Below are 57,671 nucleotides of genomic sequence, written 5' to 3' on the forward strand. Positions count from 1 at the left end.
AAAATATCCTTCAAATTTAATAATAAATCATCCAACGGTTATGTTATGGCCGACTATATTAAGTTAGAAAAAGCCCAATCTTCCAATTCTGGAAAGGAAACGGAAGTTACTACAAAAGATTCGGATTTTAAAATACCCGGAACGATAACAGGTACAGATTTGAATGTTCGTGAAAAGGCTTCAACATCTGCTAAAAAGCTAACTTCCTTATCAAAGAATACAAAAGTAACCATTTTAAATGAAGAAACAAATAATGGAAAATGGTACCGTATATCCGTTGTGAAAGATAAAAAAACCATAGTAGGATATGTCTTAAGTGATTATGTTAAGATTGGTTTTGATTCCGTCTATAACGCAAAAGTGAATAGCAGTTCAGACGTAAAAATAAAAAAAGCGGCGGGGAACAGCGCAGCCTATTTAACATATAAAGTAAGTGGTAAGACAGTTACCTTAAAAAATAACAAGGCTGTTGTTGTAAAGAAAGAAGTTACAAAGGATGGAAAAAAGTGGTTCGGAATTGATTTTGTTGTAAGCGGTGTAGAATATAGCGGGTATATTTTAAGTAACCAAGTATTGTTTAATACTAAGAATCTTATTACGACTCCCACAAAGGAACCAAACAACCAGAAAGAAGAAGGTTCCAGCAGAAATACCTCATCGGGCGGGGAAAAAGTAGCCGGTGCAAGTTATGAGATACCTGCTGCAGTTACAACTAGTAATTTAAATGTGCGTAAAGAACCCACAACTAAGAGTACCAAAGTAACTACTATTCCAAAGAATACAAAAGTAACGGTATTAAATGAAAAAATAAAAGATGGAAAATGGTACCGCATTACTTTTAAGATAAGTAATAAAACTTATATAGGATATGTTCTAAGTGACTATGTTAAGCTCACTTTAAAAGATACAGTAGATGCCAAAGTTAACAGCAGTTCCGCGGTTAAAATAAGAACCGGTGCAGGAGACTCTCATAAATATTTAACTTATAAGGTAAGCGGAAAAACAGTATCTTTAAATAAGGGTAAATCTATAACCATTACCAAAGAAGTAAACGACAAGAACGGGAAAAAGTGGTTTGCAATCAACTTTCCTGTAAGCGGAGTAGACTATAGCGGGTACATTCCGGCAGATCAGGTATTGTTTAAGGGTGTAACGACGCCAGCGGTAACGCCCACACCTACACCAACAGTAACGCCAACACCAACGGTAACACCAACGCCAACGGTGACGCCAACCCCTACAGCAACACCAACTCCCACACAGATAGATTATTTAAATATTACATATCCTGCTGATGGATACATTGCTGTTTCAGATACTTATTTATATCAGGATCCCTATAGTAACTATCAATATGATTTAAGCTATACTCCAATTATACTAACGGTGAATCAAAAAGTAACCATGTACAGTTCCTATCTTGCGGATACCATTCCATGGATGTTTTTATCCGTTGAATATAAAGGTAATGTATATTATGGATATGTAAAAGCGGAACAAATAAAATTAGGACAAACGGATGGTCCTGGGGTAACACCAACACCAACACCTACGACACCGGCTGGGGGAGGCCTGACGGAACAAGAGTTTGAACAGGAAATGAATAATCAGGGTTTCCCTGAAAACTACAAGCCGCTTCTTCGGGAATTACACAGACAGTATCCATCCTGGATATTTGAAGCTTATCATACAGGTATTGATTGGAATACTGCCATAGAAAAGGAAAGCACACTGGGAGCCAGCTTAATTTCCAACGGCAAAAGCATAGAGTGGAAATCCATAGAGAAGGGTGCCTATGATTGGAATAAAGATACTTTCATTCCTTTTGATGGAAGTACATGGGTGAATGCATCTAAAGAAGCCATTGCTTATTATATGGATCCCAGAAACTTCCTAAATGACAAGGGAATCTTTCAATTTGAACTTTTGAAATATAAGAGTGAATATCAGAATGTCACTGGTGTAGAAGGAATACTATATAATACACCACTGTATAATAAATCTTATACTTTCATAAATGAATATGGTGTACAAGAAACCATTACCTATGGGGAAACCTTTGTGAAAGCAGCGTTGTATTCCGGTGTCAGCCCTTATCATCTGGCAACCAGAGTAAAGCAGGAGGTTGTTACAGGGCCGACTTCTTTAAGCACAAGTGTATCCGGCACTGTTTCTGGTTTGGAAGGTTTATATAATTTTTATAATATTGGTGCATATCACAGTACAGCTCCAGGAGGAGCGGTAGCCAATGGATTAAAATATGCCAAAGACGGAACCACCAGTGCAGAACTAAATGCTTTGTACCGTATACCTTGGGATAACCCGTATGATGCCATTGCAGGAGGCGCCTATCATATAGGTCGAAATTATATCAGCAGAGGACAGGACACTATATATTTACAAAAATTTAATGTAACACCGGACTCGACTTTTTCACACCAGTATATGGCTAATATAGAGGCACCTGCGGCAGAAGCAAAGAAAACTTATACTGCATACAGTGGTATGATGAATGAGCCCATTGCCTTCTCTATCCCGGTATTTAACAACATGCCGGCAGCTCCAGCACCGATACCAGTCAAGTCTTATAATCCAAATAACTGGTTAAAGACTTTAAATATTGAAGGTTATAAGTTAACACCAACCTTTAATTCTTCCTTAGAACAGTCATATAATATGGAAGTCGAGAATTCAGTGGATTTTGTAGTAGTCTCTGCACAGGCAGTTAATAAAAGTGCTGTCGTAACAGGTACAGGAACCTATCCATTACAGATTGGCAACAATACCGTTATCATTGCAGTAACTGCAGAAAATGGAGATATGAGACAGTACATAGTAAATATTTATCGTAAAGGATAAGTAATGTTATAAAAAATTATGAATAACTTTATGTAATAGAAAAATTAACAATAGGAAAAATATTATAAACATAAGAAAGCTGGTAAATGAATTCATTTACTGGCTTTCTTACTCTTAATAAAGTCATATATGTTGTGGTTTTTTAGTAAGATTTTAATGAGAGATTAGTATTCATATAATAATTCAATCAATAATTCAATTATTTAAGATAATACTATTAGAATAATAAAAATATTGACAAATGACAAAGAGTGTTATAGTATGTATATAACAAATATAACTAGGAGGTGGATGAATTGTTCCTATCAATTGATTTTAATAGCGAGGAAGCCTTATATATCCAATTACGCAATCAAATCATATTTGGTATTGCGTGTGCAGAGATTCGCGAAGGAGATAATCTGCCTTCCGTAAGAGATTTAGCTGACGATATTGGAATCAACATGCATACAGTGAATAAGGCATATACCATATTAAAGCAAGAAGGTTATGTGAAACTTGACCGGAGAAGGGGCACCGTAATCTCCGTTGATACAAATAAATTGAAAGCAATGGAAGAGTTAAGTAACGAATTGAAAGTTATTCTTGCCAAAGCAGTATGCAAAAATATTTCTTGTAAAGAGATTCATGAAATTATAGATGAAATATTTTGTGAGTTTGTAATTAATAGTAGCGATGATGATTGAAAGGAGGTAATTATTATGTTATGCGACAAATGCAAAAAGAATGAGGCGCGGGTATATTATACGGAAATCATCAATGGAGAAAAAACAGAACAGCATTTATGCGAGGAATGTGCTACTGAATATACATCTTTTCAAATGGGAACACCTATAATGAATCAGGAATTGACCCTAGGCAGTTTATTGTCTACCATATTAGGTAATTATGGCGGAACAGCCCAGGGAAAAGGCAGTGTGGAAAAGGAATTGCATTGCGACAATTGCGGTATGACCTATTCTGAATTTATGAAAATCGGCAGATTCGGATGTGAAAGATGTTATGAAAAATTTCAAGCCATGCTGGATAATAGTATTAAAAGTATTCAAGGGGCGGATACCCATACGGGAAAGAAACCAAAAAACTTTGAAACCAATACAGAAAAGCTTGTAAAAGAACTTTCTGAAATAGATAAATTAACCATCCAATTACAGGATGCAGTTGAAAAAGAAGAATTTGAGGAAGCTGTAAGGCTAAGAGACCGGATTCGTGAATTAAAGAAGGAGGAGATAGGCAATGCTTAAGTGGTATAAAGAAGCAGCTAAGAACAGCGATGTTGTTATCTCCAGCAGAGTCAGACTTGCACGTAATTTAAAAAAATACCCGTTTTCTATCAAGCTGAATGACCAACAGGCAAATCAATTGGTACAGGAAGTAAGAGAAGCAGGTAAAGTTTTAGAAACACAAACCGATAATAGATATAATTCCTGTAATGTAAATGTACTTTCTGAAATTGATAAAACAGCCATGGTGGAAAGACATGTAATAAGCCCTCTTTTAGTAGAGAAGGAGCAAAGTACCGGATTAATTCTATCTGAAGATGAAAAGGTAAGTATTATGATTAATGAAGAAGATCATTTACGTATTCAGTCTGTTACAGGTGGAATGAACATAGGGGAAGCGTTTAAAACAGCAAATCTGGTTGATGACATTGCCAATGAACTATTTGATTATGCTTTTTCTGAGAAGTATGGATATTTAACCTCTTGCCCTACCAACGTAGGAACCGGTATGAGAGCTTCTTATATGGTGTTTTTACCAGCTCTTACTGTAGCCGGCAGAATTGCAAAACTAGCTGAAGAATTGGGCAAATACGGAATTGCATTGCGAGGTACTTATGGTGAAGCTTCTAAGAGCTTTGGAAGTATATATCAGATATCCAATCAAAAGACATTGGGAAGTACCGAAAAAGAAATTATTGAAAAATTAAATGGAATTGTAGAACAAGTAATGAGACAGGAAAGAAAACAGAGAGAATATTTGCTTATCAACAGTTATGATGAGCTGGAGGACAAAGTTTATCGTTCCTATGGTATATTAAAATATGCAAAGCAGGTCTCTTCTTCCGATGCAATGTCTTTGCTGGCTCAGCTAAAACTTGGTATAGACATGGAATTGATTCATGTTGGTCAGAATTACAATGTACATGAATTAATGATGGAAATACAGCCGGGTAATTTACAATACCAATTAGACAAAGCAATCAGCTGCACTCAAAGAGATAAATTTAGAGCAGACTATATTCGTCAGAAGCTGCCCAATATAGTATAGAAATAGGTGCGGTTTAGCAGACAGGAATAGCGGTCTGATAGTTATAAGAACTGCCGTGACCAAATGGTCATAAACAGATAAAAAAAGCGAAAAAATCAAGATCATTTCATAAAATGAATTATGAAACAATTCGCTTTACAAATATTGTGCTTGCGCCTAAATCCGCAGGCATTGGAAGTATGGAGGATTACTATGAACGATAAGTTTACTGAAAATGCAAAAGCAGCCATAACAGCTGCTACAGAAACTGCATATAAACTGTCTCATAATTATGTGGGAACAGAACATCTGCTAATTGGATTGTTGGAAGCAGATGGTGTGGCATCAAAAGTTTTAGAGAAAAATGGTGTAGAGAAGGATAAAGTAATAGAATTGGTAAATCAACTAATTGCTCCCAGTTCTTCCACGGAAGTATTGGAGGTAGACGGATTTACACCAAGATCAAAACGTATTCTTGACCAAAGTTATAGAGAGGCCATGCGTCTGAAAGCCCAATTAGTTGGTACGGAACATATTCTAATTGCATTACTAAAAGAATCCGATTGTATCGCGGTACGCTTACTAAATACATTGGGAATTAATATTCAAAAACTGTATATCGACATTTTAACTGCAGTTGGAGCAGATATGGGCGCCGCAAAGAATGAGTATGCTGCTAATAAGAACAAATCAAAAGCCAAATCCAATACACCTACTCTGGATCAATACAGCAGGGATTTAACAGAGTATGCAAGGGAAGGAAAATTAGACCCGGTTATTGGAAGGGAAAATGAAATTCAGCGTGTAATTCAGATTCTAAGCAGAAGAACTAAGAATAATCCATGCTTAGTTGGTGAGCCAGGTGTTGGTAAAACAGCTATTGCAGAAGGTCTTGCAATTAAAATTGTAGAAGGCAATATACCTGAGATTATCAAGGATAAAAGAGTATTAACCTTAGATTTATCCGGAATGGTTGCCGGATCTAAATACAGAGGTGAATTCGAGGAACGTATTAAAAAAGTAATAAGTGAAGTAATGAATGATGGCAATGTATTATTGTTTATCGATGAAATTCATACCATTATTGGCGCGGGAGGTGCAGAAGGTGCTATTGATGCCTCTAATATACTAAAACCTTCTTTAGCCAGAGGTGAATTGCAGCTAATCGGTGCAACCACCAGAGAAGAATACCGTAAGTATATTGAAAAAGATGCAGCTTTGGAACGCCGTTTCCAACCGGTTGTGGTAGAAGAACCTTCCGAAGAGGAAGCGATTCAGATATTAAAAGGCTTAAGAGACAGTTATGAAGCCCATCATAAAGTAAAGATAACGGATGAAGCCTTAATAGCGGCGGTTAAAATGTCCAGCAGATATATCAATGACCGTTATCTTCCTGACAAAGCCATTGACTTAATGGATGAAGCTGCTTCTAAAGTACGGTTAAGCAGTTTTATTACTTCTCCTGAGGTAAAAGAATTGGAACAGGAATTAGAGAAGCTGGATGGAGAAAAAGAAGAAGCAATTAAAGCGGAAGCTTATGAAAAAGCCGGTGAGATTAAAAAACAACAGGAAGAAATCACGAATAAAATTAATATGTTAAAGGTACAGACTGAGAAAGAAAAACAGGCAAGTGAATTGGTAGTTGGTGAGAATGAAATTGCCGATATTATTTCCAGCTGGACTAAGATACCAGTTAAGAAATTAGCGGAAGAAGAAACAGAAAGATTAAGAAACTTAGAGAATATCTTACATGAAAGAGTAATTGGTCAGGAAGAAGCTGTCAATGCTGTTTCTAAAGCTATTCGAAGAGGACGTGTAGGACTAAAAGATCCCAACAGACCAATTGGCTCTTTCTTATTCCTTGGACCAACCGGTGTGGGTAAGACAGAACTTTCCAAAGCATTGGCAGAAGCTATGTTTGGCAGTGAGAACTCGATGATTCGTGTAGATATGTCAGAATATATGGAAAAGCATAGTGTGTCAAAACTCATTGGATCACCGCCGGGATATGTTGGCTATGATGAGGGGGGACAGCTTAGTGAAAAAGTAAGACAAAACCCTTATTCCGTAATTTTATTTGATGAAGTAGAAAAAGCCCATCCCGATGTATTTAATATTTTACTTCAGGTATTAGATGACGGACACATTACAGATGCCCAGGGAAGAAGAGTGAGCTTTAAGAATACTATTATTATTATGACCTCCAATGCAGGTGCACAAAATATTATTTCGCCAAAACGATTAGGATTTGCCTCTGTAGTTGATGAAAAAGAAGATTATAAGAAAATGAAAGAGGGAGTTATGGATGAAGTAAAACGAATCTTTAAACCTGAATTCATTAATAGAATTGATGAAATAATTGTTTTCCACTCCTTGACCAAAGAAAATATTAAGAGCATCGTCAAAATTATGTTAAAATCCATTACCAAGAGATCTGAACAGCAAATGAATATTTATTTAGATCTTCAGGAGGAAATCATTGATCATATTTCCGATGTGGGATTTGATGAGAAGTTCGGTGCAAGACCTCTTAGAAGAGCAATACAAAGTAATATTGAAGATAAGCTTGCAGAAGAAGTATTGGATGGAAACATTAAAAGCGGTGATACAGCTAAGGTTACCCTTGTCGACAAGGAAATTAAAATTTCGAGAAAATAATTTATTTCTTTATAGATAATGTCAGCAAAATATTGTATAATATGATTAGGTTCTACGAACCTGTTCTGTGAACTTATTTTCTGAATCTGTTCATAGGACCCGTTCAAAGAACATAATAACAAATGTTCCATTCAAAAATGTGAGGACTTAATAAGTATTTAATGAAACTAGGAGGGTTTAAGGATGGCAGTTATCGAAGAATTAATTCGCGAAGAAGGTAATGGGACAATAAGTTTTGGCAATTACACCCTTGGGGAAAAATCAAAAGTATCTGATTTTGAACATGCAGGAGATCTTTACAAAGTTAAAACATTTAAGGAAATTACTAAGCTTGAGAAGAATGGTCTGTTCGTTTATGAATCCGTTCCGGGAACCGCAGTAAAGAACTTAAGTATAACTGATAGAGAAGTTAATTTCGCTGTAGAAGGTTTTGAGGATACACAAATTACTTTAGAGCTTGAAGCAGAGAAAGAGTATAAAGTGTATATTGATGACACCAATATAGGAAAGATGAAAACGAATCTAGGCGGTAAATTGGTGCTTAGTGTGGAATTAGGCGCAAATCAACGTTCAGAAGTAAGGGTAGTAAAACTTTAAATATCCTGTATAAGGATTTTGGAACTGTTTGGAGCTATAATTGCCCCAAACAGTTCCTTTTTTATTGACACAAGACGTATTTTAGATATATATTAATAACAATGGAATTAATTTGTAAAAACACTAGGAAGTCAAGGCGTGTCTAAAAACTCAAGACCCAGCTTGGGATAAGCAGTTTTCGGATGCACCCTAAGAAACGGGAGATAACTATGGCAAAAAGTAAGACGGTATTCTACTGTAAAGAATGCGGATATGAAACCACCAAATGGATGGGACAATGCCCCGGATGTAAACAGTGGGATACCTTTGTAGAAGAACCGGTAGCGAAAAAAACAATATATTCTAATACTGGTATAAAGTATCCGGAACCTGAGTTATTATCAGAAGTTACAACAACACAAGAGGAAAGAATAAACACTGGAATCGGGGAATTCGATAGAGTGCTGGGAGGCGGGATTGTTACTGGCTCTTTAGTATTGGTAGGAGGGGATCCGGGTATCGGTAAATCTACTTTACTCTTACAGATGTGCCGTGAATTATCAGCCAAAGGACATAAAATATTATACATTTCCGGTGAAGAATCCTTAAAACAAATTAAATTGCGTGCAGAAAGATTGGGTAAATTTGAAGGTGAACTGCTTTTACTGAGTGAAACCAATTTAGACCGTATCGATGATACTATCCAGAAATTATCTCCGGAGGTCGTAATCATTGACTCGATTCAAACCATGTTTAAAGAAGAAATAGGTGCAGCGCCGGGCAGTGTAAGTCAGGTGAGGGAAACAACAGGAACCCTAATGAGAATCGGAAAAGGTTTAGGCATATCCATCTTTATTGTAGGACATGTTACCAAAGAAGGTGTAGTTGCAGGTCCCAGAGTATTGGAACATATGGTAGATACGGTATTATATTTTGAAGGAGATAATTCTGCTTCTTATCGTATCCTTCGTGCAGTGAAAAATCGTTTCGGTTCCACCAATGAAATTGGTGTATTTGAAATGAGAAATGAAGGCTTGGCAGAGGTAAGTAATCCTTCTGAATATATGCTGCAGGGGAAGCCGGAGGGAGAACCGGGATCTGTAGTAGCAGCATCCTTAGAAGGCACCAGAACTATTTTAGTGGAGGTTCAGGCTCTTATCTGCCAGACAAACTTTAATATGCCAAGAAGAACAGCAGCAGGAACGGATTACAACAGAGTGAATCTGCTAATGGCAGTAATAGAAAAACGACTTGGTGTTCATATGTCCGGTATGGATGCATATATCAATGTTGCCGGTGGAATGAGAATATATGAACCCGCTCTTGATTTAGCCATTGTGCTTGCCATACTGTCCAGCTATAAGAATAAAGAGCTAGACAGCAAAACTATATGTTTTGGAGAGGTTGGCTTAACGGGAGAGGTAAGAGCGGTTAATATGCCGGAACAGAGGGCTTTAGAGGCAGCTAAGCTGGGGTATGAGACTTGTATATTACCTCAGGTGAATAAAGAAACTATCAAAAATCCTAAGATTAAATTAATCGGTATCAGAAATATCCGGGAGATTTTAAACCTGTTAAAATAGATATCTATATTACCAAGGGAGGAAACGTTGTGGGGGCATTACATACACAAACAGTAAAGGAAGGTTCTAAAGAATATTTTCATAGCTTAAAATCAATATTAGATCAATTAGAGGCCAGCCAGCTTATCATAGAAATGAAAGCCTATGATGCAATAAATAGCTCGGATATGTTACTAAATATAATCAAGGAAGGCATTCAATCTATAGAAGTACTGCAATCTAATGGGGAAGAAAAAGGGATAGAAACAGAAGAGATTGAGTCCAAAGAGAGTTCTTTACACAAATTTAATTCATTGGAAAAAAACCAAACAAGAAGATGCCAATTAAAAGAGATAATGAAACCTATTTTGGAAGCTGCCAATATTTCCAATCAAGTTTCCAGAGACATAGAGCATGAAATAGCAAATCAGAGAGAAATCATTGATGTTATCAAATGCAAATTAAAATATAATCGGGCAGCTAATAAATAAAAACTTAGATTAAGTAAGAAACAATAAGCTGTCATTCTGAGGTAAATTCAGTTGTTCTGAATTTCTACAATCAGAATGACAGCTTATTATTTAGTTTAAACCTTGTTTTCTTAAGCATAGGAAGTTTCCCTATCCCTATATATTTTATGTTTGGGGCTGAGTTTCTTCCTCGGACACAATTTCTTCCAAAACATGAATTAAGTCATGAATTGTATATAACTGAACATTTCTTTCTAAGATAACATCCTGTAAATCTGTTGAAAGGGTTTCGAATTTTTCCCTTAATGCTGGAGCAACATATGACATAATTATCACCTCAATGATAGTTTAACCAAAACAGAACAAATCATGTATTACAAAATAATTAGAATTGACTTATGAAATCCTTATAACATAAAAAATAAATGAAAATCATAAGATATAACAAATAATAGGTATATAGATTTGAGGAGAAAGGTTGGAAAGAATTTCATACTTTCAAAGGTTGAAATCCTTTCAATGGTTGAAATTCTTTCAAAGGTTGTAAATTTTTTCAACCTGACTTTGAAAGGAGCATGGTATAATTATGGATTTTCAGCAAAGCAGGACATATACAAATTTGCAAAACGCTTTTGACGAAGAAGCAATTTCTGGTACAAAGTTTTCAATATATGCTCAGCAAGCCCGACAGGAAGGATTTATACAAATTGGAAATATATTTGATATTGCAACTCATCATGAACGAGAACATGCTGTGGTTTTTTTAAGATTACTGAATAATTATCAATTGCCGGATACATTAACCAATCTCATAGAAGCATCTACTTCAGAAGAGAATGAAGGAAGTGTATTATATCGGCAATACGCTGAAGTAGCCAGAGAAGAAGGTTTTAATAATATTGCAGCATTATTTGATGGAATTGCAAATATTGAAATGAATATGGAAGTGACATTCCGGTACTTCGCATCTTTAATTGAGCGGGATCAGGTATTTTGTAAACCGGAGGAAACATTATGGATCTGTACCAACTGCGGTAATATTATGGGAGGATTATGCGCTCCGGAGATATGTCCAATATGTGGATATCCACAAGGGTATTATCAAGTATATTCTCCAAATAGTTAACAAAAAAAACACTATCCAATTGGATAGTGTAAACAGGGGATGAGAGAATCGAACTCCCACTAAAGGTTTTGGAGACCCTTGTCATACCATTTGACCAATCCCCTAGATTTTCAACTGCCTTTATATCTTACACTGGATTGTTTAAATTGTCAAGAAAATAATCAAACTTTTTTGGAATAATTATTTTCTAATATATAAAATTATTTTAAAATGGGCAAAGAAAAAAGGGCTGTAGTAAAATAGAATAGGCATACCGGATATGGAAGAGTAGAATGATAGTATACTACAATCCGCAGCCGGTATGAAATATTCATTTTACCACACCCCTTTTCTATGCTTTTTACTGCTATTTACTCTTTAATAAATTTATAAGGGCAGATGGTAATAAAGGTTTGCTAAATATGTAACCCTGTACAATGTCACAATTCTTTTTCTTTAAGACAATTAACTGTTCTTCGTGTTCAACACCTTCAGCAATTACATCTACCTGGATGCTATGTGCAAGCTGAATAATTGCATCTGCTATACAGGCATCTTTATCATTCTTACTAATATTATCTATGAAAGACTTATCTATCTTTAATGTATTAATTGGTATGGTTGTAAGATAATTCAAAGAGGAATATCCGGTTCCAAAATCATCTAAGGACACATGTACACCTAAATCTTGCAGATTACTTAATAAAATAGTGGCATCAATTAGGGAGGAAACTAAAGTGCTTTCTGTTATTTCAAGTTCCAGATATTCAGGAGGTAAATTGGTTTCTTTTAGTACGCTGTCCACCATATTCACAAATTCCGGGTGGTTAATTTGGACAGTGGATATATTCACCGATACAATACAAGGAGCAAAACCTTGATCTAGTAAACTCTTATTAAAACTGCAGGCTTCTCTTAAAATCCATTCTCCTAACCCGATAATTAATCCACTTTCTTCAGCAATTGGTATAAATTCAGCAGGTGAAATATTGCCTAATTTAGAATTATTAATTCTCATTAATGCTTCAAAACCGGTTATTGTATTGGTACTAATATTATACTGAGGCTGATACTTAACATAGACTTCTTTACTGTGGATGGCATTTCGTAAAATATCAAGAATCAGTGCATTTCGACTTAATTCCTCTTCCATGTTACGGCAAAACATAGTGAATTTGTTCTTACCGGTATCTTTCGATCTGTACATTGCAATATCTGCATTTTTAATTAAGGCGTTAATATGATCACCATTATGAGGGTATAAAGCAATACCCATACTCATGGAAACATGAGCAATTTCACCATTTAAATTAAAAGGGTCTTTAAAAGAATCGATAACCATTGCTGCAAAATCTCCGGCATCTTCTCTGGAACGTAAATTTTTACGGAAAAGCAGGAATTCATCTCCTCCGGCTCTTGCTATAATATCATTTGGTCCTGCCATATTAACTAACTGTTCTGCGGTCTGTTCCAATAACTGATCACCGTAATCATGACCAAGGGTATCATTAATAGTTTTAAAATTATCCAGATCCACAAAATAAATAGCATGTATTTGTTCGGTTTCCCCTGAGGCCTCCAGAATCTTACTTACTTTTTCGATGAATGACATCTTATTGGGAAGTTTAGTCAGCACATCATGGTACGCCAAGTATTCAATATGTTCATAATTATCTCTAAGTTCTTCCTCATTGGTGAGCAGTTCTTCGTGCATTGCAGATAAATCGTTATAATTACCTCTGATAATATGAAGCATTTTATTGAATATTCTGGATAGCTCGCCTAATTCATTTTTTAGCCGGATATTAGACTGAATCTCAAGGTTTCCTCCTGCGGCAGCCATCATAACATCTTTTAATTCGATTATAGGATCGGTAAATGCCTTAGATATGGAGGAGCTTACGGCGATTACTAAGATCATTAAAACAATCATAGTCATAGCAAGCACATATATAATAATGTTTGCCAAATCGATTATTTCGGAAACATTCTGCTGTACAACAAGAACCCAGTTTAGCTTTGGTATTACACTATAACCGTAAATCTTCTCAGAACCACTATGATATAAATTAAAGGTGCCGCTTTTGGATATAGAACCGGAATAGTAATTATTAATAATTTTGCTTAATTTATCTGAATTAACATCTCTTCCGATTGAATCTGCGTTTGGATGATACACTATTTTCCCGTTTTTATCGAGAACCTGACCAAAGCCGGTATGGCCCATTTCAATAGATTTAAGAAAATCATTAAAATAGGATATGCTGATAGTACTTACCACATAGCCGATAACAGGAAGATCATCCGGAGATTTTCCTAAGATGGCGGAACCAATCTCAATATAATAATCTGTGTTATTATTCTCATCTACATGCTTAATAAGACCGCTTACACCATAAGCAGTTCTACCGGTTTCACGGATGTAGGAAAGGGTCAAACTATCTGATGCATCCAGACCTACATACTCTTCTTTTGAACTGGCTACTACTTCTTTGCTGGCATTATAGACGGTAATCTTTTCACAGGAAGGATTCAGTTTACTGCGCTGCTGCAATAATTCATAGACATCTTCATAAGCATCCTTGAAAAAAGAAGTGTTTACTAAGGAAGATGTGTTGCTCAGGGAAGTAAAATGATATAATTCATTTTGAATAGAAAGAAGGTCCACTTCCGTTCTCTGTGTTTCAATTAATGCATCCAAACCATTACTGTTGGTTTCAGCAAGTTGTTGTAAATTATTTGTAGTTACGGTTATAAGTTTTCTTGTAATAAAATAATAAGCTACAACAGCAACAATAATAATGGGAACTATGGAAAACAATATTAAAGTTTTTCTAAAGGTATTTTTAATTGACATAGGAATCTTCTTTCGTAGAATTTTTATGATAACTTTACAATAATTTTAAGTCGTATACCTTATATATTTTACCAACTAATATGGAAAATTGCAACAAAGCAAAATAAGAATACCATACTTTTTTGTGAAATTTTCAATAGTTTAAAAATTCTTATTGAAAATAAAATATAATAAAGGTATACTTGTAACATTAGTTATTAATTATTTTGAAATATACAAATTATTTTTAATAGAATAATTAGAAGGTTGAGATATATGTATAAATTAATATGCAGAGACGGTAATGCAAAGCGCGGTGAATTCCATACCGTTCATGGCACAATTCAGACACCGGTATTTATGAATGTTGGAACAGCAGCAGTCATTAAGGGAGCAGTTTCAACAACTGATTTACAACAATTAAAAACCCAGGTGGAATTATCCAATACCTATCATTTACACGTAAGAACCGGTGACCAAGTGATTAAAAAGCTTGGGGGACTCCATAAATTCATGGTATGGGACAAACCTATTCTAACGGACTCAGGCGGTTTTCAAGTGTTTTCTTTGGCCGGTCTTAGAAAGATTAAAGAAGAAGGGGTTTACTTTAATTCTCATATAGATGGACGTAAAATTTTTATGGGTCCGGAAGAAAGTATGCAGATTCAATCTAACCTGGCTTCTACCATAGCAATGGCTTTTGATGAATGCCCGCCTCATCCTGCCACCAGAGAATATATGCAGAATTCCGTGGACCGGACTACCAGATGGCTGGAACGTTGTAAGAAAGAGATGAAGCGTCTGAATTCTTTAGAGGACACTATTAATAAGAATCAGATGCTGTTTGGCATTAATCAGGGTGGAACCTTTGAAGACATTCGAATTGAACATGCCAAGCGGATTACAGAACTTGATTTGGATGGTTATGCTCTTGGAGGTTTGGCTGTAGGTGAGAGTCACGATGAAATGTATCGCATTATTGAGGAGACAGTGCCATACCTTCCTTTGGAAAAACCGACTTATTTAATGGGAGTTGGAACGCCTGCCAATATTTTGGAAGCGGTAGACAGAGGTGTGGATTTCTTTGACTGTGTATATCCTTCCAGGAATGGAAGACATGGACATGCCTATACCAATCATGGTAAAATGAATTTAATGAATGCAAAGTATGAATTAGATGATAAACCAATTGAAGAAGGGTGCCAGTGTCCGGCCTGTCAGCATTATAGCAGAGCTTATATCAGACATTTGCTGAAAGCAAAGGAAATGCTTGGATTACGGTTACTAGTTATGCATAACTTGTATTTTTATAATAACATGATGGAGGAAATCCGTAATGCCATCGAAGAGAATAGATATAAAGAGTATAAAAAAGCTAAGTTAGAAGGCTTTGCCGAAGGCGAAGCATAATATAAACACAAATATTAGGAGGAATTATTTTTATGAATAATTTATTATTTTTAACAGAGGGTGCTGCAGTTGCCGGTTCACCTTGGATGATGCTGATTTGGGTTGCAGCTATGGGTGCGTTGATTTATTTTATGACGATACGTCCTCAAAAGAAACAACAGAAAGAGCATATGGCATTATTATCTACAATTCAAGATGGAGACAGCGTACTTACTTCAAGCGGCTTCTACGGTGTAGTTATTGATGTTATGGATGAAGTTGTTATCGTTGAATTTGGTAATAACAAAAACTGCCGTATACCTATGAAAAAAGCTGCTATCGTTGAAGTAGAAAAATCAGCTACAGCAGAGAAATCAGATAAAGAATAAAAAGTGGCGCAGTTTATAAGTAAGTAGTAAAAGAAAAAGACCTTTCATTTTAGCACTTGGCATTGCCGAATGATCATAATGAAAGGTTTTTTATTTTTATATTTTTTTATGCAGTTTTTCTTTTAGATTTTCTAATATGGAATAGGGTATACGAATATTTCCTCTTCCCACACCCAATTTAATATTTGGCTTTGCAGCCCCGTGAAAATCGGAACCGCCGGTTATAGCCAGGTTATATTTATTAGCAATATGTCTTAAGCGTCCTTCATCAAAACCCATATTGGCGGAATAAATAACTTCCAGACCGTCCAAATCAAAATCAACTAAATATGCCACCAGCTTTTCCACACCTTCTAAGGAATATTTATATAATAAAGGATGGGCAAGAATGGCGAGGCCTCCGGCCTTATGAATAAGCTTAATAGCTTCTTCCGGTTTTAGATACTCTCTGGGAACATAATAGGGACTATCGGAGTTAAGATATTTGGTAAAGGCATCCTGATTTGTTTTTACGTATCCCTGGGCTACCATGTACTTGGCAAAATGTGCTCTTGTTAAAACTGCATCGCCTTCTGTTTCCCGCATTTTGTCCACTGTAATATCAATACCTGCCCTTTGAAGGTTAGAAGCCATTTTTTCATTTCTTCTGTCTCTCTCTAACCGGGCATTGTTTAATTCCTCATTTAGAATTTGATTATCCGGATCAACAAATAATCCAAGGATATGAATATCTTTCTTATCATATGCCGCAGAGATTTCTGTTCCCGGAATGATTTCAATTGGCTTACCTTCTTCCGCAGCTTGACTGGCAGCTTCCTGCGCAGCTTTTATACCTGCTAAAGTATCATGATCGGTTAAAGCAAAGGCGGATAATTGGCTTTCAACTGCTAATTGTACCACTTCCTCCGGAGTGAGGGAGCCGTCTGAGGCAGTAGAATGAACATGTAAATCAATATATTTCATGGAATCACTTCCTTTTCTGTATAGAATTTGTTTTTAATAAGTAATTCTGTTAATCTATATTTCTAATTAAAAATATTTTAGTGTAGTATAACACTAATTACCATTTTGGACAAGTCAATAATCATACAGTGAAGTTCTGCATAATACTTTGTCAAGATAAGAATATTAGTCCAACTGTGATAATATATTACAATATAATCATTATGGAGGAGTTATATGGACAAAGTATTGCATCGGAATTCCAAAGCCCTTGTTATACTAAAAGATTTGGTAATTTCTTACATAGCAACCGGAATTCTATTGCTGTTATTATCCTTTCTCATGCTAAAATTAGATTTATCCAATGGAATATTAAGTGGGGGTATCATATTAACCTATATTTTATCCTGTTTTGCAGGAGGCTTCTTACTTGGTAAGCATGTGGATCAAAAGAGATTTCTGTGGGGCCTGTTAATGGGTGGATTATATTTTGTTATACTGTTGTTTGTTTCTATTCTAGGAAATACTTTAGCTGGAATTGAAGCTGGAAGAACCATGACGGTATTAATGATTTGCCTGTTTAGTGGAATGTTGGGAGGAATGATAAGCTAGGCTGGATTATTTTTATATAGGAAACTTTCTATTAGCATGATGGGGTGATTACAAACAATAAACTGTCATTCTGAGAGCAAAAGTTCAGTTTTGCAAAATCCCATGCAGGAAGAATCTTACCTTCGTAATGAGATTCTTCCTAAAAGGCTCAGAATGACAGTTTATTGTTCTAGAATATATTCTTTAATTATTTTTATACAGCATAGTAATATAAGACTGAAGCCATGTAACGATTTCATCTTTATCTTTATTAATAGGGGAAATCTTTTCCCAAACCATATTAAAGTATTCTGAGAATGCTTTCACTGTCATAGGTTCTTCAATGGACAAGCGTACTTCTGCCGTACTTTCAAATGAACCATGTGAATTAAAATAAACAGCTCTTCTTTCTTTGATTATATAACTGTATCCATTGTTTTTTACTAAGTTAGTATCCTGAAATATAACGGCTACCTGAAAGTTATCATATGTCATAATAAAATGAATCACATGCTCTAGATAATCAATCATATCCTGGACTCCCAATTTTACTTTTTCAAATCCGGAATAAGTAGAAAGACAAAGAATTTGATTATTCATTAAAAGTTCCAGGGTTTCGGAAAAGTAGATACTGTTATATTGGTGATTCTCCAGGTTGGCAACAATAGCACTCCATTGCTTTTTATAATATTGTAAGGATAGCAATTTTTCTTGATGGGATAGCTTAGTCTTCCAAAGAAACTTTCTATATAATTTCTCAGGTAAATAGTACATACTAAAATTACTGTTATAATCAAATTGACTACCGGGTTTCCCTGTAATCTCCAATAAGGAATGGTGATATTCCTCGCTTTTGTCTTTGGTATAATATGTTATAGCACTATAGGCATTAGTTTGTATAAGTAAGTTTATGTAATTTGTAAAAATATCAATTGCGGATTTATTTTTTAAATAAAATCCACAGTTAATTACCATGCTTTGACCGGCCGGATAGCAGGATAAAGTACCGATACCGGATACAATATACATTTCTTTCCCCGGCATAAATATGTCATATTTATTAAAATAATAGACGTTAATACTTCCGCTGCCTCCGATTGGCAGTATAAAATGTATAAACCGTAATATTCTTTCTATATTATTATCTAACCGTATTAAAAAGTATACTTTCCAGCCATTCTCAATAACTTTTTGCAGCAGCTTCTGAATATAAAGTATCCTGTTATCAGAAAAAAAAGAATTATCCAGGTAATTACACAAAGTGAAATATATTATATTATTGTCCCTGCGCTTATGTTTGCTTGCCTTTTCCAGCATTGTAATGACAGTAGAAAAGATGTTGGAAATGCCGTAAATTATTTTGTCGTTGCTGGACAAATCTACAGAATTTGTAATATTTGTTTGAGGAATGTCCATCATATTGGCACTAACGGCAATTTGACTTTTGCTTTTTGAAATGTCAGTAGATGTCTTTTCTTTTTTTTTACATTCTATAGAGTAATTTAAGGAGTTGTATAATAAAGCTCGTATCTTTTCTCTGTTGGTAATCTCCCGTATGTTATCGTGTTCGATCAAATCAAGATAAAGCTCATCCAATAATTTAATCTGATAGGTATTCAAGATTTTTCTGGAAAGGTATTCAGCGATATTATCTATGTAAGAAGCAACATAAGAGGGAAGTCTTTTTTCATGAACCCAACGGCTGACAAGGGAATTATCCACATTGATAGCCTTGGCTAAGTGACTCATAGGTACATTTAAAGTAGCAAGTAATAATTTGAGGCATTTTCCAAACGTCATTTTATTAAACAAATTATTACTCCCTTTCAATAATAAAAATTTCATATATATCAAACCACGTACCGGTATTCTATTTTTAATAAGAAACTAAAATTGGACCATTATTGAATTAATGTAATGCATTTGTGTGTATATGTCAATTATAACTATGAAATTTGTCATGTCAATGTCAATGACATTTGTTTTCTATTAGTACAAATTATTACATAAATATTCTATAATATTTGATGAAATTCGCTAATATAACAAATTTCATCAAATATTGACAAGGAGGGAACAAATCAAAAGAGGTCATAAAAGATACCAAACAGAGAAGTCCTTAAAGCTATTTCTTGGTACGGGATTACATCTGTAAAAGATGTAATATGGAATGGGAGGAAAATAGAAATGATAAAGAAAAATAAAGAAAACGGTAAAAGAAGAAGTATCAAAACAACATTGATTGTCTACTATACAACTTTAATATTACTATCCTTAATTGTTTTAGGTTATTTGGCATCAAAAATATCTGGTAACATTGTAATTGATGAATCAAAGGACGCTATGAAATCCCTGGCAGAAACTTCAGCTAAACTGGAAAGCAGCCGATTGGAAGCGGGTACTATGGTTTTAGAAGCAATGGCGGAATTGGATGAAGTTAAGGGAATGGAATGGACAAAACAGCAGTCTATACTTGCAAACTTGCTAAACGAATCTGAATTTGAAGAAATGGGAATATTGCATTCAGATGGACATGTACAGTATTCAAGCGGAAATACGATTCAATTAGATAAATCAAGTGATTTGATGAATGTTTTTAATGGAAGTAAAAGCAGTATTGATTTTACTGTCAGTGTGGATACGGGAGAGCTGGCATTAATACAGGTAGTTCCTATTAAACAGGAGGGAAAGGCTGTTGCCGCATTATTAGGCCGCAAGGACGGGGCTTCACTGAGCAAGATAGCAGATGATATTGGATATGGGGAAACTGGTTATAGTTATATAATTAATAAGGATGGCACTGTTATTGGCCATCCCAATACGGATTTAGTATTTAAACAGTATAATCTATTGGAAGAGGCAAAGAACGATAATACTATTTCTTCTGCGGCAGAAGCTGTGAAAGAAATGCTGGTAAAAAAAGAAGGTACCACTACATATATCCTTAATGAAAACAGACAATACGCAGGGTATTCAGAAATAGAAGGAACGGACTGGACATTTATACTGGTTGCAGCAGAAGATGAACTATTAAGTGCAATACCACAATTGCAAAGATACATCATGATGGTTGCAGTCATTGTTCTTGTTATAAGTATTGTTCTTACTTATGTAATTGGGAGCTCTATTTCAAACCCAATTATAAAAACGGTGGAATATGCAGGTAAAATTGCTGGTTTGGATTTAAGAGAAGATGGGGATAAAAAATATTTATCCAGAAATGATGAAATAGGAAATCTGGCAAGGGCGCTGCAAAAGATAACCGATGGACTTAGACATATTATAGGAGAAATTAATCTGTCTTCCGAACAAATGGCAGCAGCCTCCGAAGAACTGACCGCAACATCACAGCAAACTGCCAATGCCGCTCAGGAAGTGGCAAAAACAGTGGAAGAAATAGCCCAGGGAGCAACAGAACAAGCGAAACATACGGAAGAGGGTACTTTAAAAGCTTCAGAATTAGGAACTACAATGCAAAAAGTCAGAAGTTATATTGGCAATGTATATTCTGCCTCCAACAAGGTCACAGATGTGGTAACAGAAGGCCTAAAAGAAATCGATTCCTTAAGCAGAATAACAGAAGAAAGTACCGGCGCAATAGATGAAATTTATCAGGTTATTATGCAGACAAATGAAAGCTCAGATAAAATTGGTGAAGCAAGTAATGTAATAGAATCCATTGCTGCACAAACCAATTTATTGTCCTTAAATGCAGCCATAGAGGCAGCAAGAGCGGGAGATGCAGGAAAAGGCTTTGCAGTAGTTGCAGAAGAAATAAGAAAACTGGCAGAGCAATCCTCTAGTTCAACAAAAGTAATTTATGAGATTGTAAGTGAATTACAAAGTAATACCAGTAAAGCGGTAAATACCATGCAAAGAGTGTCAACAATATCCACTGAACAAGTAAATAGCGTAAACAACAGTAAGAATAGATATAGTTCCATTGCAAAAACCATGGAAAAATCCATAGATGCAGTAAAAGAGTTAAGCGATTCCGGAGAAGAGATGGATTTAATGAGACAGGACATTATTGAAAATCTGGAAAGTCTGTCAGCTATTGCAGAAGAAAATGCAGCTGCATCGGAACAGGCATCGGCCGCTACTGAGGAGCAGACCGCTTCCGTAGAAGAAATTGCAGGTGCCAGTGATAATTTATCCGAACTGGCAGTTAAATTACATTCTTTAGTTGCTCGATTTAAACTCTAAAAAAACTCTTTTCATAATAGTGGGGTTATGTTATAATGGTTGATGGAGTTATTGCTAAAAATTGCAATACAAATTATTAAAGGAGGCAACCTTATGAAACGTATCAAAACTTTAAATACCAGAAATTTAAAAGATACAATGAAAAAGGGCGGATGCGGCGAATGTCAGACTTCTTGCCAATCAGCTTGTAAAACATCTTGTACAGTTGGAAATCAAAGCTGCGAAAACAAATAGATTTGTAGTAAACTGCTGCTACAATACATGATGTGCAGCACATCATGATAGGAGCATATTATAGTATGCGGTACATTATAATGTACAGTACATTGCAATGTACAGCGTATTACAATGTACGGCACATTAAATGCAGCACATATAATGTGCGGGAAGATACATAAAGGATTCAATGGGGCTTTTGCAGAATAACAGTTTTGCAATAGCCTCATTCATTGTTCAGGTATAAAAAGACCTGTTTAGAAGGGAGCAATACGTTGATTCACCAATATAAAAATAATGGTTACAACATAGTTTTAGATGTAAATAGCGGAATGATCCATGTAGTCGATGATGTTGCATATGATATCATCGCTTTATTTGATAAATTGAGTGATACCAAAACACACATGGTTTCTGAAAAAGAGAAAGAGACTATAGTTGCAGAAATACTTAAAAAATACAATAAACCGGAATATGCAGAACTTTTTGAAGTAGAACCGGGTGACATGGAAGGAATAGAATCAGCTATCCGGGAATCTATTCTGGATGTAGAACAATTAATAAAAGACGGTGCATTATTTACTGAAGATATTTATGAGAATTATATCAATGAATTTAAAAATCGTGAAACGGTTGTAAAAGCACTATGTCTGCATATTGCCCACGATTGTAATCTGGCATGCCGTTACTGCTTTGCAGAAGAAGGAGAATACCACGGACATCGTGAGCTTATGAGCTATGAAGTAGGAAAACTGGCATTGGATTTCCTTATTGCCAATTCCGGAAGCCGTAGAAATCTGGAGGTAGATTTCTTTGGCGGTGAACCGTTAATGAACTTTGAAGTAGTAAAAGAGCTTGTAAAGTACGGTAGAGAGCAAGAAAAGTTGTATAATAAGAAGTTCCGTTTTACATTGACCACCAACGGCATCCTATTGAATGATGAAGTAGAGGAATTCCTGAATAAGGAAATGAGTAATGTGGTTCTAAGCATTGACGGACGTAAGGAAGTAAATGATTTAATGAGACCTTCCCGTAACGGAAAAGGCAGTTACGACATTATTATTCCAAAATTCATTAAATTAGCGGAAGATCGGAATCAGACTAATTATTATGTTAGAGGAACTTTTACCCGCAATAACTTAGACTTTTCAGAAGATGTAAAGCATTTTGCAGAGCTGGGCTTCAAACAGATATCCGTTGAACCGGTTGTTTCACTGCCGGAGGAATCTTATTCCATAAGAGAAGAAGATATTCCAAAGATTTTTGAAGAATATGATAAGTTAGCAAAATACATGTTAAAGAAGAAAAAGGAAGGAAAAGACTTTAACTTTTTCCACTTTATGATTGATTTATCTGGCGGTCCTTGTGTGGCAAAACGTCTGTCTGGATGTGGTTCAGGTACGGAATATCTGGCTGTTACACCATGGGGAGACTTATATCCTTGTCACCAGTTTGTTGGAGAGACAGAATACCTTATGGGAAATGTTTATGAGGGAATTCAGAGAACCGACTTAAGAGAAGATTTCAAGCAATGCAATGTATATTCAAAAGATCACTGTAAAGAATGTTTTGCAAGATTTTATTGCAGCGGCGGTTGTGCAGCCAACTCCTATAAGTTCAAGGGACAAATTGATGATACCTATGATATCGGATGCGAACTGCAAAGAAAAAGAGTGGAATGCGCAATTATGTTAAAAGCTGCGGAAGCTATGGAAGAAGATTAATTCAAAGTATAAGGAATATTTAACCTTCTAAATAGAAAGCTGCCTTTACGGCTTCACACTTCAAAAGAGATTTAGAAAGAGAAAAAATGGAAAAGTGGTTTATTAAGAATAAGAAAGCTGATTTTCAGGCTATTATGGAACAATTCAAAGTTAGTGAAGTATTAGCCAGATTGATCATCAATCGAAATCATGAAACAATAGAAGACATAGAGACTTACCTGCATCCTGATTTAAAGCATTTACATAATCCACTTCTTATGAAAGATATGAAGAAAGCCTGTGATATTTTGGAACAAAAAATAAAATCACAGGCTAAGATTCGTATAGTGGGAGACTATGATGTTGATGGTGTTTCCTCTACCTTTGTACTATATACCGGTCTGAGACGGTGCGGTGCAAACGTAGACTATGAAATCCCGCATAGAATAAGGGATGGTTATGGCATTAATATGAATATAATTGAAGCTGCTTATGAAGATAGAATAGACACTATTCTTACCTGTGATAACGGTATATCCGCAGTAGAACAGGTGGAAAAGGCCAAAGAAATGGGCATGACGGTCATCATTACCGATCACCACGATATTCCATTTACTATGGAAGAAGATCAGATTGTCTATCATATTCCTCAAGCAGATGCGGTTATAAATCCCAAGCAGCCGGAGTGTGAATATCCATGGAAATCCCTATGCGGAGCAGCGGTTGCTTTTAAGCTGATTCAGGCTATGTACCAAAGGTTTGGTTTTGACAGAAAAGAGTTGGGAGAGCTGTTAGAAGTAACTGCCATTGCAACGGTATGTGATGTTATGGATCTGGTGGATGAAAATCGTATTATTGTAAAGAATGGATTGGAAAGACTTAAGACTACAAAGAATCTGGGACTAAGAGCGTTGATTGATTGCAACAACATACAATTTGCTGATTTATCTGCTTATCATCTCGGATTTATTATTGGACCCTGCCTAAATGCCTCCGGACGGCTGGATACTGCCAAGAAAGGGCTTAAACTATTACTTGCAGACACACCGGAGGAAGGGAAAAGAATTGCAGAAGAATTAAAAGCACTTAATGATACGCGAAAAGACATGACAGCAAAAGGTTTGGAACAAGCCATTCAATTGGTGGAAGACAGCGGTATGAATGATGATAAGGTTCTTGTAGTATATTTAAAAGACTGTCATGAAAGCCTCGCAGGAATTATAGCCGGAAGAATTCGGGAAAGATACAATAAACCGGCTTTGGTACTTACCAATACAGAGAATGGGGTAAAGGGCTCCGGCCGTTCCATAGAGCAATACAATATGTACGAAGAACTGACTAAATGCAAGGAGCTATTATTAAAATTCGGCGGACATCCAATGGCAGCCGGCTTATCTTTGGAAAATAGTCAGGTAGAACCATTTCGGGGGGCGCTAAATAAGTATTCCACCTTAACAGAAGATGATTTTATACCTAAGGTATCCATTGATGTTTTGCTTCCTTTAGGGTATATTAATGAAAATCTGGTAGAAGAGTTAGAATTACTAGAGCCGTTTGGAAAAGGAAATACTAAACCAATCTTTGCAGAGAAAAACTTAAAAGTAAGAAGAGCCAGCATACTTGGTAAGAATGCCAATGTGTTAAAACTTCAAGTGGTAAATACTTATGGAAGAGTAATGGATGCTATGTATTTTGGTGATGTAGAAGCCTTTATTAGTAATTTATCAGAGCATTATGGTAAAATGGAAGTGGATAAAATGTTCCAAAACCGGGATAATGCAGTTACCTTATCTGTTATTTATTATCCTTGCATTAATGAATATGGGGGCTTTCGTTCCCTGCAAATCGTAATCCAAAGCTATCAAATCCAAAAGCGTCAGGTATAATATGACTCTTGGCTGAAAATATAGATATTTTTTTAATTCATCTTAGCCAAGGGGAAACATGCAAAAATCATTCTGCATTTTCCTGTTTTCCCTAAAAACCAAGAAAGAAATTGCTATTTTCATGGAAAAGTGATATAATTTTTGATGGTGTTTATATAAATGGAGAGATAAATTGATAGAGCCTGTTAGCTTTGAAAGGCTCAAAATGAAATGCATGGGTGTAGGTTAAAAAATAAGTTTTTAAGATCTTGATTTAAATAGCTGCTAAGACACACAGATAGGATCAGATTGAAAAAGCAAGTTTTATTAACCGGCAATTTGTGCAGAAGCACAAAATTGTTGTCATTATTAAATGGTGCTAAAGCACCGGAATAGAGGTTTATATGAAGAAGTTAGAAGAATATGTAAGAAGTATATCGGATTTTCCGGAAGAGGGAATCATTTTCCGCGATGTTACTACAGTTTTACAAAATAAAGACAGTTTAAAAATGTCTATTGACCAAATGCAAGCTCTATTAGATGGAGTTGACTTTGACATTATTGTTGGACCTGAATCCAGAGGTTTTATTTTCGGTGTTCCAATTGCATATAATCTAAATAAGGCTTTTGTTCCTGTTCGTAAAAAGGGCAAGTTACCTTGCGAAACCATTGAAATGGAATATGCTTTAGAGTACGGTACTGCTACCATTGAAATGCACAAAGATGCCATTTTGCCCGGACAAAAAGTAGTTATTGTAGATGATTTAATTGCTACAGGCGGTACTATTGAAGCAATCACGAAGCTTGTGGAAAGTCTTGGAGGGGAAGTTGTAAAGATTATCTTCCTGATGGAATTACAGGGGCTTAATGGACGTGACAAATTAAAAGGTTATGATGTAGAAGCAGTTATTAAGTATGAAGGGAAATGATTTGGTGTTTTTATAGTTCCTGCTGAGGGGAAGGGTTTTTGTAAATTCTTTGGTAGGGTGTGAAACAAGAGGGATTTGCTGGTATATATGAAACGTGTTTTTCAGTTGCTCTGAGCATTTTTGCTTGATTGTTCGCTAGGATAAGTCAACAAGTTGCCTTCTCCAAGCGGACAATCAAGCAAAAATGTCGCCGTAAACGAAAAACACTTTTTTCATATATACCAGCGAATCCCTCTTGTTAATTTACTTTTTTTGAGAATTTACAAAAACAGATACGGTCTACGGGAGGTACTGGTCGAATTATTTTCAGTTTTTCTGGTATTAATATAATGCTTCAAATCCTTTTAGGTATCGCATGTTAGTAATTGCCTGGTTGGCCTGCCACCAGTTTCGGCTTATAGATCATTCTTCGGGATAGGAACTCCATCTGGCTAAATCCAATGGCCTTGCATTTCTATACATCCAATTTCTTATATTTTCATATTGCTCTTTTGATAATTTCATTTTTGCTTACCTCTCTTGACGGAAAACAATTTTATATTTTTATTAATAAGCATGTTATTATACTAATTTCCAAGAATAAATTTCTCTATTTTCTTAGAATCAGCGCCTGGATTCAGTTCTAGAATATGTGTATAAAGCTTTTCATAAGCCTGTTCTTTGACCAAAGAATCTGCCTTTTCCAATATATCTCCGTCAAAAAAATCTTCAGTTTTGCAAAAAACGGTAGAAGACCAGCCATACTCCTGACCAGTCTTTGAATGTTTCTTACTTCTTCCGTACATGGTAATATACATTTTCATTTGTAATTCAGTAATAGCGTTATCAAATTTCGTCTTATCTTCTTTTGTAAAATTCCCCAGCTTCTTGATAATATGCAAAGGCAGCACCCCTTCCTTGCAAATAAGTTCATAAATCCTTTTTGCATAAAAACTTATATTTCCATCAGAATAATCTTCTTCAAAACTTTTCCCACCACGTCTCACTGCATAAAAATACGGATACCAATCAGCAGTGATATACCCGCTTTTCTTAAAAAAGAACTTCCCATAAGCAAAATCATCTCGTTCATCCAACACTCTGATCCGCCACTCCCAGGGATCGGTATCTATATCCTCCGTGTGCCACTGTATACATTTTCCATAATAGTCGCATAAAGCAAATATACCATCACTATTCTTTTCTCCCCCTGTACTCATCCCAACCTTCAATAATGCATTGACAAAATCATCGTAATTATTAATTTCTCCAACCGTAATACTCATAAAAAATCCTCCTATACCCCGTATTTTGACAATCACTAATATTCCCGTACTCACAAAGACTATCTAAAATCCTCTATAGACTCTTCATGAATACTACCAATATAAAGCATAAATAAACATCCGTGATTGATTAACAACTTTATCCAATTATACAATACTATTTATAAAATTACTAATAATAATTCACAATATATTTTACAAGCCTCATTCTATAACATCATGGAACTATGGAAATATTACTGAAGCAGTATTTATCTAAATAAAAGAACTGTTTAAATTTTTAACAAATAAATAGAAAATAAAATAAGAATTTATTAGATAATATAAAGTAATTCAGAAGCTTATTAAAATAAGAATAATAATTATACCCCACACTATAATTTATCTAAATTACTTTAAAAGTGAAACAGATAATAAAGCAGATAAATAAAACATATCATTTTATCGAGAACGTAAATTGTCTCCTACTATAATTTCTCTCAACAAAAGTACCGTAACATGAGGGAATCCAGGAAGAGGTTAATAAAGTGTTTTTCGTTTGCGGAGACATTTTTGCTTGATTGTACGATTGGAGAAGTCAACTTGTTGGCTTATCAAAGCGAACAATCAAGCAAAAATGTTCGTAGCAACTGAAAAACACGATTAACCTCTCCCTGGATTCCCTCATGTTTCACTACTTTCCCCCATAGAAATTATAGTAGGAGGCCACACAACCCATCGTCAAACAAAACTTTAGAACAAAAAACTATAGACAAAACCTATCAGGAAGTGTCATAATTATATAAATCAATTGATTTTTTATAAAAATATGATTATAATAAGAAGATAAACTCTTAAAAAGGTGGTGATTTCATGGAAAGTATAGCGAGTAAATCTAAAATGAGTGATTTTGATAATTCAGATTTTGTGGAAATAAAAGCACCGGCAGACTTTACTAGTCCGGAAGAATTGTATAAACAATTAGTTAAAGTTGTGGAAAGCTATCACCCTTCCGCTGATATTTCCATGATTGAAAAAGCTTACCACATTGCAGATAATGCTCACAAAGAGCAGTGCAGAAAATCCGGTGAACCATATATCATACATCCTTTATGTGTGGCAATTATATTGGCCGAACTGGAATTAGATAAAGAAACGATTGTAGCAGGATTGCTTCACGATGTTGTGGAAGACACCAAGTACACGATTGAAGAAATTGCTGCTGTATTCAATGAAGAAATTGCATTACTTGTAGATGGTGTTACCAAACTTACTCAATTAAATTATTCCAAGGATAAAGTTGAGATTCAGGCTGAAAATCTTAGAAAAATGTTCTTGGCAATGGCTAAGGATATTCGCGTTATCTTAATTAAGCTTGCAGACAGATTACACAATATGCGTACTCTGCAATATCAAACACCCATAAAACAAAAAGAAAAAGCAAGAGAAACCATGGATATCTATGCACCTATTGCACAAAGACTTGGTATCTCTAAAATAAAGATAGAATTAGATGATTTATCCCTCCGATATCTGGAACCGGAAGTCTATAAAGACTTAACGGATAAAATAGATTCCAAAATGATTGAACGTAAGGAATTTATTCATGAGATTGTCGAAGAAGTCAGTGAACATGTAAAAGCCATGGATATTGATGCCAAAATAGACGGCAGGGTAAAACATTTCTTTAGTATATATAAAAAGATGGTAAATCAGAATAAAACTTTGGATCAAATCTTTGACTTATTTGCAGTTCGAATTATTGTAGATACGGTAAAAGATTGTTATGCCGCTTTGGGCGTTATTCATGAAATGTATAAGCCAATTCCGGGGCGATTTAAGGACTATATTGCCATGCCAAAGCCGAACATGTACCAATCCCTTCACACTACCTTAATTGGACCTAGCGGGCATCCTTTTGAGATACAGATACGTACCTACGAAATGCACCGTACGGCAGAATATGGTATTGCTGCTCACTGGAAATACAAAGAGGGTCAGGATGGTAAGAACACCAGAGATACAGAAGAAGCAAAACTTACCTGGCTTCGTCAGATTCTGGAATGGCAGCGGGATATGTCAGATAATAAGGAATTCTTAAGCCTTCTTAAAAGTGATCTGGATTTATTTTCTGAAAGCGTATATTGTTTTACACCAACAGGTGATGTTAAGAACTTACCAAATGGTTCAACGCCAATTGATTTTGCATATAGCATTCACAGTGCTGTAGGTAATAAGATGGTTGGGGCAAGAGTCAATGGTAAATTAGTAAATATAGATTATGTTATTCAAAATGGTGACAGAATTGAAATCATTACTTCCCAGAATTCCAAAGGCCCTAGCAGAGACTGGTTGGCCATAGTTAAGAGTACTCAAGCTAAGAATAAGATTAATCAGTGGTTTAAGACGGAATTAAAAGAAGATAATATTACCCACGGTAAGGATATGATTATCAATTACTGTAAAACGAAGAATATTAATTTAAGTGATTTGCTGAAACCTGAATTTATGACTAAGGTCATGTCAAAATACGGCTTCCGTGATTGGGACTCGATTTATGCTGCTGTGGGTCATGGCGGGTTAAAAGAAGGTCAGGTAATAAATAAATTAAAAGATGAATATGACAAAAAGCATAAAAAGGAATTAACTGACGAAAAGGTTCTTGAAACTATTTCTGAAATAAAAGATAATAAACCAGCCACAGTGGCCAAAACGAAAGGCGGAATTGTAGTTGAAGGTATTCATGATGTGGCGGTTCGATTCTCAAAATGCTGTAACCCAGTGCCGGGAGATGAAATCGTAGGTTTTGTCACCAGAGGACGGGGAGTTTCAATTCACAGAACAGACTGCATTAATTTAATGAATCTGTCAGAAGAAGACAGGGCAAGATTAATTGAAGCAGAGTGGGCTACCGGTGCCGGATCTGCCCAAGGAGGAGAATTATATTTTGCTGAAATAAAAATATATGCCAATAACCGTAATGGTGTATTGGTTGACATTTCCAGAATATTAACAGAAAACAAAATTGATGTTACCTCTATGACAGCGCGGACCAGCAAACAGGGAACCGCAACTATTAGTATAGGATTTGAAATTAATAGTGTGGAACAATTGCGATTTATTGTTTCAAAATTACGGAGTGTTGAAAGTGTTCTTGACATTGAAAGGACAACAGGCTAAAACTGATAGGAATAGAAATGCTCCAATATGTGGAAAGGAAGATTTAGTCTTTGAAAATCAAAACTTATGTACTAGGTCCGGTGATGACCAATTGCTATTTTGCAATTAATGAAGATACAAAAGAAACCATAATTATAGATCCTGCCGATAAGGCAGAGGTGCTTATCCAAAATATAAATAGGGAAGGATTAAAACCCGTTGCTATTTTTTTAACTCACGGACATTTTGATCATATATTGGCAGTTTCTGAAATAGTGGAACGTTTTCAAATACCTATTTATGCTTCCGAAGAAGAAAAGGAGCTTTTAGAAACTCCGTCTATGAATTTGTCTGTTTCTCTGGGTAAAAATATAGCATTAACACCGACAGATTTGTTAAATGATAAGGATGTAATAAAGCTTGCAGGAGCAGAAATTACTGTTATCCATACACCGGGACATACCAGCGGTGGTGTTTGCTATCTGTTTAAAGAAAACAAATTTTTATTCAGTGGAGATACATTATTTGAAGGAACCGTTGGAAGAGCTGATTTACCTACTGGTAATTTGAACACATTATTGGATTCTTTGAACCGTAAATTAATGACTTTACCGGATGATATTACTGTTTTCCCTGGACATGGGGAAAGTACTACCATCGGTCATGAAAGAAACACCAATCCATATGTTTCTTAGAATGGATATTCAAAATGATTAATATAACTTTGTCAAAAGACGAATTTGAATATGATATACATGCCTTGGTGATGGCATTTTATCCAGATGAACCAATTAAGGTATATAGACCTGGAATAAACATGCCAGAAAATCATTCCAAAGGCTGCAAAGAACTTAATAAAGATAAAGCTTTACCGGAATATGCTGGAACCCATCAAGAGGATATGAAAACTCAAACAGATGTCAGAATACAGAATGACTCTATGCAGGATAATGCCGGTGATTTCATAAATTTCTATTTCGGATTGGAACATGACAGTATCCAATTAATTGTCTTTGAAGGAAAACAAGAATATTTCAATAAAACCATATCTGTTCCTTCCCCAGAGAAACCCCAATATCGAAATTATTTGAAGCGTCTATTATACAGCTGTTTAACCGATATGACTGGAAAAGAACTACCTTGGGGAACCTTAACCGGAGTAAGGCCAACTAAAATTGCTTTTGAACGTTTGGAATGCAACATTTCCAAGGGGGAAATAGCAGCTTTTATGAAAGAACAATATCTGTGTTCCAAAGAAAAGGTAGATATTAGTTTACAGGTAGCGGAACGGGAATATTCTCTCCTTCATAATATGGAGTATAAAAAAGGATATAGTATCTATATTGGTATTCCTTTCTGTCCAAGCACCTGCCTCTATTGTTCATTTACATCCTACTCTTTTCAGGTATATGGCGGTATTGTGGAACAGTATTTACAGGCACTTTTTAAAGAAATTACCTATGCAGGAACCTGCATGACTAATAAGAAATTATCTACGGTATATCTGGGAGGCGGAACACCAACCACTCTAAGTGCAGACCAGTTAGACCGTTTGTTAACCCATATAGAGAATAATCTGGATTTTTCAAATGTTGTAGAGTATACAGTTGAGGCAGGAAGACCGGATAGTATAACTATAGATAAATTAAAAGTATTAAAAGAACATGGAGTAACCAGAATCTCCATTAATCCTCAATCTATGCGGCAAAAAACCTTGGATATTATCGGCAGAAAACATACGGCAGAAGAAGTTGTAAAAGCTTTTCATTTGGCAAGAGAGCTGGGACATGATAATATTAATATGGATATGATTATTGGATTACCCGGAGAAACCGTGGAGGATGTAGCGTATACACTGGAGGAAATTCAGAAACTAAATCCCGACAGTTTAACGGTGCATACTTTGGCGGTAAAACGAGCTGCCAGATTAAACATAAAGAAAAAAGAGTATCAGGATATGAAGCCTCATGATACTTTAAAGATGTTTCAGTTAACCTCGGATTTTGCTAAAAACAATGACTATCTCCCATATTATCTTTACAGACAAAAGAATATGGCAGATAATCTTGAAAATATCGGTTATGCAAAATACGGCAAAGAAGGTATTTATAACATTCTGATTATGGAGGAAAGACAAACAATTCTTGCTTTAGGTGCGGGAGGACTGTCTAAATTTGTTTTCTATAATGAAAACCGGATTGAAAGAGTGGAGAACGTAAAAAGCCTAAAAGACTATATAGAACGTATTGATGAAATGATAGAAAGGAAGAAAAACTATCTACTTAACAATACTTTGGTATAATGAAAGGAAATTCGGATGCTATTAAATGATAATCTGCAATTAGATTGGTCAGAAATAGAAGCGACAGCCATAGATGATTTATTAGAAGCTATTGATCATGGAATATTAGTCAGCAATTTAGCTGCTTCTTTATCCAGGAAGTTAGGTATGGATCAAGATTATTGTGATATGATGGCTTTAGCCGGTATGGTCCACGATATTGGAAAATTAAAATTAGGAAAGTATCTATACGGAAGAGATAAAAACGCTTTAATTGTTGAAGAAATGAAGTATGTTCGTATGCATCCAATAATAGGACAGGAAATTTTAAAAGAGCAGGATTTTTCTGACATTATTCTGGAATCTGTCTACCATCATCATGAAAATTATGACGGTTCCGGATACCCAAGAAATATTAAGGGAGAAAATATTCCCTATGGAGCCAGAATACTTAGGGTTTGTGACGTATTTGCGGCTTTGGTATCAGATAGAAACTACCGGAGAGCCTATGATTTAGATACAGCCATTAGTTTAATGATTGAAGAAGTAAAGAATTTTGATATGAAAGTATTTCTTGCACTTTTACAAGTGATATATTCGGAGGAATTTAGTGAAATAGAAAGATTTATTCACACAATAAACCGGAAAAGGTATTATCAGGGAAATCACGATACATTGCTTTATTGTTGATTTCTTTTATATAGAAAGATAGAAGCAGGAGGGAACAAAATGATTACACAAAGACCCAAAGGTACTCAGGACTGGTACGGCAGCAGTATGCATAAGAGAACTGTAATTGAAGCCTTAGCCAGAAAACTTTGCAAAGCCTATAACATAAAAGAAGTGATTACACCTGTATTCGAGCATACTGTATTATTTCAAAGAGGTGTAGGAGAGACAACGGATGTTGTACAAAAGGAAATGTATACTTTTATGGACAAAGGGGATCGCAGCATAACCTTAAAACCAGAAGGAACAGCCGGCGCCATTCGTGCATATTTGGAAAATAATATGTATGCAGAAAGCCAGCCTACAAAATTATTTTATGTTACTCCTGCATTTCGTTATGAACAGCCCCAAAGCGGAAGGCTTCGCCAGCATCACCAGTTTGGCGTAGAGTTTGTAGGTTCAGCCAGTCCTTTAGCAGAAGTGGAATTAATTACTTTAATTACAACTTTTATTAAAGAAATCGGTTTAAAAGATGCTAAACTTCACATTAACAGCATTGGCTGCAGCAATTGCCGTAAAACATACAACGACGCATTGCTAGCCTTCTTAAAACAGCATGAAGAGCATCTATGCCCTACCTGCAGAGAAAGAATGAAGAAAAATCCGCTTCGTGTGTTGGATTGTAAAGTTCCAACCTGTAAAGAAATCGTAAAAGATGCTCCAAGAACCATTGAATATTTGGATGAGGAATGCAAGGAACATTTTGAAGAATTGCAGAACCTTTTAACAGAATTAAACATTCCTTATGAAATTGATACAGGAATTGTAAGAGGTCTGGATTACTATACCAAGACCGTATTTGAATTTGTAAATGAAGAGGGCTTTACCCTGTGCGGCGGCGGTCGTTACGATAATCTTGTTCACGAAATTGACGAAAAACAGAATATTCCTTCCGTTGGATTCGGAATGGGTATTGAAAGAATCATTTATTTCTTAGAGCAGGAAGGTGTGGAGTTAGAACCGGAGCCTGCCATTGAATTATATGTTGGTATCTTAGGTAAAGAAGCTAAGGGAGCAGCATATAAAATCGTAAATGCTTTAAGAAATGCAGATATTGTTGTAGAAACAGATTACATGGACAGAAGTGTAAAAGCACAAATGAAATATGCTAATAAAATCGGCGCAAAAAACACAGTTATTATCGGAGCAGATGAATTGGCAAATAATAAGGCTAATATCAAAAATATGGATACTGGTGAGCAGACAGAAGTTATGTTGGATAAGATAACAGAGTATTTTATTAATAAATAATACAGGAAATCCAATATAGACTTATATTTAGTTACATTACGTTTCATAGGAAACAAACAAATTATGCGCAAAGGCCAATGGCAATACTGACATTGGCTTTCTGAATAGATGGTGGAAAAGCAATGGATTATTTATTTACACCATAAGAATTGTGAAAGAAAATTTGAGGGAAAGGATGCCACGAACCGGATTCTTTCACAATGATAGTGGCCATATGAATAATAATTTCGTATGATAAGGTCTTAGTAATGAAAGAAGAGAACAAAAAGGATAAGAATGCATGGCTAAAATATGACGACAGCCAGAAAAAAGAGATTTTTGCTTTTAATGAAGGTTATAGAGACTTCATTTCCAAAGGTAAAACAGAGAGAGAATGTGTGACTGAGATTGTCAAACAGGCAGAAGAAGAAGGGTATAAGGATCTAAAGTCCATAATAGCAAGTAAAGGGAAGTTAAAGGCTGGAGATAAAGTTTACTACAATAATATGGACAAAGCCATAGCATTATTTTTGATTGGCGAAAAACCTTTAGAAGAAGGTATGAAGATACTTGGAGCCCATATTGACTCTCCAAGAATTGATGTAAAGCAGAATCCATTATATGAAGATACGGATTTAGCTTTATTAGATACTCACTATTACGGTGGAATTAAGAAATACCAGTGGGTAACTCTTCCCCTTGCAATTCACGGTATTGTAGTGAAAAAGGACGGTACTAAAGTTAATGTAGTAATTGGTGAAGAGGATAACGATCCGGTACTTGGAATTACAGATCTTCTGGTTCACCTTTCCGCAGCTCAAATGGATAAAAAGGCTTCCAAAGTAATTGAAGGTGAAGACTTAAATCTGCTAATAGGCAGTATGCCATTAAATGACGAAGAAAAAGACGCGGTAAAGGCCAATATAAAAGCTATATTAAAAGAAAAATATGATATAGAAGAAGATGACTTTGTATCTGCTGAATTAGAAATCGTACCTGCTGGAAAAGCAAGAGATTATGGTATGGATAGAAGTATGATTATGGGCTATGGACAGGATGATAGAGTATGCGCTTATACTTCTATGAAAGCTTTCTTTGAAGTAGAGAAAACAGACAGAACTTGTGCATGTGTATTAGTAGATAAAGAAGAAATCGGAAGTGTTGGCGCTACCGGAATGCATTCAAAGTTCTTTGAGAATGTAGTAGCTGAGATTATGAATTGTCAAGGTGAATATTCTGAACTTGGTGTAAGACGTGCTTTACAGAATTCTCATATGCTATCATCTGATGTTAGTGCTGCTTTTGATCCAAATTATCCAGCTGTTATGGAGAAAAAGAATTCTGCTTACTTTGGTAAAGGAATGGTATTCAATAAGTATACCGGCTCAAGAGGTAAGTCAGGTTCTAATGATGCTAATCCGGAATACATAGCCAAACTAAGAAGTATTATGGAAAAACACAATGTATCCTACCAAACCGCAGAACTTGGTAAAGTAGATGAAGGGGGCGGCGGAACCATTGCATATATAATGGCGCAGTATAACATGGAAGTAATTGACAGCGGTGTAGCTGTTCTAAATATGCATGCTCCTTGGGAAATTACCAGTAAAGTAGACGTATATGAAACTATGCGCGGCTATGAAGCCTTTTTAAAGGAAATATAATAGCTGGTTTTTGATTTGGAATATACCCTAAGTATTAAGGAAAATATAAAACAAAGAATTGATCATTAAGAAAGAACATCCTTACATTTATGTATGCAATATGGATACAGCAATACTTGCAAGGGTGTTCTTTTTTTGTAACTCAATCTTAATAGTTGGTGTTGAGACAATAGTCAGGGTGGAATGCTAAGTCCTGTCCTATGACTGGTAATGCGATATATCAAAACGAAATGAATAGCCAGTAAATTTGCCAGATGTATGGATAAGGTGTAATAGAGGCATAAATGCCAGAAAAATATTGACTATTCTTAGCCATGAGTGATATGATAGCATAAGAGTTTTTATTATAATATAATACTTGCTTTGCAAGAATGAGGTTATGAGAAAAATAGAACAGCAGATTATTCATATCTGTTTTAACTATAAGAAATAGGAGGATTAACATGGCTGAATCAATGAAGGGCTTACACAGAAGCCATAGATGTACAGAAGTGTCTAAAACCAATATCGGGGAAACTGTTACCGTAATGGGATGGGTACAAAAAAGCAGAAACAAAGGTGGAATTATTTTCTTGGATTTAAGGGATCGTTCCGGTATCCTTCAAATTATATTTGAAGAAAATGATATAGGCGCAGAAGGTTTTGCAAAAGCCGAGAAACTAAGAAGTGAATTTGTTATTGCAGTAGTTGGCAGGGTAGAAGCACGTTCCGGTGCTGTTAATGAAAATCTTGCCACTGGTGATATTGAAATAAGGGCAACAGAAGTTCGTATTCTTTCAGAAGCGGAGACACCTCCATTCCCTATTGAAGAAGATAGTAAAACAAAAGAAGATTTAAGACTAAAATATAGATATCTGGATTTGAGAAGACCAGATTTACAAAAGAACCTGATTATGAGAAGTAAAGTTGCTACTTTAACCCGCAGCTTTTTAGCAGAGGAAGGTTTCTTAGAAATTGAGACTCCGATGCTTACCAAAAGTACACCGGAAGGAGCCAGAGACTATTTAGTTCCCAGCCGTGTACATCCAGGTAATTTCTATGCACTGCCCCAGTCACCTCAGTTATTTAAACAATTGCTTATGTGTTCCGGTTACGATAGATACTTCCAAATCGTTAAGTGCTTCCGTGATGAAGACTTACGTGCGGACAGACAGCCGGAATTTACACAGATAGATATGGAATTATCTTTTGTTGATGTTGATGATGTAATCAGCGTAAATGAAAGGCTATTACAGAAATTATTTAAAGAAACTATCGGTGTGGATGTACAACTTCCTATTCAGAGAATGACATATGCAGAAGCAATGGATCGCTTTGGCTCCGATAAACCGGATCTTCGCTTTGGTATGGAACTAAAGAATGTGTCTGAAACAGTAAAGGGCTGTGGCTTCTCTGTATTTACAAGTGCCTTGGAAAAAGGCGGTTCTGTTCGTGGTATTAATGCAGAAGGACAGGGAGAAATGCCAAGAAAGAAAATCGACGCATTAGTAGAATTTGCAAAAGGCTTTGGAGCAAAAGGTTTAGCATACCTTGCAGTAAACAGCGATGGAACTTATAAATCCTCCTTTGCTAAGTTTATGACAGAAGAAGAATTATCAAACTTAGTAGCTGCCATGTCCGGTAAACCTGGTGATTTATTGTTATTTGCAGCAGATGAGGACGATGTTGTATTTGATGTATTAGGAAATCTAAGATTAGAAATTGCTAGAAATCTGGATTTATTAAATAAAGCGGAATATAAATTCTTATGGGTAACCGAATTCCCGTTACTTGAGTACTCTAAAGAAGAGGGAAGATATACAGCAAAACATCATCCATTTACAATGCCAATGGAAGAAGACTTGCACTTAATCGATACGGAACCAGGTAAAGTAAGAGCAAAAGCATATGATATCGTATTAAACGGAACAGAAATTGGCGGTGGCAGTGTCAGAATTTATCAGAACAATGTGCAGGAAAAAATGTTTGAAGTGCTTGGCTTTTCTAAAGAAGATGCCTATGACCGTTTTGGCTTCCTGCTAAATGCTTTCAAGTATGGAGTTCCGCCTCACGCAGGTTTAGCTTACGGTTTAGATCGTATGGTTATGCTTATGGCAAAAGAGGATAGCATTCGTGATGTAATTGCTTTCCCTAAAGTAAAGGATGCTTCCTGTTTAATGACAGAAGCACCAAATGTTGTAGATCAAAAACAACTTGATGAACTTGGAATTGGGATTGCTGATGAGGCAGAATAATTAATAGGTTGAATGTAATAAGGACACTTTGCCTATGATAGGGCAATGAGGCCTTCGAGAGCAGGGTATGTTTTATATGACTTTGGAATATGAAACATACCCCACTCTCGAAGGCCAATTTAGATTTATGAAGGCAAAGCGGTGTATTGGAATAGGCAGTTATGTAATTGGTTTGTTTGATAAGTATATTGTCAAATTTATTATCAATTTAGGGAATAAATATTTTGACTTAAGATAATATTTTGACTTAAGATAATATTTTGATTTAAGATAAATATTTTAACTTAAGATAAATATTTTAACTTATTTGGAAAGGTTTGAGCATGGAAGTTATATATAAAGTAGTTATTTTATATTTGATTATATTAAACGTAGTGGGTTTTTTTAGTATGGGTGTGGATAAAAAACGGGCTAAGAACAATGAATGGAGGATAAAGGAGAAAACTTTGTTCTTTATTGCAATTATAGGAGGCAGTGCCGGCTCTTTATTAGGAATGAAAGTATATCGCCATAAAACAAAACATACAGCCTTTGTAATAGGTATGCCGATTATTTTGATAGTACAAATTTTATTAGTGGTATTTTTATTCTATAGATTTATATAATTTAAAGCTTAATTTATGCAGCCAAAGATACGGTATATTTATATGGAACATTTGAAATAAATACAGTAAAAGTTATTTTAGAACGGTGTTGTTTATAGGTGCGGATACATTAGATAATTCCTTGTAAATTAAGATTTAAGAATGTAAATAAAGAGTAGAAGATAGGGAATCTTGCAAAATCGGACTACATAAAATAGCCAAATTTTATTATAAAAGTTATAAAATTATAAAAAATTATTTATTAAATTTATACATTTTACATAGTAATTACCTTAAAATTACCAAAATAATGTTTGACAGATTGAACAAAGAGTGATATTATGAATATGTTGCATGAAAGTGCATACACTATCAATAGCTGTTATAATTTATAGCAGTATTTTATTATTTTTTTGGAGGAATTAACATGAACAAAGGTACAGTGAAATGGTTTAACAATCAAAAAGGTTTCGGATTTATCTCCGACGAACAAGGAAACGATGTATTCGTACATTATTCAGGTCTTAACATGGATGGCTTCAAGTCTCTTGAAGAAGGACAAGAAGTTCAATTCGATGTTGTTCAAGGTGCTAAGGGACCTCAAGCTACAAACGTAATCAAATTATAATTAACCAAGTTTTTCGATGTGCCTTTTTCTAATATATAAATTTTAAGAATTTTATTTTTAAAAGTTTTTATTATGAATTAGATATATTGTTTTAAAACGGAATTGGTTAAAAAGGTTATCCTAAAGGATAACCTTTTTTTAAATTCCGGGAAAGGAGAGACCTATGCTTGTAACATTTTTACCAATGAATCAAAAAATTCAGGTAAATGCAGGAAGTAATTTATTTCAGACAGCGCTGGAAAATGAAATTGATCTTGGGGGCATCTGCTCCGGAAATAAAACTTGCGGTAAATGTAAGGCAATGATTACAAAAGGCAACAACAAAAATTACAGTAAAGAAGAACGAAAACTTCTTACGGAAGAAGAACTTAATTCAGGTGTTCGTTTGGCTTGTTGTTTTACCATTACAGAAGATACTTGTGTTATTATTTCTGGTAAAAAAGAAAAGCGAAGCCAGGCCGGACATAGAAAAGATAAAATAGAAAAGGATTTAAGAAATACTTTAACGAATACTATAAGAAATACTTTAACAAATCCTTTGATGGAGGAGCATTATGGCGTTGCATTTGATATAGGAACAACATCGGTGGCAGCACGATTGTGGAATCTAAGTAGAAAAGAAATCATAGATGAAATTAGTGCCAAGAATCCTCAAAGCCTATATGGGGCAGATGTAATTGCAAGAATTACTTTTGCCAATAGTAGGGAAGACAATGTAAGAAAACTGGCCTATCTGATTCGAGAGTGCTGTAATACCTTACTTTTACGCATGTCGGCAGAGAATAATATTGATGTGAAACAAATTGAGATTGCGGTTATCACTGCCAATACAACCATGTCCCATTTGTTTTTAGGCAAATCTGTTGAGAAATTGGCAAAGGTACCCTTTCAGGGAATATCTTACGAAGGTGTAATATTGAAAGCTTCAGAAGTAGATTTTGAAATGAATCCTTATGGAGAAATATATGTAATGCCTGGAATTGCAGGTCATGTAGGTTCTGATACATTGGGCTGTATTCTCTCCAGAGATTTGAACTATGCAAAGGGAAACCATCTCCTTGTAGATATTGGAACCAATGGAGAAATTGTTCTAGGAAAGGATGGGGAGCTTACGGTATGCTCAACGGCTGCAGGCCCTGCTTTTGAAGGAGCTTCTTTGCATCAGGGTATGCGGGCCATAGAAGGAGCAATATCGAAAGTAAATATCAGAAATAATTTGATTGAGATAGAAATAATTGGACTGGGAAAAGACTCAATCTTAACCTATAGAATGAATAGGAATGGGGAATCTGAAGATGAAATAAATGATATCCATCCCATTGGTATCTGCGGATCAGGAGTGATTGAAGCAGTTTCTGAATTCCTTAGTAATCATATAATGGATCAGACAGGCCGTTTATTAGGAGCGGAGGGTGAAACTAACTTTGTTACTTTATGGAAACATGGTGATAAAGAAGTTATTTTAACCCAGAAGGATATTAGAGAACTTCAACTGGCTAAGGCAGCAATTTATACTGGAATCATGCTGTTGTTAGAAGAAGCCAAACTAACGGTATCCCAACTGGATTCCATTATTCTGGCAGGTGCATTTGGCAGTAATATTGATGTAAAGAAAGCCGTTCATATAGGATTGCTGCCTTCCATAGAGCCGGATAAGATAAGTTATATTGGAAATGGAGCCTTAGAGGGTGCTTCTAAAGTGTTATTAGGGGAAATCTCAAAAGAAGAGGCAGAAAGTATAAGCAAAAAAGTAAAGCATCTGGAACTGGCATTATGTAAAGATTTTCAAGATGAGTTTTTAAAAGCTATGAATTTCTAATTTGTAAAGTTATGAATGCAAAAAGCATGTTTTGAATATATATTTTTCAAAACATGCTTTTTTATCTATTAAGTAAGATTACGATTCATCGATAAAGTACTTTATTACGAACTTTGGATTATATATTTAATCTTTTTCTATATATATTTCTTTAGTTATTACTTTATTTAAATTCTTATAAAGAGGTTTGAACAGGAACAAGGTTATAAAAAAGTTACTTATTCCATGTATAATATCGAAGGGAATTCCTGTAATCCAATAAGCAATGGCAGATTGAACACCCGTTAGGAAGCTTCCGTTAATCCACCCCATAAATAAATAGGGAATGGAGCAAAGAGCACCAAAGGTCAATCCAAAAGCACCTGAAATAACTGCCCAATGGAAGGCGGATTGATCTCTTTTAAAAATTCGAACAATAAAGTATAGGATAAACCAAATATAGAAATAATTTATTAACCATAATCCAAAACCGTATATAAAACATTCCAGTAAAACAAATATGGATATAATAAGTAATGTTTTTTTGTGCAACAGTAGAGAGAATAGTATTATCAGCAGAGAAACCAATTCTATATTAGGAAGAAAGGCAAGGACTTCTTTGACGGCAATTAAAAGAGCGCTTAACATACCAATTAAAACAATATCTTTTATACGCATCCTATACCTCCGTTTTCACTCTTAGCCTGAACGGCGAAGAATTATATCTTCCTTTCTCAGTTAGGTAACTTATTATTTAATATCCGACCATTAATGTTATTTGATAATGGTCACCATCTTTTATAGGCGTTGTATCAACACCTGTCATTAAAGATTCTCCGTTTAGTGAAAAATTCCACCATTCCTGTTTCGATTCGTCTGCTGTTATACCATTTACTGTAGTTACATATAAACCATTTTTCGTTTCAATTCCGGAAATCAGTTTTTTCTTTTCTAAGGCTTCTCTTAAGAATTCGGCATCTGTTGTAATTTTAAAGGACTCACTTGTACCATCTGTTAATATTACTTCTGCAACAATGTTTTTGGAACCTTCTACCGGTTTTGCCATAAATGTTTTATAGGCAAAGAACATAGCAGCAATTATTGCGACCAAAGCAATACAACTAACAACAATTTTCTTGACATTTCTTTTTTGTTCCAAGATTTATTCTCCTCCTTCTTTAATAATAGGAACCTTCTTGATTCGTAGGGAGGCATTTTAAAGCCATTCAGGTTTTGAGGGAGAATGAAAAAGGTTCCTTTGCCACAAAAGCAAAAGGAACCTAAAATAGTTTAGATTATTAACAATAACTTTATTACCAGAATATCCGGCTGACAGTCATTGTACCTCTTACCATTCCTCGTGGCATATTTGGTACCATATCAAGCAGGTATTCTGACTTATGATTCATCATTTTCTTCAAATCTTCCCAAGCATGTGCTCAGTGATCTATATTGCTTTTATGAAGCATACTGAAGAAAACTCCTCAATTACAGCGGCGAGACCGTACAGGATTTTAACCTGTTTCCCTATTATGTCACTATTTTATGTGGGTTTTATATAAATTAGTGACCACTTGATATATGAAACAGCCTTAAACAGCTGCTTATAAACGCTGTCAGTATATCATTACGCAAAAAAAAAGTCAATATAATTATTTAGTACCATAGATTCTGTCCCCGGCATCGCCAAGTCCAGGTAGAATATAACCACTTTCGTTTAATCTCTCATCTAAAGCACCTATAAATACATCAACATCAGGATGAGCCGATGTAAGACGTTTTACACCTTCTGGTGCTGCTATGAGACATAGGAAGTGAATTTTAGTGATTCCCCTTTTCTTTAACAAGGTAATAGCAGCATCTGCGGAACCCCCAGTTGCTAACATAGGGTCAACAACAAAGATCTCTCTCTCATTGGCATCAGTAGGTAACTTACAAAAATATTCAACTGGCTCTAATGTTTTTTCATCTCTATATAAACCAATGTGTCCAACCTTGGCATTGGGAATCAGGTTTAATATTCCATCTGCCATATGCAAACCGGCTCTTAAGATCGGAACGATACAAAGCTTTTTGCCTTCAATTTCATGAGCAATTGTTTTAACAAGAGGTGTATCAATCTCTATCTCAGCAAGAGGAAGTTCTCTTGTTGCTTCATAACATATAAGCATTGCAACTTCAGAAACCAAATCACGGAATTCTTTAGTTGAAGTTGTTTTGCGTCTCATGATTCCTATTTTGTGCTGAATCAATGGATGATTCATAATTATTACTTTAGACATAATCTTGCCTCCATTTGTTTTTTAGACTTTTTTGCTAGAAGTATTATAACAAAAATAAATGTCTAAGAAAAGTGTTAAATTATATTTATTGTATTTTTTGAAAAAGTAATGTAATATATTCGTGTATAAAATGTAAAATATGAAAAATAAAAAAAGCAGGCAGTATTTTAATAGGATAAGCAAAGAATGAAAAAAGTGAAATATGATAATATATGAGATAAAGGAATTTAAAAATGAAATGAATCTAAGCTATTAAAATAGAATTCCACTTAAAAATTCATAAAATAAGTATTTAAAAATTTTATTTGGTTAATAAAAGACTCTCTTTCCATACTTAGGCAGAGGAGAAGCCCGGTAGAGGGGGGAGGGTAACTACCAGGCTTATTTTATGAAAAAAATTATCTTATTAGCAATATAGTGTACAACTTATTTACTATGCTTTTATTATAATAGACATATATGATTATAGTGTGGATGATTTATGAACAATTTGTGAATTTTTAATCAATGTATTTTTACAATTTAAAACAAAAAATGAAAAAAATAGGACAGATTTGCTCCTTATAATTTACTTAAAAAGGTAGTATTCACATGAATTTCAGAGGTTGTTTTTTTGAAAGATACAAATACTAAAGTTAAGAACAAGATATTTTTTATGTAAAAGAAGGAAACCGATTAATTCCATGGGAACTATAAATAATAAGAACGATTTTATGCGTAAGTCTATATGTTATGCAGGAAAAGAGGGAATATGTCAAGTATTTTTAAAAAATTAATAAGTAAAGAATTTGGTGAAAACAAATATAATAAATATTTTTTTGTTTGCCAAAAAAGCTTAGAAGATAAATCTTTTGACAGCAAAGAAATTTATAATGATATATATGAGAATCTAAAAAAGCTAGATCGAAATGCAATAAGGAAAATGCAGGGACGACTAAATGATGCGCTGTTTTTGGCAGTACGTATCAGCAAAACTTATTTCTTTTCCTTTCTCTTTTATCTGGGCGCAGCATTCTTTCTTATCACGAAAGATATAAATCCGATTATTACTATTTTTAGTATTATCTTAATGAGCATATGTTTTATTGTAAAAACATATGAATTCTTAATTAATAAATATTGTTTTATTGATGCACATATTGTGTTAGTTTATAAGACAGTATTAGAAAGAATGGTTATATTAAAAGAAATAGAACATTCCTCATCTTCCAATAACACTTAACATGAAATAACCAGTAAGCCATAAGGATTTACTGGTTATTTCTTTTGTATGAACATAAAAATAATACTATTGTATATACTCTAAGAATAAAGTAAAATAAGCAGTAAGAAGCAATAATAAAACTGATTAACCAAAAGAGGAAATGAAATGAAATATAAAAGTATATTTGATATTATAGGTCCCATTATGGTAGGACCATCCAGCTCTCATACGGCAGGAGCAGTCCGTATTGGACAGATTGCCCGCAGAATATTTGGCATGGAACCGGAGGAAATTCATATTCATTTTTATGGTTCCTTTGCTGAAACCTATAAAGGACATGCTACAGATATTGCTGTTATTGCAGGACTGTTGGATTTTGAAACGGATGATCCAAGAATCCAGAATGCTATACTTATTGCCCAAAAGAAAGGTATCCAAATTCACTTTTATACAGAGGAAATAGTACCCTCCCATCCGAATACTTTACAGATAAAATTAGTAAAAGGGGACGAAACTCTGGAGCTTACCGGAATATCTGTTGGTGGAGGCGCTGTTCAGATTACAGAATTGAACGGATTTGAGCTGAACTTATCCGGTGAAAATCCTGCCATGCTAATATATCATAAGGATGCATATGGAGTAGTGGCTTCCGTTGCAGTAATCTTAGCCAACCACAAAATAAATATCAGCGGGATGAATGTATCCAGAATAGAGAAGGACAGCATGGCATTAATGGTTATTGAAACAGATCAGACAGTACAAGAAGAGATTCTGAATGAAATTGCATTAAAAGACAATGTAAAGAAAGTGTATGTACTTAGTGCTTAAGTACATATGTTTAGAGGGATTGACATGTTTAATAATATTGCTGAATTAGTAAATCTTGCAGAAACCCAGAACAAAAAAATCTATGAGATTATGTTAGAACAGGAAATGCAAGCTACCAGTCTTAGTAAAGAAGACATTATAAATAAAATGAAAGATAATTACATGGTCATGAAAGCTGCTATAGAAAAAGGGATGAAGGGAGTTACCTCTAAATCCGGAATGACAGGAGGAGATGCCAAAAAGCTCTCTGAATATAGAAATAGTGGGAACTATCTGACGGACTATACTTTAATATCGGCTATCTGCTATGCTGTTGCAACCAATGAAGTGAATGCTTCTATGGGATTAATCTGTGCCACTCCTACAGCTGGTTCATCGGGTGTACTTCCTGCGGTTATGTTTGCGGCCCAGGAAAAACTTCAGGTAGAGGAAGAAGTAGTAATTAACCATCTATTCACAGCCGGAGCAATCGGTTATATCATTGCGAACAATGCTTCCATCTCAGGAGCAGCTGGTGGCTGCCAGGCGGAAGTTGGTTCAGCCAGTGCTATGGCAGCAGCTGCGCTAACCGAAATGGCTGGAGGAACTCCGTCTCAGGCCGCCCATGCTATGGCAATGGCTCTAAAAAATATGCTGGGGCTTTCCTGCGATCCGGTTGCAGGTTTGGTAGAGGTACCTTGCATTAAAAGAAACGCAGCAGGTGCTGTTAATGCCTTTGCAGCTGCAGAGATGGCACTTGCCGGAGTAGAAAGCAGAATCCCATGGGATGAAGTAATCAGTGCTATGTACCGAATTGGTTTATCCATGCCGATTTCTTTAAAAGAAACCGCATTGGGAGGACTGGCTGCAACAGAAACCGGTAAGTGTTGGAGAGAAAAAATCCAGTAATAGATACGAAAAACAACCCATATATTGTAATGAAGAATAATATATGGTGAAGTTATGGAAATTGATAATGAAGATAAGGAAAAGCTGAGATTTTTTATAAAAACCGGTATTGTAGTACTATCATTCCTTGTTATCTGTGCTTTTGGCATTAAATATATTCCCAAAGCCATTTCTGTTACAAGCGTAGCAAATGCAAGAGAACTTCCTATTTATTGTGTAGATTCTCCTGAGAAGAAAGTTGCCTTAAGTTTTGATGCTGCCTGGGGGAATGAAGATACTGCGGAGATATTAAATATCCTTGAAAAGAACAACGTAAAAGTCACCTTTTTTATGACAGGAGGCTGGATCGAAAAATATCCCGATGATGTAAAAGCTATCGCAGCCGCCGGCCATGACCTGGGAAATCATAGTGAGAATCACAAACATATGTCCCAGCTATCCAAAGAGCAGTCCATAGAAGAAATTATGAAGCCTCACAATAAGGTGAAACAGCTGACCGGCATTGATATGAATCTCTTCCGCCCACCCTATGGTGATTATAACAATACATTAATTCAGGCTACAAGAGAGGCTGGTTATCATTGCATTCAATGGGATGTGGACAGTCTAGATTGGCGCGATTACGGCGTGAAATCTATCGTAAATACGGTGGTAGACCATGAGCATTTAGGGAATGGTTCTATCATACTATGCCACAATGGAGCAAAATATACGAAAGATGCCTTAGAATCTATGATTACGGGACTTAAAGAAAAAGGTTATGAAATTGTTCCGATTTCTCAATTGATTTATACCAGTGAGTATTATATGGATCATGAGGGAAGACAGTTTGAAAAATAAATGGGAGCTTTGTGATTAATAATAGGTTGTTTTTAGAACTAACTGGGAGATAATAAATATTTCTGGTTAGTTTTTTTGTTTAATTAGTAAATATATGTAGGTTAGAATTTTAAAGCTCATGCAAAAAACACGGACTTTACATATATACTTTCTAGATTTTGCTGAGGATTTTAAAATTGAAAATTATAGATAAAAATTTTGTGAAACAGATGTTTATAGAGGATATATATGGTAAAATAGTATTGTACGAGAGGACTTTTCTGGTACAAAATGTATCACTTTAATAAACTAAAGGATAATCATATCGTCATTATATTTAACGTACTATTAGTGGGTTAAATGATTATTTTCAGGATTTTTAGAAAGGGGATATTAATGAAAGGTGTATTTACAGAAATAGTTACAGATATATATAAAATAAATATGCTAAAAACAGTTTTGGGAGAAATTAAACCAATACTTTCGGGGCAAATACATATTGAACGTTTTCACGATAATGGTGAAGGCGTTGACAGAGCTTATAATGTATACAAGATAATAGTAGATGAACAGACCTATATTCTGAAAAAGTCAGATAGCTACGAGGTAGAAGTTTATGAAAAGTTTCTTGTAGGTAAAAACCTTCCTGTCCCAAACTTCGAGGGCTGGACTTGCATTAATAATATAAAGTGGATATTAATTGAATATATTGCTGGAACGGATTTACGAATGTTTAATAAAGATATGGCCTATGGGTGTGCCGACAGTCTTTCTCGTATTTTTAATATGTATTGGCAGGAAAAGGACTTTGAAGAAAATAAGTTTGATAACCGTTTTGAAAGATATTGGACAAGAATCAATAAAAGGTCAGAATGTCTTATAAATGAGCCAAAACTATCTTCTGCATATCGTACTTTTTTAGATAGACAGTTAGTATGTCCACGCACTTTATGTAATGGAGATTTTCTGCAATGCAACGTAATAGAAAAAAATAAGGACATTATCTTAATTGACTGGGCTTTCGCAGGAATTATGCCTTACTCCTTAGATATTGCTCGTTTAATATCTCACGGTTCAGAAAAAAATTTTCCTTTTCCATTTTATATGACCGATGAATACCGAAAGATATTTTTAAAAGGTGTATATGATAAATTGATATTAAAACCTGATTATAAACAGTTTATATGGGATGTATTGCTATCATGTCTAAATGAGTGTATTGAGTTTATAGAGAGAGAATTAAATGATAAATCTATAGAAAGAGATGAAGTCTTCACTTATTATTATAAAAAAGCACAGACTTTGGCTGATATTATTTTAAAGGGTAAAGAACAGTTAAATATAGATAAGTATGAATGACTTGTGTTCATAATATGTAGTCTGAATAATTCGCTAACTTCTCAAAGGATATTTTGCTTTATTGTGATAATATAATAGTAAAGTAATGGAGGGGATTAAAAAAATGGAAAAGAGAAGAAATTTAATAGTGCTTTTTACGATATTTATAATATTTACAGGAGGAGTATTGGTATATAAAGTGAAATTTCCTAATATTGATTCGAATGTCTATTTATCAAACAAGAATGAATCACATAAAAGTTTTAATAGCAAAACAAATGATAAAAGTGATAAAAATAGTAAAAGTTTTGACTTTGAAAAGTTTGATGGTAACTGGTCTTTAATGCAGTTTACATCGAATAAAGGTAATGAGATAAATATTAATGATAATACAAAAATTAGTAAAGGTAAGTTTTATATTGTAGTTTTAGATTCAGAATATAATATTGTAGCGAAAAAAAATGAGGTGAATGAAACTGGAAATATAAAGTTTATTACCAAAAAGGTGGGAAATATAGTATTAGAATTGTTGGTGCAAATGCTAGCGGAACTTTTAACATAAGTGTAACTTCTTCAAATAATATAGATCTTTCACATATAGATTTTTTCAACTAATTATAATTGATTAGTTTTACAAGAAAAGGGTCCACCTACGGTTTTATTTTCAGAATTAATGAAACTGGAATTAGGGTTAAAGGAAAAGAGCTATGAAATTTTCCAAGGAGATTTTCATCTTTACAATATGTATATAATGTGTTATATTAAACAACTAGGAATTGTAAATAAAATATTACAGAAAGGAGACATTGCTATGAAATCAATTAGTATATTAAATAAATTAAAAAGTTCACAAAGTTTAAAACAGAATAATGAAACATGCTATAGTTTTAACTATATACGGATTTCATGCGATGGAATCCAGAGGTAGTTAGAATAAAGAATCGGTAGCATGTTCAAATGCTATCGGCAACCATTATATAGGAATGACAATTGGAGCCGATTATTGTTGATACCAGATTATCACATAATAATGGGCTCTTTTTGTACCTATAAGGGAGTTATAATAACAGGAGGAATAAGTCTTATGGCTAGATATAGAGAAGCTGTTTGTATCAATTATATTGCGTTAGGTCAATGTAAAAAGGGCAGAGATGCATGTCATGAACATTATTGTCAAAAATGCGATAAATATTATCCAAGAGCAAAGGTTGATAATCCAAACAGGAAAAAGAGAGTCAACAAGAATAATCAAAAACTGGATGATTTAAAAGAATTTACTAAGAGAATTAATTATTAATGGAGGAAATAATGAAGATTATAGAAGGAAAATATAATATTGCTAAGGTCTATACAGAAGTAGTGGAGGAAACAGCACTTGAACAGATTAGAACCTTGTGCAATCAGGGATATGTAAAAGATTTAAAAATTAGAATTATGCCGGATGTTCATGCCGGTGCAGGCTGCACCATCGGAACAACTATGACACTGAAAGATTGTGTCGTTCCTAATCTTGTTGGTGTTGATATCGGGTGTGGTATGGAGACTATCCTAATAAAGAATTCCCATATTGAATTGCAGAAGCTGGATAAACTTATCTATGAGAGGATCCCGTCAGGCTTCCATATCAGGGAATCAGCACATAAATACAATGATGAGATTGATCTAAATATGCTCAGATGTAAAACGGAAGGCAGAATTAATTTAGACAGGGCAGTCAAATCTCTGGGAACTCTTGGGGGAGTTATATGTATATAATATATATTATTAAATATATACTATATAATATAATTAATAGTACAGATATTGTATAAAGTTTATAATGGTGTATATTGTTAAGTGTTGGTAGATTCATACATTTAAAGTATACACCATTTTTGTTTTTATATATGTATAATAATATATAATATCTAAGCCTTATTTTTTATACAGTATACTTCTGTTGTTATACTCCAGTAAAAGATAGATATTATAAATATATTCGAGTTCATTTGTATTTTATTTATGAATGAGCTCTTTGTCATATGTATGATAATAAAATACACTATATTGAGAAAATGGAAAAAATATGTTATTATATATCATATACTCAAGAGGGAGGTATACAAATGAATAATAACCCAAAGGTATTTATTTCTTATAGTCATGATAATCAAGTATTCGAAAGTAAAATCCTTGAATTTGCCAATAGATTACGTTCAGAGGGAATAGATGCAAATGTAGATTTATACGAGGAAGCTCCAGTTGAAGGCTGGCCCAAATGGATGGAAAACCAAATACGTAGTGCTGACTTTGTTTTAGTTGTTGCAACGAAGTCTTATTATGACAAGTGCTATGTTGAAGATAGAAAAGGAAAAGGGGTATCATGGGAAGTTAATATTGTGTACCAATTTATATATGATAACTTTTCTGAGAATAGCAAATTTATACCAGTGTTTTTTGATAAGGAAGACGAACAGTATATTTTATCACCATTAAAACCATTTACGTTTTATAATATTAATGATGAAACCGGGTTCGATAGATTATATTGGAGATTACGTGGTATATCAAAGGTACAGAAACCTGCTCTTGGTAAATTAAGACCATTACCGGCAAAGGAACAAAGAACGATGTTTTTTTCTTCACCAATAAATTTGGATTTATGGAATGATGCTGGGTGGGAGGGAGTATTATACTTGTTTTGCCCAGGTGAAATTCCTGTTATTGGACTTTTATATAAAAACTATGAAGCTGGTAAAAAAATATTTATTAATTGGAAAGAGGATTCAAATAATGGTTATATTGATGAATTTGTAGATGTGACTTATATTGAACCACCATTTCCAGATAATTGTTTCATATATTCCGACAAAGATAGAAATAATGGGAATGGATACTTTGTACATATTGGTCCTAATATTGATGCCTCAGTAAATAGAATGCAGAAATGTGGTATAAATCTGCTAGAAGGAATGTTGGCTATGGTTAGTAGATATCAATGGATGGATGAAATAAACGGTTCTAGAAATAGAGAACTTTTTAAGCAAACGATTAAGACTTATGGTGAATATAAAATTATGCCAGTTGCAAGAAAAGATAGAATGAAGGATATAACTGAGGAAAATTTAATAATAAATTTCGATTATGGAGTAAACCTTCACAATATTAAATTTGTAAAAGGTATAGAAGTAAAAGAAAATGATATCTTCAAGGTTGTCTTGCAAAAACCTTGTTCTTAATTGGCTATTGGTGTAACAGTAAATTATTTATAAGTAACAATAGGCTTATAAATATTAAAAGAAATAAATTAGGGTCCTATATAAAGGAAATTTATATTATGGCAAATAAGAAAGTATTAGGATGATGTGCATTATGCGAAGAACAATTTTGCTTATGCCAGATAAAAATAAATCTTTCTTTGCTAAGGAATTGATAAATGATTTTCATATCCAGTATGAATTTAAAATGATAATCCAAAATGTCCAAGATGCAAAACTAGTCATTTAATTATCAGAGAAAACTCAGTAGACCACTCCGTGTTTTTAGGATGTTCGAATTTCCCATCTTGTGAATGGAATAAAAAGTATACTGAAATATTGAATAGTCAGATAAAGTGCAATGTATGTGGGGGTTATATGATTAAGAAAAAGGGAAGATATGGAGAGTATTATTGGTGTACTAATTATCCTTATTGTGGAATACTCTATCGATTCATAAGTGATAGTGAATAAGTTAAATTAGCATATCTATATTAAAAGTTAGAATAAGCTGGTCAAGGAGGTACATTAAAATGGATACGAACCAACCACACATTGTATTGGAGAGGGTAATAAATACCTCAATTGAAAAAGACTATCTAAAAAAATTACAGAAACTTCAGATTTCAGTAGAGGAAACTTCAAAGGAACATGAGTATTTATTGCATTATTGTAATTTAGATACGTTAGGATACATAATAAATGATAGAACCCTAAAGTGCAGTAGCCTGAATAATGTCAATCTAAATGACAGACTAGAAGCAAAGAGAAATAATATTGAGAGGTTCGCTGGAAGTAGATTTATTGCATGCTTTTCACATTGCCCATATGAGATAGTTCCGTTTTGGGTTAATTATGGTGGGAAAAAGAAAAATCAGAAAGTAGTCTTAAAGTTCAAGAATTTTGCTAGTGCTTTTGAAGATGTAATTCATATGGATTACTGCCTTACAGATAATTTGGATAAGATGTTCTTTTATTGCGATGAATATGGAATAACTGTAAATAACAATGGGTTATTAGGGCAACTACAGAACTCTGCCCCAATAAATATAGATTATGATACGAGAGATTATATTCAGACAATTAAATTGAATGATGTGAAGTATTTACCAATAAGCGATGAAGTCTTTACGAAGGATTATAAGCGGTTTACTAAATTTAAGTCAAGTGAAGAGGACCTCGGTATTGAGCTTCCTGTATATGACCCAACAAATTTAGGAAGACATAAGACAAATCATTGGGATTATGAAAAAGAAACGCGTATTATTTGCATTATGAGTAGAAACGACGAATCATTTTTTCAGCATATATATTTAAGACTTAAAGAAAAGATTTTTCAGGATTTAGAGATAATTATGAATCCGTGGGCACCGAAAACCTTGGCGACTGATATTCAAGATTTATTAGATAAAAGTTCCCTAAGTGGTGCTATTAAGAAGTCGGTGAAGATAACAAAAAGCGAATTACATGGACAAGTTAAAATATCATAATAAAATATGAGGTACATTAATGAATAGTTTTGTGGTGCTGGTAATGCAGTTTTGAGGATATAATAAAATCGGAATTTTTAAAAATTTTTCAATTCTGTTGAATTAATATCAATACAAAACTTGATAGTTTTATGCCAAAGGGGGAGAGTATGAGCTTCTACAAGACTATTCTCTAGGTAGAACGGTAAAAGCAATGGATAAAAAACAGCATTACATATTAATGAGTTATTAAATAGGGGCTGTGTTATAAGAACTAATGAGAGTTTCTTTTATCATGGGAAAGTATATATATTTTTAACTGCGGATTATACGATTACAATTACGGGGTCGACTAATTTAAGTCGCAATGCTTTTGGAAATAATAAGGAATTAGATAGTTTGTTTATATATCCAAGGCATGAAATTAATCCGTTTTTAAAATGGTTTAATGATTTTAGGAGTTCAGCAGATGAAATAGAATATTTGGATGTAAGTAAGTTTAATGAATCTGCTTAAGTGATATAGAAGGAGATTCACAATTACATTCAATGTAACGCATCAATCACATGGGATGAAGTTAAGGCTATTAAAATAAATGATTTGAAAGATTTTGTTACAGAAGCAATAAGAAATGGAGTTTTTCAAAAACAAAAGTAAATATTCACCTGAACCTGTTGCTTGTACAGAGAGGTTAGTATGTAATAAACATATAATGTGCTGCTAAGAAACAAATATTTTGGAGGAAAATGAGAATGGCTGATATAAAATATGAAATCATTAAAGAAATAGGTGTATTATCAGAAAACGCAAAAGGCTGGAGAAAAGAATTGAATCTCATCAGCTGGAATGATGCGGCTCCGAAATATGATATTCGTGATTGGGCTCCAAACCATGAAAAGATGGGAAAAGGTGTAACGCTAACCAAGGAAGAAGTGGATAAGTTAAAGGAGTACTGTAGAAGTTAATAATTAAGGCGTTGTGCAGAAATATTGTACAGCGTCTTTATTATTGTAATTGATTTTAATTATTTGATGATAAATGGTATTGTTAAATTGTGGATAGATTGTTATACTTTAGGTAATGTCGAAAATATACAGAAAGAGGAGAAAGAGCTTATGAAAAGAAGAATTTTATATTACCCTACAATCAATATAACAGATGGGATATGGTTGAGAAATGCTCTTCTTTATTGGGATGAAATATCTTCAATTATGCCATATCAAAACGATGATTTCGAAATATCACCTGAAATTCAGAATCTAATGGACACGCATTACTATGTACCGACGAGGCCTGACGATATTATGTATTCTGAATTATACAATGAATTTATTGATGAAGTAAAAATTAATATTAATGAATATAACCCCCGATTACATAAAAGCGGAAATTTTAGTAGCGTTCATAGGTCAAAGGTAGAGTCAACATTTTATCATTTACATAATTCAAAAATATCTAGTGATATTTTGCCTTTATTGCAAGAAAAATCAGAAATCCTTTACAGTGAAAATAGGCAGTGGATATATATTGAAGAAGAGTTGAGTAATATCTATATGGCGGTGTTGGCTAAATACCTTGCAGCTATTAATCATGAGGACACTGTAATCGGAAGTGATAAGCAAAGTAATGAAGACTACATATATAAAACAAAGAGAGCTACAAACAAATATAGTAATAGACAACCGTTCTTAAATTATAAATGTAGTGTTTTACCGGTGCCTAATATGGATACATCGATAGAAGAGATAATCGATTTTAAGAGAAGGAGAGCTGATGAGCTATTACATTTTAGGCAATTGTTAACCGAATTTGAAGAGAAATTAAATAAAGCATCTGACATTGTTGAGGTTAAGTCATTATGTATTGAATTTGAAGAAAAATTGGCTATTAAGGCTAACGATATTCAAAGAGTAATGAAAGAACGTAGATGGGGGTTAAAACCTATTTTAATGAATGCGATGGTTGGAATATCATTACCTGGCATTATAAATACGCTTGAAATGTTTGGAGTGCCGGTAAACTTAACTCATAAGGGAATAGGAATTGTAGCAGGTACTGCGTTAAGTATCTATTTGACATATAGAGAAGCAGGAAATATTAGAAAGACAGAATTAATAGATAATCCGTATTCTTATTTATATTATGCTAGGATGGAAAATATCTTGAGATAAATTGTTATAAGTAAAGTCATTATATGACCTAACAAGGTATTACAATAATAACGAATTGTGATTACTATGATTAAAAGGTAGTTGGGTAATGGGAGATTGCCAAAGTTGATAAGAAGATACTGAAAAAAGTTGAATATGAGGTTAAAAGTACTTATAACAAATGAGGAGTGATGATATGAGTGAAAACACTTATAAATTTCAAAAACTAACACCTGTTACCGATGTTGAAATGGATATTTATGAAGATGCAATGAAATATGTATTTTCAAATAATGATATTAGAAATATAGCTATTTCAGGTGCATACGGAGCAGGTAAAAGTAGCGTTATCGAAACTTATAAGGCACAGCATAAAGGTGAAAAATTTTTACACATTTCGCTTGCACACTTCGAAAATAAAGGTTCTGCAGTTGATGACAGTATCAATATAGAAATATCTGATAATGAGATTAACGATAAGGAGACATTGTCAGTAGAAAGCGTTCTTGAGGGGAAAATTCTTAATCAATTGATTCATCAGATTAAGCCAGCGAGTATCCTGCAAACTAATTTTAGCATTAAAAAGGAAATTGATAAAAAGTTTATTTTATTACGAACATTTGAAATTGTACTATTTTTTTTCTTATCTTTTTTTATAAAGTTCAATAATAAGTGGCTTATTACCGAAAAAGGGCTGTCAAATGGTATTTTGAAAAGCGCTTTACATTTTACTACTACGAACGAAATGTTAATTGTTGCTGCAATTTTGTGGTTAATTCTTTTAGCCAGAGGTTTACATCTGATTATAAAAACGCAGGTCAATAAGAATATTTTTAAAAGAATCAATGTAAAAGGGAATGAGATTGAAATATTTGAAGACAAAAATGACTCATATTTTGACAAATATCTTAATGAGGTACTTTACTTATTTGAAAATGCAGGTTCAGATAATATTGTTTTTGAGGATATGGATAGATATGATACTAACTTAATATTTGAAAAACTAAGGGAAATTAATACGCTTTTAAATCGAAGAAAGGACCTACTTTCTTTACCAAATAATGAGGATAAGAAAGAGTCTATTCGTTTCTTTTACTTATTGCGCGATGATATTTTTCTATCAAAGGACAGGACAAAATTCTTTGATTTTATTTTACCGGTTGTTCCAATTGTTGATGCCTCGAATGCCTATGATAAATTTATCGAGCATTTTAAAGATGGAAATATATTTCAACTATTTGATGAAAAATTCATGCAGGGGTTATCGCTATATGTAGATGATATGAGATTGCTAAAAAATATATATAATGAGTTTATTATATACTATAACCGGTTAAAGAAATCATCTACTGAACAGAAC

General features: G+C 34.3%; 50 protein-coding genes, 1 tRNA gene, 1 pseudogene and 1 riboswitch (1 of these 53 only partly in view). Of the genes and pseudogenes, 43 read left to right on the forward strand and 9 right to left on the reverse strand.

Annotated elements, in window-relative coordinates; genetic code table 11:
• From RT261_RS01345 to RT261_RS01380, 8 genes are all read left to right on the forward strand, one after another.
• Positions 1-2,859: SH3 domain-containing protein (locus tag RT261_RS01345; RefSeq protein WP_313128378.1), on the forward strand; the 2,859-nt coding region annotated here is incomplete at its 5' end.
• A gap of 296 nt (positions 2,860-3,155) precedes the next feature.
• Positions 3,156-3,545: a GntR family transcriptional regulator gene (locus RT261_RS01350; RefSeq protein WP_313128382.1), complete on the forward strand. Its 390-nt coding sequence runs from the start codon at positions 3,156-3,158 to the stop codon at positions 3,543-3,545.
• 15 nt (positions 3,546-3,560) lie between these two features.
• Entirely contained in the window at positions 3,561-4,103 is a 543-nt protein-coding gene (locus tag RT261_RS01355) for a UvrB/UvrC motif-containing protein (protein ID WP_313128384.1), read from the forward strand.
• Complete coding sequence (locus RT261_RS01360) at positions 4,096-5,130, forward strand: protein arginine kinase (protein WP_313128387.1); 1,035 nt, start codon at positions 4,096-4,098, stop codon at positions 5,128-5,130. The genes RT261_RS01355 and RT261_RS01360 overlap by 8 nt, the downstream gene beginning before the upstream one ends.
• 192 nt (positions 5,131-5,322) lie before the next feature.
• Complete coding sequence (locus tag RT261_RS01365) at positions 5,323-7,767, forward strand: ATP-dependent Clp protease ATP-binding subunit (protein WP_313128389.1); 2,445 nt, start codon at positions 5,323-5,325, stop codon at positions 7,765-7,767.
• 183 nt (positions 7,768-7,950) lie between these two features.
• Entirely contained in the window at positions 7,951-8,364 is a 414-nt protein-coding gene (locus RT261_RS01370; protein ID WP_313128392.1) for an endosialidase, read from the forward strand.
• 209 nt (positions 8,365-8,573) lie between these two features.
• Entirely contained in the window at positions 8,574-9,926 is a 1,353-nt protein-coding gene (gene radA / locus RT261_RS01375) for a DNA repair protein RadA (protein WP_313128394.1), read from the forward strand.
• Between the two features lie 29 nt (positions 9,927-9,955).
• Entirely contained in the window at positions 9,956-10,396 is a 441-nt protein-coding gene (locus tag RT261_RS01380) for a hypothetical protein (protein WP_313128397.1), read from the forward strand.
• 144 nt (positions 10,397-10,540) lie between these two features.
• Here RT261_RS01380 and RT261_RS01385 read toward each other — a convergent pair whose 3' ends face one another.
• Positions 10,541-10,702, reverse strand: a complete 162-nt coding sequence (locus RT261_RS01385) for a hypothetical protein (RefSeq protein ID WP_313128399.1) — start codon at positions 10,700-10,702, stop codon at positions 10,541-10,543.
• Between the two features lie 259 nt (positions 10,703-10,961).
• On the opposite strand from RT261_RS01385, the gene RT261_RS01390 reads away from it, so the two are divergent.
• Positions 10,962-11,501 carry a rubrerythrin family protein gene (locus tag RT261_RS01390; protein ID WP_313128402.1) on the forward strand — a complete coding sequence of 180 codons (540 nt, stop codon included), beginning with the start codon at positions 10,962-10,964 and terminating at the stop codon, positions 11,499-11,501.
• A 33-nt stretch (positions 11,502-11,534) separates the two neighbouring features.
• Here the strand turns inward: RT261_RS01390 and RT261_RS01395 are convergent.
• Together RT261_RS01395 and RT261_RS01400 are read right to left on the reverse strand one after the other, a co-directional pair.
• Positions 11,535-11,605, reverse strand: a tRNA-Trp gene (locus RT261_RS01395).
• 242 nt (positions 11,606-11,847) lie between these two features.
• On the reverse strand, positions 11,848-14,337 hold the full coding sequence (locus RT261_RS01400) for a bifunctional diguanylate cyclase/phosphodiesterase (RefSeq protein ID WP_313128405.1): 2,490 nt from the start codon (positions 14,335-14,337) through the stop codon (positions 11,848-11,850).
• Between the two features lie 255 nt (positions 14,338-14,592).
• Here RT261_RS01400 and tgt point away from each other — a divergent pair, with 255 nt between their 5' ends.
• Both tgt and yajC read left to right on the forward strand, forming a co-directional pair.
• A complete protein-coding gene (gene tgt / locus RT261_RS01405; protein ID WP_313128407.1) occupies positions 14,593-15,726 on the forward strand; it encodes a tRNA guanosine(34) transglycosylase Tgt in 1,134 nt (377 codons plus the stop codon).
• Between the two features lie 32 nt (positions 15,727-15,758).
• Complete coding sequence (yajC, locus tag RT261_RS01410; protein WP_313128410.1) at positions 15,759-16,094, forward strand: preprotein translocase subunit YajC; 336 nt, start codon at positions 15,759-15,761, stop codon at positions 16,092-16,094.
• 96 nt (positions 16,095-16,190) lie between these two features.
• Here yajC and RT261_RS01415 read toward each other — a convergent pair whose 3' ends face one another.
• Positions 16,191-17,057 (reverse strand): PHP domain-containing protein, encoded by an 867-nt coding sequence (locus tag RT261_RS01415; RefSeq protein WP_313128412.1) that lies wholly within the window; start codon positions 17,055-17,057, stop codon positions 16,191-16,193.
• Positions 17,058-17,273: 216 nt separating this feature from the next.
• On the opposite strand from RT261_RS01415, the gene RT261_RS01420 reads away from it, so the two are divergent.
• Positions 17,274-17,648 (forward strand): TIGR04086 family membrane protein, encoded by a 375-nt coding sequence (locus tag RT261_RS01420; protein WP_313128415.1) that lies wholly within the window; start codon positions 17,274-17,276, stop codon positions 17,646-17,648.
• A gap of 183 nt (positions 17,649-17,831) precedes the next feature.
• Here the strand turns inward: RT261_RS01420 and RT261_RS01425 are convergent, their stop codons facing one another.
• Positions 17,832-19,439, reverse strand: a complete 1,608-nt coding sequence (locus RT261_RS01425) for a helix-turn-helix domain-containing protein (protein ID WP_313128418.1) — start codon at positions 19,437-19,439, stop codon at positions 17,832-17,834.
• Between the two features lie 375 nt (positions 19,440-19,814).
• Here RT261_RS01425 and RT261_RS01430 point away from each other — a divergent pair, with 375 nt between their 5' ends.
• The 5 genes from RT261_RS01430 (at position 19,815) to RT261_RS01450 (ending at position 26,546) form a co-directional block, all read left to right on the forward strand.
• Positions 19,815-21,833 carry a methyl-accepting chemotaxis protein gene (locus RT261_RS01430; RefSeq protein ID WP_313128421.1) on the forward strand — a complete coding sequence of 673 codons (2,019 nt, stop codon included), beginning with the start codon at positions 19,815-19,817 and terminating at the stop codon, positions 21,831-21,833.
• Positions 21,834-21,926: 93 nt separating this feature from the next.
• The gene (gene scfA / locus RT261_RS01435; protein WP_091684032.1) at positions 21,927-22,067 is read left to right on the forward strand and encodes a six-cysteine ranthipeptide SCIFF; all 141 of its coding nucleotides are present in this window, start codon (positions 21,927-21,929) and stop codon (positions 22,065-22,067) included.
• Positions 22,068-22,324: 257 nt separating this feature from the next.
• A complete protein-coding gene (gene scfB / locus RT261_RS01440) occupies positions 22,325-23,773 on the forward strand; it encodes a thioether cross-link-forming SCIFF peptide maturase (protein ID WP_313128428.1) in 1,449 nt (482 codons plus the stop codon).
• An 86-nt stretch (positions 23,774-23,859) separates the two neighbouring features.
• Entirely contained in the window at positions 23,860-25,638 is a 1,779-nt protein-coding gene (gene recJ, locus RT261_RS01445; RefSeq protein ID WP_313128430.1) for a single-stranded-DNA-specific exonuclease RecJ, read from the forward strand.
• A 383-nt stretch (positions 25,639-26,021) separates the two neighbouring features.
• Positions 26,022-26,546 carry an adenine phosphoribosyltransferase gene (locus tag RT261_RS01450; protein ID WP_313128432.1) on the forward strand — a complete coding sequence of 175 codons (525 nt, stop codon included), beginning with the start codon at positions 26,022-26,024 and terminating at the stop codon, positions 26,544-26,546.
• A gap of 566 nt (positions 26,547-27,112) precedes the next feature.
• Here RT261_RS01450 and RT261_RS01455 read toward each other — a convergent pair.
• Positions 27,113-27,811, reverse strand: coding sequence for an AlkZ-related protein (locus tag RT261_RS01455; RefSeq protein ID WP_313128434.1), 699 nt, complete (start codon positions 27,809-27,811; stop codon positions 27,113-27,115).
• A gap of 852 nt (positions 27,812-28,663) precedes the next feature.
• Between RT261_RS01455 and RT261_RS01460 the strand changes: the two genes are divergently transcribed.
• The 10 genes from RT261_RS01460 to RT261_RS01505 all read left to right on the forward strand — a co-directional run bounded on the left by RT261_RS01460 (position 28,664) and on the right by RT261_RS01505 (position 42,118).
• A complete protein-coding gene (locus RT261_RS01460) occupies positions 28,664-30,970 on the forward strand; it encodes a bifunctional (p)ppGpp synthetase/guanosine-3',5'-bis(diphosphate) 3'-pyrophosphohydrolase (RefSeq protein ID WP_331665351.1) in 2,307 nt (768 codons plus the stop codon).
• 50 nt (positions 30,971-31,020) lie between these two features.
• On the forward strand, positions 31,021-31,644 hold the full coding sequence (locus RT261_RS01465; RefSeq protein ID WP_313128436.1) for an MBL fold metallo-hydrolase: 624 nt from the start codon (positions 31,021-31,023) through the stop codon (positions 31,642-31,644).
• A 14-nt stretch (positions 31,645-31,658) separates the two neighbouring features.
• A complete protein-coding gene (hemZ, locus tag RT261_RS01470; RefSeq protein ID WP_313128437.1) occupies positions 31,659-33,251 on the forward strand; it encodes a coproporphyrinogen dehydrogenase HemZ in 1,593 nt (530 codons plus the stop codon).
• A gap of 15 nt (positions 33,252-33,266) precedes the next feature.
• Positions 33,267-33,920, forward strand: a complete 654-nt coding sequence (locus RT261_RS01475) for an HD-GYP domain-containing protein (protein ID WP_313128440.1) — start codon at positions 33,267-33,269, stop codon at positions 33,918-33,920.
• Positions 33,921-33,959: 39 nt separating this feature from the next.
• Positions 33,960-35,210 carry a histidine--tRNA ligase gene (gene hisS / locus RT261_RS01480; RefSeq protein ID WP_313128443.1) on the forward strand — a complete coding sequence of 417 codons (1,251 nt, stop codon included), beginning with the start codon at positions 33,960-33,962 and terminating at the stop codon, positions 35,208-35,210.
• Between the two features lie 248 nt (positions 35,211-35,458).
• On the forward strand, positions 35,459-36,853 hold the full coding sequence (locus tag RT261_RS01485) for an aminopeptidase (RefSeq protein WP_313128445.1): 1,395 nt from the start codon (positions 35,459-35,461) through the stop codon (positions 36,851-36,853).
• A gap of 443 nt (positions 36,854-37,296) precedes the next feature.
• Positions 37,297-39,087 carry an aspartate--tRNA ligase gene (aspS, locus tag RT261_RS01490; RefSeq protein WP_313128447.1) on the forward strand — a complete coding sequence of 597 codons (1,791 nt, stop codon included), beginning with the start codon at positions 37,297-37,299 and terminating at the stop codon, positions 39,085-39,087.
• 323 nt (positions 39,088-39,410) lie between these two features.
• On the forward strand, positions 39,411-39,692 hold the full coding sequence (locus RT261_RS01495) for a DUF1294 domain-containing protein (RefSeq protein WP_331665352.1): 282 nt from the start codon (positions 39,411-39,413) through the stop codon (positions 39,690-39,692).
• 406 nt (positions 39,693-40,098) lie between these two features.
• Positions 40,099-40,299 (forward strand): cold-shock protein, encoded by a 201-nt coding sequence (locus tag RT261_RS01500; protein WP_091684005.1) that lies wholly within the window; start codon positions 40,099-40,101, stop codon positions 40,297-40,299.
• Between the two features lie 163 nt (positions 40,300-40,462).
• Complete coding sequence (locus tag RT261_RS01505) at positions 40,463-42,118, forward strand: ASKHA domain-containing protein (RefSeq protein WP_313128452.1); 1,656 nt, start codon at positions 40,463-40,465, stop codon at positions 42,116-42,118.
• Positions 42,119-42,244: 126 nt separating this feature from the next.
• Here the strand turns inward: RT261_RS01505 and RT261_RS01510 are convergent, their stop codons facing one another.
• The 3 genes from RT261_RS01510 to upp all read right to left on the reverse strand — a co-directional run bounded on the left by RT261_RS01510 (position 42,245) and on the right by upp (position 44,379).
• Complete coding sequence (locus RT261_RS01510) at positions 42,245-42,775, reverse strand: hypothetical protein (protein WP_313128455.1); 531 nt, start codon at positions 42,773-42,775, stop codon at positions 42,245-42,247.
• Positions 42,776-42,851: 76 nt separating this feature from the next.
• Complete coding sequence (locus RT261_RS01515; RefSeq protein WP_313128457.1) at positions 42,852-43,256, reverse strand: DUF4430 domain-containing protein; 405 nt, start codon at positions 43,254-43,256, stop codon at positions 42,852-42,854.
• A gap of 207 nt (positions 43,257-43,463) precedes the next feature.
• Positions 43,464-43,690, reverse strand: a riboswitch (cobalamin riboswitch).
• A 59-nt stretch (positions 43,691-43,749) separates the two neighbouring features.
• The gene (gene upp / locus RT261_RS01520) at positions 43,750-44,379 is read right to left on the reverse strand and encodes a uracil phosphoribosyltransferase (protein ID WP_313128459.1); all 630 of its coding nucleotides are present in this window, start codon (positions 44,377-44,379) and stop codon (positions 43,750-43,752) included.
• Between the two features lie 751 nt (positions 44,380-45,130).
• On the opposite strand from upp, the gene RT261_RS01525 reads away from it, so the two are divergent.
• The 16 genes and pseudogenes from RT261_RS01525 to RT261_RS01590 all read left to right on the forward strand — a co-directional run.
• The gene (locus RT261_RS01525) at positions 45,131-45,601 is read left to right on the forward strand and encodes a hypothetical protein (RefSeq protein ID WP_313128461.1); all 471 of its coding nucleotides are present in this window, start codon (positions 45,131-45,133) and stop codon (positions 45,599-45,601) included.
• A gap of 147 nt (positions 45,602-45,748) precedes the next feature.
• Complete coding sequence (gene sdaAB, locus RT261_RS01530; protein WP_313128463.1) at positions 45,749-46,411, forward strand: L-serine ammonia-lyase, iron-sulfur-dependent subunit beta; 663 nt, start codon at positions 45,749-45,751, stop codon at positions 46,409-46,411.
• Between the two features lie 24 nt (positions 46,412-46,435).
• Complete coding sequence (gene sdaAA, locus RT261_RS01535) at positions 46,436-47,299, forward strand: L-serine ammonia-lyase, iron-sulfur-dependent, subunit alpha (RefSeq protein WP_313128465.1); 864 nt, start codon at positions 46,436-46,438, stop codon at positions 47,297-47,299.
• Between the two features lie 54 nt (positions 47,300-47,353).
• A complete protein-coding gene (locus RT261_RS01540) occupies positions 47,354-48,139 on the forward strand; it encodes a polysaccharide deacetylase family protein (RefSeq protein ID WP_313128467.1) in 786 nt (261 codons plus the stop codon).
• Positions 48,140-48,514: 375 nt separating this feature from the next.
• Positions 48,515-49,477 carry a phosphotransferase gene (locus RT261_RS01545; RefSeq protein ID WP_313128470.1) on the forward strand — a complete coding sequence of 321 codons (963 nt, stop codon included), beginning with the start codon at positions 48,515-48,517 and terminating at the stop codon, positions 49,475-49,477.
• Positions 49,478-49,580: 103 nt separating this feature from the next.
• On the forward strand, positions 49,581-50,018 hold the full coding sequence (locus RT261_RS01550) for a hypothetical protein (protein ID WP_331665353.1): 438 nt from the start codon (positions 49,581-49,583) through the stop codon (positions 50,016-50,018).
• A gap of 522 nt (positions 50,019-50,540) precedes the next feature.
• Complete coding sequence (locus RT261_RS01555; protein WP_313128472.1) at positions 50,541-50,753, forward strand: hypothetical protein; 213 nt, start codon at positions 50,541-50,543, stop codon at positions 50,751-50,753.
• A gap of 11 nt (positions 50,754-50,764) precedes the next feature.
• Positions 50,765-51,211 (forward strand): RtcB family protein, encoded by a 447-nt coding sequence (locus tag RT261_RS01560; protein ID WP_331665354.1) that lies wholly within the window; start codon positions 50,765-50,767, stop codon positions 51,209-51,211.
• Positions 51,212-51,477: 266 nt separating this feature from the next.
• Entirely contained in the window at positions 51,478-52,674 is a 1,197-nt protein-coding gene (locus RT261_RS01565; RefSeq protein ID WP_313128474.1) for a toll/interleukin-1 receptor domain-containing protein, read from the forward strand.
• Positions 52,675-52,923: 249 nt separating this feature from the next.
• Positions 52,924-53,007, forward strand: a pseudogene (locus tag RT261_RS21085) (hypothetical protein); the annotation flags it as partial.
• Between the two features lie 24 nt (positions 53,008-53,031).
• Positions 53,032-53,166, forward strand: a complete 135-nt coding sequence (locus RT261_RS01570; protein ID WP_442871753.1) for a topoisomerase DNA-binding C4 zinc finger domain-containing protein — start codon at positions 53,032-53,034, stop codon at positions 53,164-53,166.
• A gap of 59 nt (positions 53,167-53,225) precedes the next feature.
• Positions 53,226-54,182, forward strand: coding sequence for a hypothetical protein (locus RT261_RS01575; RefSeq protein ID WP_313128479.1), 957 nt, complete (start codon positions 53,226-53,228; stop codon positions 54,180-54,182).
• A 216-nt stretch (positions 54,183-54,398) separates the two neighbouring features.
• Entirely contained in the window at positions 54,399-54,677 is a 279-nt protein-coding gene (locus tag RT261_RS21090) for a phospholipase D-like domain-containing protein (RefSeq protein WP_442871755.1), read from the forward strand.
• 236 nt (positions 54,678-54,913) lie between these two features.
• Positions 54,914-55,126 carry a YdbC family protein gene (locus tag RT261_RS01580; protein ID WP_313128482.1) on the forward strand — a complete coding sequence of 71 codons (213 nt, stop codon included), beginning with the start codon at positions 54,914-54,916 and terminating at the stop codon, positions 55,124-55,126.
• A gap of 150 nt (positions 55,127-55,276) precedes the next feature.
• Entirely contained in the window at positions 55,277-56,332 is a 1,056-nt protein-coding gene (locus RT261_RS01585) for a DUF6236 family protein (RefSeq protein WP_313128484.1), read from the forward strand.
• A 175-nt stretch (positions 56,333-56,507) separates the two neighbouring features.
• Positions 56,508-57,671: the 5' portion of a YobI family P-loop NTPase gene (locus RT261_RS01590; protein WP_313128486.1), read on the forward strand. The gene runs 2,655 nt beyond the window's last position; only the first 1,164 of its 3,819 coding nucleotides appear in the window; the start codon lies at positions 56,508-56,510; its stop codon lies off the right edge, out of view.

This window comes from Anaerocolumna sp. (assembly GCF_032079385.1).
Taxonomy (GTDB): Bacteria; Bacillota; Clostridia; order Lachnospirales; family Lachnospiraceae; genus Anaerocolumna.

Coding starts and splice junctions, on each gene's coding strand:
- RT261_RS01355 (WP_313128384.1), top strand. CDS start 3,561: ATGTTATGCGACAAATGCAAAAAGAATGAGGCGCGGGTATATTATACG.
- RT261_RS01360 (WP_313128387.1), top strand. CDS start 4,096: ATGCTTAAGTGGTATAAAGAAGCAGCTAAGAACAGCGATGTTGTTATC.
- RT261_RS01365 (WP_313128389.1), top strand. CDS start 5,323: ATGAACGATAAGTTTACTGAAAATGCAAAAGCAGCCATAACAGCTGCT.
- RT261_RS01370 (WP_313128392.1), top strand. CDS start 7,951: ATGGCAGTTATCGAAGAATTAATTCGCGAAGAAGGTAATGGGACAATA.
- radA (WP_313128394.1), top strand. CDS start 8,574: ATGGCAAAAAGTAAGACGGTATTCTACTGTAAAGAATGCGGATATGAA.
- RT261_RS01385 (WP_313128399.1), bottom strand. CDS start 10,702: ATGTCATATGTTGCTCCAGCATTAAGGGAAAAATTCGAAACCCTTTCA.
- RT261_RS01390 (WP_313128402.1), top strand. CDS start 10,962: ATGGATTTTCAGCAAAGCAGGACATATACAAATTTGCAAAACGCTTTT.
- RT261_RS01400 (WP_313128405.1), bottom strand. CDS start 14,337: ATGTCAATTAAAAATACCTTTAGAAAAACTTTAATATTGTTTTCCATA.
- tgt (WP_313128407.1), top strand. CDS start 14,593: ATGTATAAATTAATATGCAGAGACGGTAATGCAAAGCGCGGTGAATTC.
- yajC (WP_313128410.1), top strand. CDS start 15,759: ATGAATAATTTATTATTTTTAACAGAGGGTGCTGCAGTTGCCGGTTCA.
- RT261_RS01415 (WP_313128412.1), bottom strand. CDS start 17,057: ATGAAATATATTGATTTACATGTTCATTCTACTGCCTCAGACGGCTCC.
- RT261_RS01420 (WP_313128415.1), top strand. CDS start 17,274: ATGGACAAAGTATTGCATCGGAATTCCAAAGCCCTTGTTATACTAAAA.
- RT261_RS01430 (WP_313128421.1), top strand. CDS start 19,815: ATGATAAAGAAAAATAAAGAAAACGGTAAAAGAAGAAGTATCAAAACA.
- scfA (WP_091684032.1), top strand. CDS start 21,927: ATGAAACGTATCAAAACTTTAAATACCAGAAATTTAAAAGATACAATG.
- recJ (WP_313128430.1), top strand. CDS start 23,860: ATGGAAAAGTGGTTTATTAAGAATAAGAAAGCTGATTTTCAGGCTATT.
- RT261_RS01450 (WP_313128432.1), top strand. CDS start 26,022: ATGAAGAAGTTAGAAGAATATGTAAGAAGTATATCGGATTTTCCGGAA.
- RT261_RS01455 (WP_313128434.1), bottom strand. CDS start 27,811: ATGAGTATTACGGTTGGAGAAATTAATAATTACGATGATTTTGTCAAT.
- RT261_RS01460 (WP_331665351.1), top strand. CDS start 28,664: ATGGAAAGTATAGCGAGTAAATCTAAAATGAGTGATTTTGATAATTCA.
- hemZ (WP_313128437.1), top strand. CDS start 31,659: ATGATTAATATAACTTTGTCAAAAGACGAATTTGAATATGATATACAT.
- RT261_RS01475 (WP_313128440.1), top strand. CDS start 33,267: ATGCTATTAAATGATAATCTGCAATTAGATTGGTCAGAAATAGAAGCG.
- hisS (WP_313128443.1), top strand. CDS start 33,960: ATGATTACACAAAGACCCAAAGGTACTCAGGACTGGTACGGCAGCAGT.
- RT261_RS01485 (WP_313128445.1), top strand. CDS start 35,459: ATGAAAGAAGAGAACAAAAAGGATAAGAATGCATGGCTAAAATATGAC.
- aspS (WP_313128447.1), top strand. CDS start 37,297: ATGGCTGAATCAATGAAGGGCTTACACAGAAGCCATAGATGTACAGAA.
- RT261_RS01495 (WP_331665352.1), top strand. CDS start 39,411: ATGGAAGTTATATATAAAGTAGTTATTTTATATTTGATTATATTAAAC.
- RT261_RS01500 (WP_091684005.1), top strand. CDS start 40,099: ATGAACAAAGGTACAGTGAAATGGTTTAACAATCAAAAAGGTTTCGGA.
- RT261_RS01505 (WP_313128452.1), top strand. CDS start 40,463: ATGCTTGTAACATTTTTACCAATGAATCAAAAAATTCAGGTAAATGCA.
- RT261_RS01510 (WP_313128455.1), bottom strand. CDS start 42,775: ATGCGTATAAAAGATATTGTTTTAATTGGTATGTTAAGCGCTCTTTTA.
- upp (WP_313128459.1), bottom strand. CDS start 44,379: ATGTCTAAAGTAATAATTATGAATCATCCATTGATTCAGCACAAAATA.
- RT261_RS01525 (WP_313128461.1), top strand. CDS start 45,131: ATGTCAAGTATTTTTAAAAAATTAATAAGTAAAGAATTTGGTGAAAAC.
- sdaAB (WP_313128463.1), top strand. CDS start 45,749: ATGAAATATAAAAGTATATTTGATATTATAGGTCCCATTATGGTAGGA.
- sdaAA (WP_313128465.1), top strand. CDS start 46,436: ATGTTTAATAATATTGCTGAATTAGTAAATCTTGCAGAAACCCAGAAC.
- RT261_RS01540 (WP_313128467.1), top strand. CDS start 47,354: ATGGAAATTGATAATGAAGATAAGGAAAAGCTGAGATTTTTTATAAAA.
- RT261_RS01545 (WP_313128470.1), top strand. CDS start 48,515: ATGAAAGGTGTATTTACAGAAATAGTTACAGATATATATAAAATAAAT.
- RT261_RS01550 (WP_331665353.1), top strand. CDS start 49,581: ATGGAAAAGAGAAGAAATTTAATAGTGCTTTTTACGATATTTATAATA.
- RT261_RS01555 (WP_313128472.1), top strand. CDS start 50,541: ATGGCTAGATATAGAGAAGCTGTTTGTATCAATTATATTGCGTTAGGT.
- RT261_RS01560 (WP_331665354.1), top strand. CDS start 50,765: ATGAAGATTATAGAAGGAAAATATAATATTGCTAAGGTCTATACAGAA.
- RT261_RS01565 (WP_313128474.1), top strand. CDS start 51,478: ATGTATGATAATAAAATACACTATATTGAGAAAATGGAAAAAATATGT.
- RT261_RS01575 (WP_313128479.1), top strand. CDS start 53,226: ATGGATACGAACCAACCACACATTGTATTGGAGAGGGTAATAAATACC.
- RT261_RS01580 (WP_313128482.1), top strand. CDS start 54,914: ATGGCTGATATAAAATATGAAATCATTAAAGAAATAGGTGTATTATCA.
- RT261_RS01585 (WP_313128484.1), top strand. CDS start 55,277: ATGAAAAGAAGAATTTTATATTACCCTACAATCAATATAACAGATGGG.